52 protein-coding genes and 1 tRNA gene (2 of these 53 cut by a window edge) are annotated in these 56,827 nt (G+C 64.1%); 23 read left to right on the top strand and 30 right to left on the bottom strand.

Annotated features, from left to right (window positions below; genetic code table 11):
- Positions 1-131, bottom strand: the start of a protein-coding gene (locus QNI87_RS07560; protein ID WP_300595570.1) for an electron transfer flavoprotein subunit beta/FixA family protein. 616 nt of this gene lie to the left of the window's left edge; only the first 131 of its 747 coding nucleotides appear in the window; its start codon is at positions 129-131; its stop codon lies beyond the left edge, outside the window.
- Between the two features lie 228 nt (positions 132-359).
- Between QNI87_RS07560 and QNI87_RS07555 the strand changes: the two genes are divergently transcribed.
- Positions 360-890: a DUF6265 family protein gene (locus QNI87_RS07555; protein ID WP_300595569.1), complete on the top strand. Its 531-nt coding sequence runs from the start codon at positions 360-362 to the stop codon at positions 888-890.
- Here QNI87_RS07555 and QNI87_RS07550 read toward each other — a convergent pair.
- Positions 869-1,264, bottom strand: coding sequence for a VOC family protein (locus QNI87_RS07550; RefSeq protein ID WP_300595568.1), 396 nt, complete (start codon positions 1,262-1,264; stop codon positions 869-871). The two genes, QNI87_RS07555 and QNI87_RS07550, sit on opposite strands and share 22 nt — an antisense overlap.
- 1 nt (position 1,265) lies before the next feature.
- Positions 1,266-2,480: an ADP-forming succinate--CoA ligase subunit beta gene (sucC, locus tag QNI87_RS07545; protein WP_300595567.1), complete on the bottom strand. Its 1,215-nt coding sequence runs from the start codon at positions 2,478-2,480 to the stop codon at positions 1,266-1,268.
- 149 nt (positions 2,481-2,629) lie between these two features.
- Here sucC and QNI87_RS07540 point away from each other — a divergent pair, with 149 nt between their 5' ends.
- Complete coding sequence (locus tag QNI87_RS07540) at positions 2,630-3,406, top strand: 3'(2'),5'-bisphosphate nucleotidase CysQ (RefSeq protein ID WP_300595566.1); 777 nt, start codon at positions 2,630-2,632, stop codon at positions 3,404-3,406.
- A gap of 69 nt (positions 3,407-3,475) precedes the next feature.
- On the opposite strand, the gene QNI87_RS07535 is transcribed toward QNI87_RS07540, so the two are convergent.
- Positions 3,476-4,174: an OmpA family protein gene (locus tag QNI87_RS07535; protein ID WP_300595565.1), complete on the bottom strand. Its 699-nt coding sequence runs from the start codon at positions 4,172-4,174 to the stop codon at positions 3,476-3,478.
- A gap of 162 nt (positions 4,175-4,336) precedes the next feature.
- Here QNI87_RS07535 and QNI87_RS07530 point away from each other — a divergent pair, with 162 nt between their 5' ends.
- Positions 4,337-5,644: a hemolysin family protein gene (locus QNI87_RS07530; RefSeq protein WP_300595564.1), complete on the top strand. Its 1,308-nt coding sequence runs from the start codon at positions 4,337-4,339 to the stop codon at positions 5,642-5,644.
- Between the two features lie 4 nt (positions 5,645-5,648).
- On the opposite strand, the gene QNI87_RS07525 is transcribed toward QNI87_RS07530, so the two are convergent.
- The 9 genes from QNI87_RS07525 to QNI87_RS07485 form a co-directional block, all read right to left on the bottom strand.
- On the bottom strand, positions 5,649-6,059 hold the full coding sequence (locus QNI87_RS07525) for a DUF3035 domain-containing protein (protein WP_300595563.1): 411 nt from the start codon (positions 6,057-6,059) through the stop codon (positions 5,649-5,651).
- Positions 6,060-6,061: 2 nt separating this feature from the next.
- The gene (gene lspA, locus QNI87_RS07520) at positions 6,062-6,604 is read right to left on the bottom strand and encodes a signal peptidase II (RefSeq protein ID WP_300595772.1); all 543 of its coding nucleotides are present in this window, start codon (positions 6,602-6,604) and stop codon (positions 6,062-6,064) included.
- A gap of 5 nt (positions 6,605-6,609) precedes the next feature.
- Complete coding sequence (gene ileS, locus QNI87_RS07515; RefSeq protein ID WP_300595562.1) at positions 6,610-9,531, bottom strand: isoleucine--tRNA ligase; 2,922 nt, start codon at positions 9,529-9,531, stop codon at positions 6,610-6,612.
- Positions 9,532-9,645: 114 nt separating this feature from the next.
- Entirely contained in the window at positions 9,646-10,581 is a 936-nt protein-coding gene (locus QNI87_RS07510) for a bifunctional riboflavin kinase/FAD synthetase (protein ID WP_300595561.1), read from the bottom strand.
- Positions 10,581-11,099 (bottom strand): dihydrofolate reductase, encoded by a 519-nt coding sequence (locus tag QNI87_RS07505; protein ID WP_300595560.1) that lies wholly within the window; start codon positions 11,097-11,099, stop codon positions 10,581-10,583. Before QNI87_RS07505 ends, QNI87_RS07510 begins: the two co-directional genes overlap by 1 nt.
- A 6-nt stretch (positions 11,100-11,105) precedes the next feature.
- A complete protein-coding gene (locus QNI87_RS07500; RefSeq protein WP_300595559.1) occupies positions 11,106-12,179 on the bottom strand; it encodes a 5-(carboxyamino)imidazole ribonucleotide synthase in 1,074 nt (357 codons plus the stop codon).
- Positions 12,176-12,637, bottom strand: a complete 462-nt coding sequence (gene purE / locus QNI87_RS07495; protein ID WP_300595558.1) for a 5-(carboxyamino)imidazole ribonucleotide mutase — start codon at positions 12,635-12,637, stop codon at positions 12,176-12,178. Before purE ends, QNI87_RS07500 begins: the two co-directional genes overlap by 4 nt.
- Positions 12,638-12,669: 32 nt before the next feature.
- A complete protein-coding gene (gene gpmA, locus QNI87_RS07490) occupies positions 12,670-13,356 on the bottom strand; it encodes a 2,3-diphosphoglycerate-dependent phosphoglycerate mutase (protein WP_300595557.1) in 687 nt (228 codons plus the stop codon).
- Between the two features lie 50 nt (positions 13,357-13,406).
- Entirely contained in the window at positions 13,407-13,532 is a 126-nt protein-coding gene (locus QNI87_RS07485) for a hypothetical protein (RefSeq protein WP_300595556.1), read from the bottom strand.
- Positions 13,533-13,641: 109 nt separating this feature from the next.
- On the opposite strand from QNI87_RS07485, the gene QNI87_RS07480 reads away from it, so the two are divergent.
- The 6 genes from QNI87_RS07480 (at position 13,642) to QNI87_RS07455 (ending at position 19,373) form a co-directional block, all read left to right on the top strand.
- Positions 13,642-13,716: transfer RNA gene (locus QNI87_RS07480), tRNA-Thr, on the top strand.
- Positions 13,717-13,954: 238 nt separating this feature from the next.
- Positions 13,955-14,383 (top strand): lasso peptide biosynthesis B2 protein, encoded by a 429-nt coding sequence (locus tag QNI87_RS07475; RefSeq protein WP_300595555.1) that lies wholly within the window; start codon positions 13,955-13,957, stop codon positions 14,381-14,383.
- A gap of 188 nt (positions 14,384-14,571) precedes the next feature.
- Positions 14,572-15,255: a PilZ domain-containing protein gene (locus tag QNI87_RS07470; RefSeq protein ID WP_300595554.1), complete on the top strand. Its 684-nt coding sequence runs from the start codon at positions 14,572-14,574 to the stop codon at positions 15,253-15,255.
- Positions 15,256-15,433: 178 nt separating this feature from the next.
- Complete coding sequence (locus QNI87_RS07465; RefSeq protein ID WP_300595553.1) at positions 15,434-17,071, top strand: NAD(P)/FAD-dependent oxidoreductase; 1,638 nt, start codon at positions 15,434-15,436, stop codon at positions 17,069-17,071.
- A gap of 73 nt (positions 17,072-17,144) precedes the next feature.
- Positions 17,145-17,582, top strand: coding sequence for a GtrA family protein (locus tag QNI87_RS07460; protein ID WP_300595552.1), 438 nt, complete (start codon positions 17,145-17,147; stop codon positions 17,580-17,582).
- Between the two features lie 3 nt (positions 17,583-17,585).
- A complete protein-coding gene (locus QNI87_RS07455; protein WP_300595551.1) occupies positions 17,586-19,373 on the top strand; it encodes a hypothetical protein in 1,788 nt (595 codons plus the stop codon).
- Here the strand turns inward: QNI87_RS07455 and msrB are convergent.
- The 4 genes from msrB to QNI87_RS07435 form a co-directional block, all read right to left on the bottom strand.
- Entirely contained in the window at positions 19,360-19,857 is a 498-nt protein-coding gene (gene msrB / locus QNI87_RS07450; RefSeq protein ID WP_300595550.1) for a peptide-methionine (R)-S-oxide reductase MsrB, read from the bottom strand. The genes QNI87_RS07455 and msrB overlap by 14 nt on opposite strands.
- Positions 19,858-19,958: 101 nt before the next feature.
- Complete coding sequence (locus QNI87_RS07445; protein WP_300595549.1) at positions 19,959-21,296, bottom strand: cytochrome P450; 1,338 nt, start codon at positions 21,294-21,296, stop codon at positions 19,959-19,961.
- A gap of 136 nt (positions 21,297-21,432) precedes the next feature.
- Positions 21,433-22,737: an ABC transporter permease gene (locus QNI87_RS07440; protein ID WP_300595548.1), complete on the bottom strand. Its 1,305-nt coding sequence runs from the start codon at positions 22,735-22,737 to the stop codon at positions 21,433-21,435.
- Between the two features lie 34 nt (positions 22,738-22,771).
- Positions 22,772-23,755, bottom strand: coding sequence for an ATP-binding cassette domain-containing protein (locus QNI87_RS07435; protein ID WP_300595771.1), 984 nt, complete (start codon positions 23,753-23,755; stop codon positions 22,772-22,774).
- A 90-nt stretch (positions 23,756-23,845) separates the two neighbouring features.
- Between QNI87_RS07435 and queG the strand changes: the two genes are divergently transcribed.
- Positions 23,846-24,892, top strand: coding sequence for a tRNA epoxyqueuosine(34) reductase QueG (gene queG / locus QNI87_RS07430; protein WP_300595547.1), 1,047 nt, complete (start codon positions 23,846-23,848; stop codon positions 24,890-24,892).
- Here queG and QNI87_RS07425 read toward each other — a convergent pair.
- The 6 genes from QNI87_RS07425 to QNI87_RS07400 form a co-directional block, all read right to left on the bottom strand.
- On the bottom strand, positions 24,889-26,046 hold the full coding sequence (locus tag QNI87_RS07425) for a CoA transferase (protein WP_300595546.1): 1,158 nt from the start codon (positions 26,044-26,046) through the stop codon (positions 24,889-24,891). The two genes, queG and QNI87_RS07425, sit on opposite strands and share 4 nt — an antisense overlap.
- Positions 26,047-26,059: 13 nt before the next feature.
- Entirely contained in the window at positions 26,060-27,301 is a 1,242-nt protein-coding gene (locus QNI87_RS07420) for an FAD-dependent oxidoreductase (protein WP_300595545.1), read from the bottom strand.
- A 92-nt stretch (positions 27,302-27,393) separates the two neighbouring features.
- Complete coding sequence (locus QNI87_RS07415) at positions 27,394-32,106, bottom strand: NAD-glutamate dehydrogenase domain-containing protein (RefSeq protein WP_300595544.1); 4,713 nt, start codon at positions 32,104-32,106, stop codon at positions 27,394-27,396.
- A gap of 145 nt (positions 32,107-32,251) precedes the next feature.
- A complete protein-coding gene (locus QNI87_RS07410; protein ID WP_300595543.1) occupies positions 32,252-33,247 on the bottom strand; it encodes an LLM class flavin-dependent oxidoreductase in 996 nt (331 codons plus the stop codon).
- Positions 33,244-34,122, bottom strand: a complete 879-nt coding sequence (locus QNI87_RS07405) for a hypothetical protein (RefSeq protein WP_300595542.1) — start codon at positions 34,120-34,122, stop codon at positions 33,244-33,246. Before QNI87_RS07405 ends, QNI87_RS07410 begins: the two co-directional genes overlap by 4 nt.
- Positions 34,123-34,872 carry an alpha/beta hydrolase gene (locus QNI87_RS07400; RefSeq protein ID WP_300595541.1) on the bottom strand — a complete coding sequence of 250 codons (750 nt, stop codon included), beginning with the start codon at positions 34,870-34,872 and terminating at the stop codon, positions 34,123-34,125.
- An 84-nt stretch (positions 34,873-34,956) separates the two neighbouring features.
- On the opposite strand from QNI87_RS07400, the gene QNI87_RS07395 reads away from it, so the two are divergent.
- The gene (locus tag QNI87_RS07395; protein WP_300595540.1) at positions 34,957-36,633 is read left to right on the top strand and encodes an alkaline phosphatase D family protein; all 1,677 of its coding nucleotides are present in this window, start codon (positions 34,957-34,959) and stop codon (positions 36,631-36,633) included.
- A 169-nt stretch (positions 36,634-36,802) separates the two neighbouring features.
- Positions 36,803-37,246 carry a pyridoxamine 5'-phosphate oxidase family protein gene (locus QNI87_RS07390; RefSeq protein WP_300595539.1) on the top strand — a complete coding sequence of 148 codons (444 nt, stop codon included), beginning with the start codon at positions 36,803-36,805 and terminating at the stop codon, positions 37,244-37,246.
- Between the two features lie 147 nt (positions 37,247-37,393).
- On the opposite strand, the gene QNI87_RS07385 is transcribed toward QNI87_RS07390, so the two are convergent.
- The 4 genes from QNI87_RS07385 to QNI87_RS07370 are packed head-to-tail and all read right to left on the bottom strand — an operon-like array spanning position 37,394 to position 38,831.
- Positions 37,394-37,591, bottom strand: coding sequence for a helix-turn-helix transcriptional regulator (locus QNI87_RS07385; protein WP_300595538.1), 198 nt, complete (start codon positions 37,589-37,591; stop codon positions 37,394-37,396).
- Positions 37,588-38,010, bottom strand: coding sequence for a hypothetical protein (locus tag QNI87_RS07380; RefSeq protein WP_300595537.1), 423 nt, complete (start codon positions 38,008-38,010; stop codon positions 37,588-37,590). The genes QNI87_RS07385 and QNI87_RS07380 overlap by 4 nt, the downstream gene beginning before the upstream one ends.
- Before the next feature lie 3 nt (positions 38,011-38,013).
- A complete protein-coding gene (locus tag QNI87_RS07375) occupies positions 38,014-38,667 on the bottom strand; it encodes a hypothetical protein (RefSeq protein ID WP_300595536.1) in 654 nt (217 codons plus the stop codon).
- Positions 38,655-38,831: a hypothetical protein gene (locus QNI87_RS07370; RefSeq protein WP_300595535.1), complete on the bottom strand. Its 177-nt coding sequence runs from the start codon at positions 38,829-38,831 to the stop codon at positions 38,655-38,657. Before QNI87_RS07370 ends, QNI87_RS07375 begins: the two co-directional genes overlap by 13 nt.
- Positions 38,832-39,218: 387 nt before the next feature.
- On the opposite strand from QNI87_RS07370, the gene thrS reads away from it, so the two are divergent.
- Positions 39,219-41,183: a threonine--tRNA ligase gene (gene thrS, locus QNI87_RS07365; protein ID WP_300595534.1), complete on the top strand. Its 1,965-nt coding sequence runs from the start codon at positions 39,219-39,221 to the stop codon at positions 41,181-41,183.
- Positions 41,184-41,301: 118 nt separating this feature from the next.
- Here thrS and QNI87_RS07360 read toward each other — a convergent pair whose 3' ends face one another.
- Both QNI87_RS07360 and QNI87_RS07355 read right to left on the bottom strand, forming a co-directional pair.
- Positions 41,302-41,436 (bottom strand): hypothetical protein, encoded by a 135-nt coding sequence (locus QNI87_RS07360; RefSeq protein ID WP_300595533.1) that lies wholly within the window; start codon positions 41,434-41,436, stop codon positions 41,302-41,304.
- A 34-nt stretch (positions 41,437-41,470) separates the two neighbouring features.
- Positions 41,471-42,475 (bottom strand): agmatine deiminase family protein, encoded by a 1,005-nt coding sequence (locus tag QNI87_RS07355; protein WP_300595532.1) that lies wholly within the window; start codon positions 42,473-42,475, stop codon positions 41,471-41,473.
- 113 nt (positions 42,476-42,588) lie between these two features.
- On the opposite strand from QNI87_RS07355, the gene glnE reads away from it, so the two are divergent.
- The 8 genes from glnE to QNI87_RS07315 all read left to right on the top strand — a co-directional run bounded on the left by glnE (position 42,589) and on the right by QNI87_RS07315 (position 53,312).
- Positions 42,589-45,348: a bifunctional [glutamate--ammonia ligase]-adenylyl-L-tyrosine phosphorylase/[glutamate--ammonia-ligase] adenylyltransferase gene (glnE, locus tag QNI87_RS07350; RefSeq protein WP_300595531.1), complete on the top strand. Its 2,760-nt coding sequence runs from the start codon at positions 42,589-42,591 to the stop codon at positions 45,346-45,348.
- Positions 45,349-45,362: 14 nt separating this feature from the next.
- A complete protein-coding gene (locus tag QNI87_RS07345; protein ID WP_300595530.1) occupies positions 45,363-45,836 on the top strand; it encodes a peroxiredoxin in 474 nt (157 codons plus the stop codon).
- Between the two features lie 6 nt (positions 45,837-45,842).
- Positions 45,843-46,634 carry a ferritin-like domain-containing protein gene (locus QNI87_RS07340; RefSeq protein ID WP_300595529.1) on the top strand — a complete coding sequence of 264 codons (792 nt, stop codon included), beginning with the start codon at positions 45,843-45,845 and terminating at the stop codon, positions 46,632-46,634.
- Between the two features lie 122 nt (positions 46,635-46,756).
- Positions 46,757-47,476, top strand: a complete 720-nt coding sequence (locus QNI87_RS07335) for a M23 family metallopeptidase (protein ID WP_300595528.1) — start codon at positions 46,757-46,759, stop codon at positions 47,474-47,476.
- Positions 47,477-47,723: 247 nt separating this feature from the next.
- Complete coding sequence (locus tag QNI87_RS07330; protein WP_300595527.1) at positions 47,724-49,280, top strand: acyl-CoA synthetase; 1,557 nt, start codon at positions 47,724-47,726, stop codon at positions 49,278-49,280.
- Complete coding sequence (locus QNI87_RS07325) at positions 49,280-50,587, top strand: cytochrome P450 (RefSeq protein WP_300595526.1); 1,308 nt, start codon at positions 49,280-49,282, stop codon at positions 50,585-50,587. The genes QNI87_RS07330 and QNI87_RS07325 overlap by 1 nt, the downstream gene beginning before the upstream one ends.
- Positions 50,588-50,852: 265 nt before the next feature.
- Positions 50,853-51,497 carry an OB-fold-containig protein gene (locus tag QNI87_RS07320; RefSeq protein ID WP_300595525.1) on the top strand — a complete coding sequence of 215 codons (645 nt, stop codon included), beginning with the start codon at positions 50,853-50,855 and terminating at the stop codon, positions 51,495-51,497.
- A 63-nt stretch (positions 51,498-51,560) separates the two neighbouring features.
- Entirely contained in the window at positions 51,561-53,312 is a 1,752-nt protein-coding gene (locus QNI87_RS07315; RefSeq protein ID WP_300595524.1) for a flotillin domain-containing protein, read from the top strand.
- A gap of 222 nt (positions 53,313-53,534) precedes the next feature.
- Here QNI87_RS07315 and galU read toward each other — a convergent pair whose 3' ends face one another.
- Positions 53,535-54,422: a UTP--glucose-1-phosphate uridylyltransferase GalU gene (galU, locus tag QNI87_RS07310; protein ID WP_300595523.1), complete on the bottom strand. Its 888-nt coding sequence runs from the start codon at positions 54,420-54,422 to the stop codon at positions 53,535-53,537.
- A gap of 143 nt (positions 54,423-54,565) precedes the next feature.
- On the opposite strand from galU, the gene murA reads away from it, so the two are divergent.
- A complete protein-coding gene (gene murA, locus QNI87_RS07305; RefSeq protein ID WP_300595522.1) occupies positions 54,566-55,849 on the top strand; it encodes a UDP-N-acetylglucosamine 1-carboxyvinyltransferase in 1,284 nt (427 codons plus the stop codon).
- On the top strand, positions 55,849-56,827 hold the 5' portion of the coding sequence (locus QNI87_RS07300) for a hypothetical protein (protein WP_300595521.1). 239 nt of this gene lie beyond the right edge of the window; 979 of the gene's 1,218 nt are visible here — the first part of the coding sequence; the start codon lies at positions 55,849-55,851; the stop codon falls past the right edge of the window. Before murA ends, QNI87_RS07300 begins: the two co-directional genes overlap by 1 nt.

Genomic DNA, 56,827 nt, shown 5'->3' with positions numbered 1-56,827 from the left:
TCGACGGCGATCTCGTCGAACGGGTTCATGCTCATCTTGACATTGGCCAGATCAACGCCCGAGCCATCGGCCTTGACGCGCGGTTTGACGTTGTAATCGATCACCCGTTTGACGGGGACGAGGATTTTCATGGGGTCTCTTCCTTTCCCTTTGTCGCCCGAACTCTTTTGGTGCGAACGGCGTTCCGAATTCTTGCGGCCGACCTAGCTTGCGTTTACGTAAACGTCAAGTTGATCGCCTGCTATTCCCTGCAACTCAGATTGCACCCGATGCGTCTGGCGCATGGTCCATAGGCTGCCTTTGCGCTGCTAGGTCAATTTGGCCCTCTGCGCTACATGGGAAACGGGAGGGAAGAGACAATGCGAGGATTTTTTGCAGCGTTTTGGGTCGCGGTCGGGTTGGCGAGTGCACCGCTCGGCGCGCAAGAGACCCGTATCGGTGAGGAAGGCTTCGAATCGCCTCCTGCTGCGCTGTCGCAGGTGGACTGGCTGATCGGCCAGTGGGCGGGCACCGGCATACGCGGTGCGCCTGCGATGGAGAGTTGGCTGCCGCCTTCTGGCGACACGATGGTCGGCACTTTCGTTCAGCAGTCCGCTGAGGGCGACATCCAATTCACCGAGCATCTCTATCTGATGGAGGAAGAGGGCACGCTGGTGCTCAGGCTCAAGCACTTCAACGCGGACCTGACCGGGTGGGAGGAGAAGGAAGGGATGCTGACCTTTCGGCTCGTCGCGATTGAGCCGTGCGCGGCCTTCTTCTACGCGCTGACATTGCGATGTGCCGACGCAGACAAGCCGCGCGAGGGCCTGGTCGCAGCAGTACGGATGAAGTCGGGCGGGGAGTTGCTGTTCCGCTTCAAACATATGGGTCAAATTTCCGAGAAGGAATAGTCGAGGGCGACAAGTTCGATCAAATTGCCTTCCGGATCAACAATTGTTGCTGTCCGGCCAAATCCTTCATCGTGAGGATCGATCAGAATGCGAACGCCGGAATTGCGGAGATCTTCGACGCGTCGGTCCACGTCGCGAATCTCCAAGGCGATCACCACGCCGCCCGGAGAGCGTCGGTCAAGCCCGAAACTGGCCGGTGGGTGAATCGCAAAGTGACAGGAGCCGACATCAGCTCCGAAATGCGCTGGCAGACCGTCGTGTTCCTCACGTTTGAGCGGTATGCCGAGGCGTCCGATATAGAATTCCGCCAGCTCATCTGGATGCTCGGTGAGCAGAATCGCGCCGCAAACGCTTATGGGGCCCGATCTACCCACATTATGCCGCCTTCTTCACCTCGGCGACGATCTTCTTCGCCGCGTCGCCCAGATCGTCCGCCGGGACGATCGCGAGGCCGGAGTTGGCGAGGATTTCCTTGCCCGCTTCCACGTTGGTGCCCTCTAGGCGAACCACCAGCGGAACCTGAAGGTTCACGTCCTTGGCCGCCTGCACCACGCCGTTGGCGATGATGTCGCACTTCATGATGCCGCCGAAGATATTGACCAGGATGCCCTCGACCGCCGGATCCTTGAGGATGATCTTGAACGCCGCCGTCACTTTCTCGGTCGACGCGCCGCCGCCTACATCGAGGAAGTTGGCCGGGAACGCGCCGTTCAGCTTGATGATGTCCATCGTCGCCATGGCAAGCCCTGCGCCGTTGACCATGCAGCCGATGTTTCCGTCGAGCTTGATGTAAGCAAGGTCGTATTCGCTGGCTTCAACCTCGGCGGGGTCTTCCTCGGTCTCATCGCGCATCGCCTCAATGGCCGGGTGACGATAGAGCGCGTTGCCATCAAAGCTCATCTTTGTGTCGAGCACCAGCAGATGCGCTTTGCCATCGGCGTCGGGCTTGGTTTCGACCAGAGGGTTGATCTCCAGCATGTCGCAATCGCTCGCGGTGAAAGCGTCGTAGAGCTGCTTGGCAAGCTTCTGGCATTGCTTGTTGAGGTCGCCGTCCAGGCCAAGCGCGAACGCCACGGCACGGCCATGATGCGGCATGAAGCCCTGCGCGGGGTTGATCGTGATCGTGGTGATCTTCTCGGGCGTCTCGTGGGCGACGTCTTCAATGTCCATGCCGCCTTCGGTGGAGGCTACCATGGCCACGCGCCCGCTCGCACGATCGACCAGCATGGCAAGGTAGTATTCGCTCTCAATGTCGACGCCGTCGGTGACGTAGAGGCGGTTGACCTGCTTGCCCGCTTCGCCGGTCTGCACGGTGACGAGCGTGTTGCCAAGCATTTCCTTGGCGTGGCTTTCGACTTCGTCCAGCGAGAAGGCGAGGCGGACACCGCCCTTCGCGTCCTCGGGCAGTTCCTTGAACTTGCCCTTGCCGCGTCCGCCCGCATGGATCTGCGCCTTGACGACATAAAGCGGTCCGGGAAGCTTCTTGGCGCCTTCAACCGCCTCTTCCACGCTCAGCGCGGCGTAGCCATCGGGCACCGCGATGCCGTGTTCCTTGAGCAGTTCCTTGGCCTGATATTCGTGGACGTTCATGTCAGCGTGATCCCTTTGCTGTTGTGCCCGCCTCGTCCGCGCCTAGGGAACGCCAAAACGAGTGGGGGAGAGGTTCCGTCGAAACGCGCCTAAGCATGTCTGGTCGCCCTTGAAAAGGCCTTCTGGCGGGGGCACGACGAAAGGCGGATATGATCGACCGTTCCCGTCTTCTTGACATCGTCCGCGAAGCTGGCCGCGTTGCGCATTCGCGCTGGCCTGGCGATGGCCATGCGCTGCGGAGCTGGGACAAGGCGCCAGGCGATCCGGTAAGCGAAGCGGATCTGGAGGTAGACCGCTTCCTGCGCCGCGAACTGACCGCCCTGCTGCCCTCGACAGCCTGGCTTTCCGAAGAGAGCGCGGATGACAAGCAGCGCACCGACAGCGGATTGATTTGGCTGGTCGACCCGATCGATGGAACCCGCGATTATGTGCGCGGCCGCACGGGCTGGACTGTCTCGGTCGCGCTGGTGAGCGCAGGCAGGCCGCTTATCGGTGTTCTGCTTGCCCCAGCGCGGGGCGAGGAGTGGGTTGCTGAGGCCGGAAAGGGCGCGACGCTCAACGATCGCCCGCTTATCGCCAGCTCACGCTCCCAGTTTTCCGGAGCGCGCGTGCCAACAGATCAATTGTCGAGCGTCGATTCCGATCTCGTCATGGTTGAAAAACCAAACTCGATCGCCTTGCGCATTGCCATGGTGGCCGATGACCGTGCGGACCTGGTGGCCACTCTGCGCTGGGGATTTGAATGGGATATTGCTGCGGCTACATTGATCGCGCGCGAGGCCGGCGCGCAGGTGAGCGACGCCTTTGGCAAGCCGCTTGCCTACAACAAGCATGACCCGCGCGATTTCGGCGTTCTCGTATGCTCACCGGGAATTCACAAAGAGGCTGTGGAGCGACTCGCCGAGAGAGCCAGGGCTTTGAAATAGAGAACTTTGAGATAGACAAGGGGTCCGCTCAGTAGAGCGGACCCCTTGTGATACAGCAGGCTTCGGGAATTACTGCCCGCGCGCGGCGACCACATCGTCCTGGCTGATCGGGATGATCTTGATTTCCACCCGGCGATTAAGCGGCTCATCCACCCCATCGGCGGTCTTGATCCGAAGCTGATCGTAGCTTTCGCCAAAACCCTGCGTTGCAAAGCGGCTGCGCGCCACGCCGCGCGCGGCGAGGTAGTCGGCGACCGACTGTGCGCGCTCCTCGGAAAGACGCTGGTTCAGCGCGTCACTTCCGGTCGTGTCGGTAAAGCCATACACATCGACCAAGCTGTTGGGATACTTGACCAGGCTATCGGCGACGACATTGAGCGTGTCGTAAAAGCCCGGATTGATGTCGGCCGACCCGCTCGCGAAGGTCACGCCGTCGGGCAAGCGCACAAGGATCGCGTCTTGATCGCCCACCTCTTCAACCTCGACGCCGGTGCCTTCGGTCTGTTCGTCGAGCTCTCGGATCTGATCGTCGTAGCGCTTGCCGAGAACGGCGCCCGCCGAGCCACCAATGCCAGCGCCGATGATTCGCGCTGCGTCGCCGCCGATGGCGCCGCCCAGCAGATAGCCAAGCGTGCCGCCCACACCCGCTCCAATCGCGGTGCGAGAGGCCTTGCGCTCTCCGGTGTTCGGATCGGTGACGCAGGCTGTCGTGGTGCCCAGCAGGGCGAGCGCGGCGGTGCCTGAAAGAAACATGCGGCTGATTTTCATTATTGATCCTCCATTTGAATTGTCTGCCCCCACTTAGCAGATTGACGCGCTTTGGTTCCGTAGAGCGTGACGGCACCGTGCGATTTGTCGCACGCAGAATACGAAACATCGCGCGCAACGACAACGCTGGCAAGCGCGGCGAATTGTGGTAGCGCTCTGAGGGTGACACCGTTTCCCTGGGCCTATCTGTTCATCATCGTCGGGCTGATTGTGCTCAACGGCGTGTTCGCCATGTCCGAGCTTGCGATTGTCTCAGCCAAGACTTCGCGGCTGAAAGCACGCGCCGAAGAAGGATCGGCTTCGGCTCGCATCGCGCTGAGGCTGGCGGCAGAGCCGGGCAAGTTTCTCTCGACCGTGCAGATCGGGATCACCCTGATCGGCATCATTGCGGGCGCGTTCTCCGGTGCCAATCTGGGCGGTCCGGTGGGCGAGCGGCTGGTGGCGCTGGGCCTGCCGCCAAGACTGGGCGAAGAAGCCGGCTTTTTTGTCGTGATCGCATTCACCACCTATCTCAGCCTTGTGGTGGGCGAATTGGTGCCCAAGCAGCTCGCCTTGCGCGCCGCCGTGCCGATCAGCCTCGTGATGGCGCGCCCGATGGCCGCACTCGCCACCGTGGCCGCGCCGCTTGTGTGGGTTCTCGATTCAAGCTCGGCGGTTCTCATCCGCCTCTTCGGCATCCGCTCGAAAGGACAGAGCAGCGTCACCGCGGAAGAGCTGCAGATGATCTTTGCCGAGGCGACGCGCTCGGGTGTAATCGAGGCCGAGCAGCACCAGATCCTGACCGGCGTAGTGCGTCTTGCTGAGAGGCCTGTGCGCGAACTGATGACGCCGCGCACCGAGATTGACTGGATCGACGTTGACGCAAATCACAAGACGCTGCGCAAGATCATTCGCGAAAGCCCGCATTCGCTCCTCCCTGTGGCCGAGGGCTCGCCCGACGTGATCCTCGGCATCGTCAAGGTGCGCGATGTCCTGGCCGCTCTGGTCGCCGGCGCGCCGGTCTCGCTGCGCGAAATGGCGGTCAAGGCCGAGGTCGTGCCCGATCAGCTTGACGCGATGGACGCGCTGCGCGTCCTGCAATCGGCCGATATCGCGATGGCTGTGGTCCACGATGAATATGGCCATTTCGAAGGCATCGTCACGCCGGTCGATCTGTTGACCGCGCTGGTCGGCGATTTCGCCAGCGATCAAGACCAGCGCGCCTCCCCCCTTATAGAGGAGCGCAAAGACGGATCCCTGCTGGTCTCCGGAGCGCTTTCGGCCGACGCGCTCGCCGACCGGTTGAGCCTCGAATACGACGAAAACAGGGAGTTCGGGACAGCTGCAGGCTACGCACTTTCGGTGCTCAAGCGTCTTCCCATTCCGGGCGAGACATTTGAGGATCAGGGCTGGAGTTTCGAGATCGTGACGATGGATCGCCGCCGGATCGACAAGATTCTGGTGCGCGAGGTGGCCCCGCAGAGCGCTTAGACGATCAGCTTGGAATCAGCGTCGATGCGGTCGCCCCATCGCCCTCTGGCGCGGCGATGATGTCGCGGGTGACGCGGCCCTTGGCCACCGTGTTTGTGCCGGGATCGCCCACCTGGCTGCGAATACCCGGAATGGCCCGACCCGCGCGGTCAAGCGTGCTGCGTTCGATGTCGCTGCGCTCTTGCGGGCCGCCGAACAGGGCCTCAAGCGCCTGTTCCGATGCGGTGCCTTCGGTCGGGCGCGGGGCTCCTGGTGCCGGCGGGGTCAGCGAGAAATCGGGCGGAACCACGAGCGGCGCCTGACGCTGCACGGCGAATTCATCGGGGCGTTCGCGGTTCAGCAAGCCTCCGCCTCCGCACGACGCAAGGGTCGCGCCAGCGGCAGCCAGCAGGATGGCGGTTCTGATAGTGGGCATAGTCAATTCTCCAGAGCGCTCGAGGGCGCATCGCTGTCGGCGTCCTTTTCGCTCACAAACAGCGCGCGGGCAAGGATTACAACCACGCCGATGGTGATAGCGGCGTCGGCGACGTTGAATATGAGGAAGGGACGAAAGATGTCCCCAGCGATATGGACGTGCAAATCGGCGAAATCCGTGACGAAGCCGAGCGTGAAGCGATCGTAGATATTGCCGATCGCGCCGCCCAGGATCAGCGCGAGACCAAGGATATCGCCGAGCCGTTTCTCCCGCATCAGCCACACCAGCACCACCAGGGCTATTCCCGCCGTCAAGAGCACGAGCAGCCAGCGCATCTCCATGCTGGTGGCCTCCAGCATACCCAGCGAAACGCCGTAATTGCGCGTGTAGGTGAGGTCGAAAAAGGGCAACAGCTCAAGCTTGTCGCCGATCCGGTTGAGCCCAAGTTCACGCGTCACGTACCACTTTGTGGACTGGTCGAAGGTTGCCACCAGCGCGGCCAACGCCAGGCCGAGCAGGCGGGCTCGGGTGAACAGGCTGGACAAGGCGCTCACAACGCTGCCGCGTCCCACTCGCGCACCACCTTGGCGCAGCGCCCGCACAGCGCGCCGTCCTCGGCCACGTCGGGCAAATGGCGCCAGCAGCGTCCGCATTTGTGGTCGGTCGATTTGGTGACGATCACCTCTTGCGTCTCGCCGCGCGTGACGGTGCCGGTGATGAACAGTTCCGCAAGCTGTTCGTCGGTGACACCCTCGGGCACGGCTGATGCGGGCACGGTAACGAAGGCTTCGTTGCTCGAACGGATCGTCTTTTCGCGGCGCAGCGGCTCGATCGCCTCGGTCACGCGTTCGCGCAGCGAACGAAGTGCGTCCCACTTAGCCTTGTCAGCAGGGACCGCTGGCACGCTTGGCCATTCGAGCAGGTGAACGCTCCCGCCCTGTTCTCCATCCTCTGGATAGCGCGTCTGCCACACTTCTTCGGCGGTAAAGACCAGCACCGGCGCGGCGTAGCGCACCAGTGCGTGGAATAGCATGTCGAGCACCGCGCGATAGGCGTTGCGGCGGTCGGAATCCTCGCCATCGCAATAGAGCGCGTCCTTGCGGATATCGAAGAAGAAGGCTGAGAGATCGTCGTTGCAAAAGTCGACGAGCAGCCGCGTGTAGGTGTTGAAATCGTACTCTTCGGCGGCCTTTCGCAGCTTTGTGTCGAGCTCGCCGAGCAGCGCAATGATATACACTTCCAGCTCGGGAACTTCGCCCGTGTCCGACATGTCGCCGACATAGCCATCGAGCGCGCCGAGCAGATAGCGGAACGTGTTGCGCAGGCGGCGGTACTGATCGCCCACGCCTTTGAGGATTTCATCGCCGATCCGGTGATCTTCGGTGAAATCGACGCTCAGCGCCCACAGCCGGATGATGTCCGCCCCGTATTGCTCCATGACGGTGAGCGGGTTGATCGTGTTGCCGAGCGCCTTCGACATCTTCTTGCCCTGCTTATCCATGGTGAAGCCATGGGTGAGCACCTGATCGTAGGGCGCACGGCCCCGCGTCGCGCAGGATTGGAGCAGCGAGGACTGGAACCAGCCGCGATGCTGGTCGGAGCCTTCGAGATACAGGTTGGCGGGCCATTGCAGGTCGGGCCAGCGTCCGCTTTCAAGCACAAAGGCGTGGGTGCAGCCGGAATCGAACCAGACATCGAGAATGTCGGTGACCATCTCGTAATCGTCGGGATTGTGCGCGTTGCCGAGGAATTCGGCCTTGCGCGCTTCGTCCCATGCATCGACGCCTTCCTTCCGCACCGCTTCGACCACGCGGGCGTTGACCGCCGGGTCTTGCAGATAGGTCCCGTCCGGCCGCACGAAGAGCGTGATCGGAACACCCCAGGCGCGCTGGCGGCTGAGCACCCAGTCGGGGCGGCCCTCGACCATCGAGCCGATGCGGTTGCGGCCTTTTGCGGGAATGAAATCGACGCGTTCGATTTCGCTCATCGCGCGGCTCCGCAGCGTGGAGCCCCTTCCTTCGAGGGAAGGGGTTGGGGATGGGTGCTCGGCATTAGCGGGCGTGGCACCCCCCACCCCCGACCCCTCCCGCGAGGGGAGGGGAGTGTCGAGCTCTCTGTCCATCGGTACGAACCATTGCGGCGTGCAGCGGTAGATGACCTTGGCCTTCGAGCGCCAGGAATGCGGGTAGGAATGCTCGTAATCGGCGCTGGCGGAGAGCAGCGCGCCTGCCTCGCGCAGGTCGTTGCAGATCGGGCCGTCGGGCGCGTTGAACGGCTTGTTGATGACGCTGCGGCGGCGTTCGTCCGAACCTCCGAGCCACGGCCAATCGTCGCGATAGCGCCCATCGTCCATGACGGCGAAGACGGGGTGGATGCCGTGCGCCTTGCACAACGCAAAATCATCCTCGCCGTGGTCGGGCGCCATATGGACGATGCCTGTGCCGGCGTCGGTGGTGACAAAGTCGCCGGGCAGCATGGGGCGGAGCGTTTCGTAGAGCCCGCCGAGATGATGCATTGGGTGACGGACTTTGGTTCCGGCTAGATCGGAGCCTTTGCCGCGCCAATCAACCGACTCTGAGTGCAGTCCCATCCTTTTGCTGAAGGCTTCGGCAAGATCAGCGGCAACAAGAATATGACTTGCCGGGCTACCATAGTCTCCGAAGACCGCGTTCACATGCAGCAAAGCATATTCAATGTCCGGTCCATAGGCCAATGCCTGGTTCACCGGGATGGTCCAAGGCGTCGTGGTCCAAATAGCGACTGCTGACCCAACTAGGTCATCGATGGGGCTTTCGACGATCTCAAACGCCACATCGATCTGCGGACTATCCGTCAGGTCCTCATACTCAACCTCAGCCTCGGCTAGCGCGGTTTTCTCCACCGGTGACCACATCACCGGTTTGGAGCCGCGATAGAGATTACCCGCTTCGGCAAACTTCATCAGCTCGGCGACAATCGTCGCCTCGGCCTGAAAGTCCATGGTGAGGTAGGGATTGTCCCAGTCGCCCATGATGCCCAGACGCTTCAGCTGTTCGCGCTGGGTGTCGACCCATTTTTGCGCATAGGCGCGGCATTCGGCGCGGAATTCCTTTGCGGGAACCTCGTCCTTGTTCTTCTTCTTCTTGCGGTATTGCTCCTCAACCTTCCACTCGATCGGAAGGCCGTGGCAATCCCAGCCCGGCACGTAGGGCGCGTCCTTGCCCATCAGGTTCTGCGTGCGGCAGACCGTGTCTTTGAGGATGTGGTTGAGCGCGTGCCCGATATGCATGTCGCCATTGGCGTAAGGCGGGCCATCGTGGAGGATGAACTTCTCCCGGCCCGCACGGGTGTCGCGCATGGTGCGGTAGAGGCTCATGTCCTGCCAGCGCGCGGCAATACCCGGCTCCTTCTGCGGAAGGCCCGCTTTCATCGGGAAACTCGTCTTGGGCAGGAAGACCGTGTCCTTGTAATCGCGCTGTTCGGTGGTGCTCATCGCCAATTCACAAATCCGTTAGTGTCGAGCGCCGTCGAGACACCGCCGCGCAATGTCTCTCGACTGCGATTCTCGGCTTCGCTCGAACCTCCGCTCGAGACGAATGGGGTGGGTTCAAATTTCGGGCTGCCCTAATAGGCGCTTCGCCTCGGCGCAATCCTTCTCCATCTGCGCCATCAGATCATCGAGGCTGTCGAACTTTGCCTCACCGCGCAGGAAGTGGTGGAACGCGACTTCGATCTCCTGTCCGTACAAATCGCCGGAGAAGTCGAAAAAGTACGGCTCCAGCAATTCCTTGGGCGGAGTGAATTGCGGACGGATGCCGATATTGGCCGCGCCTTTGAGCTTTTCGCCGGTCGCAAGGATGGTCCCCGTCACCGCGTAGACCCCGTATCGGGGACGCAGATAGTTCTCGATCGAGACGTTGGCGGTGGGATAGCCTAATTTGCGCCCGTTCTTGTCGCCGTGTTCGACAATCCCGCGAATCGCAAACGGGCGCGTCAGGAGCTTGGCGGCGAGTTGCGGGTCGCCCGCGCGCAGGGCCTCGCGGATGCGGCTGGAGGAGACGACGCCGTCATCCTCCACCACATCGACCACGCGCGATTTGAGGCCCAGCGCTCCGCCGCGCTCGCGCAGCAGATCGACATTGCCCAGCGCCTTTTGGCCGAAGCTGAAATCGCCCCCCGTCACAACGCCGTGCGCGCCGAAGCGGTCGATCAGAATGGTCTCGATAAAGTCTTGTGCACTGGTGCTCGACAGCTCCGCGTCGAAGTGGAAGACCAGCATCGCGGTCGCTCCGGCGGCGAGATAGAGCTCCTGGCGCTGTTCGAGAGTTGTCAGGCGGAAGGGCGGAACCTCGGGCTTGAAAAAGCGCACCGGGTGCGGGTCGAAGGTCGCGATGATCGAGGGGCGTCCCTCGTCATGCGCCCAGCGTATCGACTCGCCTGCGACGGCTTGATGGCCCGAGTGAAAGCCATCGAAATTGCCCAACGCGATGATGGCGCCGCGCAAGGGTGCTTGGACAGGGTCACGGTGATCGAGCCAGCGCATTACGCGCCCGCTTTATCAGCGCGCTCATAAGTGACAAACGAAAAGGCCGGGTTCTCACCTGCCTCGGGATGATCATCGCGCCGCGTTTCGACCCATTCGGGGCCAAGCGGCTTCATGAAGGTGTCGCCCGGATAATCGCGGTGGATCTCGGTCACTTCGATCCGGTGGGCAAGCGGACGGAAGACATCGTAGATCGCCGCGCCGCCGACGACCGCGATCTCGTCCGTTGCGCTGGTCCGTGCCGTCGCAAGCGCCTCATCGACCGAGCCGACGATTTCGGCGCCTTCGCTTTTCCAGCTGTCCCGCCGGGTCAGCACGATGTGACGGCGGCCAGGCAGCAGTCCGGGCAAGCTTTCGAACGTCTTGCGTCCCATGATCATCGGCTTGCCCATGGTGAGCGATTTGAAGCGCTTGAGATCCGCCGGGAGGCGCCAGGGCAGGGTGTTTTCGTGGCCAATCGCGCCGTTGCTGGCGCGCGCGTAGATCAGCACGATTTCGGGTTCGAGCGTTTCGGGCACGGCTGGCTACTGGCTCACGCGCGTCACATGGCCCATCTTGCGGCCCTCGCGGGCCTCGCGCTTGCCGTAAAGGTGCAGGTGCGGTTCGCCCGGTTCGCAAAGCATTGCGTGCGCACTCAGCGCAGCCTCGCCCACGATGTTGCGCATTTCGATAGAGGCAAAGCGCGTGGCCGTCTCACCCAGCGGCAGACCGCAAATGGCGCGCACGTGATTCTCGAACTGGCTGGTGGCCGCGCCTTCGATGGTCCAGTGGCCCGAATTGTGCACGCGCGGCGCCATCTCGTTGAAGATGGGCCCCTGTTCGGTCGCGAAGAATTCGAGACACAGAACGCCTGTATATTCGAGCGCGTGCGCGACTTTCTCCGCCACGCTCCGCGCGGCTTCGACCTGGCTTTCCACAAGTGCGCCCGCGGGCAGCGTCGAACTCACCAGCATGCCGCTTTCGTGGCGGTTGGCGGTCGAATCCCAGAAACGCACCTCCCCGTCTCGCGAGCGCACGAGGATGACCGAAAACTCGGTCTCGAACGCGACCATGCCTTCATAGACGCACGGGCGCCCCGGGAAGCGCACGCCGGCGGCTTCGTGCGCGCTGGCGATGCGCCACTGGCCCTTTCCATCGTAACCATCGCGCGCGGTCTTGAGGATGCCCGGCGTGCCCACGCGTTCAAGGGCGCGCGCCAGATCATCGTCGCTGTCGACGCGCGTATAGGGGGCACAGGTGGCGCCGAGCTCCTCGACAAAGCGCTTCTCGTTCACACGGTCCTGCGCCACTTCGAGCGCGCGCGGCGCCGGGGCCAGCAGAGCCTCGGGAATGGCAGCCACCGCGCTCAGAGGCACGTTCTCGAACTCCCAGGTGACGATGTCGCAGCGCTTCGCAAATTGGGCGAGCGCGCCGGTGTCGCTCCAATTGCGCTCGAACAGCTCGGCACAGGTGTCGGCCGCGACGTTATCCCCCGGCGGCGCGTAAGAGATCGAGTGATAGCCCAGCTGGCTCGCCGCGGTCGCCATCATGCGGCCCAGTTGGCCCGCGCCAAGGATGCCGATGGTCGCACCGGGCGGGAGAGGGATGCGCGCGCTCATTGATCGACCGGAACCTCTCCGACCGCGGCCGAGCGCGCCGCGCGCCAGTCTTGCAGGCGCTGTGAGAGAGCCTCGTCTTTGAGCGCGAGGATGGCGGCGGCCATCAGTCCCGCATTGGTCGCGCCCGCCTCGCCGATCGCCAGCGTGCCGACGGGAACGCCCGCTGGCATCTGGACGATCGAGAGCAGGCTGTCCTGCCCCGAAAGAGCTTTCGACTGAACCGGCACGCCTAGCACGGGCAGATGCGTCATGGCGGCGATCATGCCGGGCAGATGCGCTGCACCGCCCGCTCCGGCGATGATGACGTCAAACCCTTCGCCCGCTGCCCCTTTTGCAAACGCCGCCATCCGATCGGGCGTGCGATGCGCGGAGACGATGCGCGCTTCATGGGCGACCTGGAGCTCTTCGAGAACGTCGGAGGCGCGCTTCATGGTGGGCCAGTCGGACTGGCTTCCCATTACAATGGCAATTCTTGCCCCCATAGAACCTCTCAGACGTCCTTCAGATAATACCGCTCACCCGGCACCATGCTGTCTGTGAAATCGTAGACGATCGGCTGGCCGGTGGGAATCTCGAGCCCGGTGATGTCCTCATCTGAAATCCGGCTGAGATGCTTCACCAGCGCGCGCAGGGAATTACCGTGGGCTGAGATGATCACGGTCTCGCCGCTGGCGAGGACGGGGAGGATGTCGCTATTCCAATAGGGGAGAACACGCTCGATCGTGAGTTTGAGGCTTTCGGTGTAGGGGACATCGATCCCTTCATAGCGTGGGTCCGCGCCCGGATCGTATTCGCTGCCCGGCTCCATCGGCGGGGGCGGGGTATCGAAGCTGCGGCGCCAGATGTGCACCTGTTCATCGCCATGCTTTTCGCGGGTCTCCTGCTTGTTGAGCCCGGTGAGCCCGCCATAGTGCCGCTCGTTCAGGCGCCAGTCCTTGGTGACGGGAAGCCACAGCCGGCCCATTTCCTCAAGCGCCAGGTTGAGCGTCTTGATGGCCCGTGTCTGCACCGAAGTGAAGCACCGTGTTGGCCACACGCCCTTTTCCTTCATCAGCACGCCCGCGGCCCTGGCCTCGGCGACGCCTTTCTCGGTGAGATCGACATCCCACCAACCGGTAAAGCGGTTTTCGAGGTTCCACTGGCTCTGACCGTGGCGAACAAGGATCAGCTTGGGCATGTTTTCTCCATGGCGCGGGCCATTCTTAGCGCTCGACAGGAATGCGGGCGTTAGCTTTCGTCCTCGGCCTTGGGAACCCTGTTGTCGGCTGATTCGGCCTTCATCTCGCGCGCCTGCGCCTTGCGGCGTTTCAGGTTCTCGCGCATCTTTGCCGCGAGGCGCTCTTCGCGCGACATTTTGTTGCGGTCCCCTTCACTCATGAGAAACGCCTTGGCGCTAAGCCGCGCGCACTGCAAGCCCGCTTGACATTGCGCGCGTGCGCGACAATAGCGCGCGCCTTGATTGGCTGCTGTAGCTCAGTGGTAGAGCGCACCCTTGGTAAGGGTGAGGCCGAGAGTTCAATTCTCTCCAGCAGCACCATTTTTCATAGCGTCCTCGATGCTGATCGCTTCGCTTCGCTGCGGGGCATGTGCGGGCGGGCGGTCGCCCTTGCGAACTCTGTCAAGTTCGAGGTGCCTCTCTCCGGCAGCACCATCTCCCCATCTGCCCCCCGCCCCCGGCCCTGCGCCTCGCCAACCGTGCAGTGATCGCCTAGGGTCTTGGGAGTGACGCGCTTTAACGACAACGCCATGGCCATCATCAATCGCGGGCGGCGCGCGTGATCAGCGTGCGTCAGCTCCTCGCGGTGCCCTTCGTTTTCGTGGGGCTGGGTCTCGCCCGGGCGGCGGTGATGACCATGCCGTTTCGGACCTATGCGTCGGTCTTGGGGCGCGACACTCAGGATCACGCATCCGGCGAGATAGAGCCTCGAGCCGGTCGGAGAGCGCGGCGCATCGGGCGTCTGATCGAACAGATCGCCCAGCGCACTCCGTGGCGATCCAATTGCCTTGCACAGGCGTTGGTCGCGGCGGTGATTCTGCGCGCGCTTGGTATTCGGTACGTGGTGCATTTCGGTGTTTCCAACAGCGTAGGGTCGCTCGCGTCCATCGAAGCGCATTCCTGGGTAATGGCGGGCGATTACCCCGTCACAGGATACCGCGAATCGCAGGGGATGACCTGCGTAAGCTCGTTTCGAAACGGGCCATGAGCGGCTGACACCATCACGGACCACCGCAAAACTGCGATGCCCCCGCATAGTCCATTATCCGAGCTTTAACCCGCCATCGGATAGCAAGAGCCCTTGAGCGGTAAGGATCAATTGCCGGCTCGCCAGGCCAGACTAGGGCGCTCGCTCGAAGCGCTTGTGCCCGGCGCGCCGACGAAGACACGATGAGCATGGAAGACGCATCCCTTTCACCAAAGGAGGCCGCCGAGAGCGTGGCTGTGCCTGACGACGCGCTCGCTGCGATCGGAGCCGAAGCCGAAGCCGACGCCGAGCAGCGCGTCGAGACGCGCTTCACCTTGCTGATCCGCGCGGCCAAGCTTGTGACCAACCACGGTGAATTCGTCTGCGTCATTCGCGATGTGTCAGCCTCCGGTATCAGCGTGCGGCTCTTTCACGCCCTGCCCAAAGGCGGAACGGTCGAATTGCATATGCCTGGCGGAGGATCCTACACGGTTGAGCCCGTGTGGGAGCGCGAGAACGAGGTGGGCTTCTCTTTTGCGGAGAATGTCGAGGTTCAGCGCCTGATCACCGAAGCGGGCGAATATCCCAAGCGCGGCTTGCGCCTCAATGTGTGTTTCCCGATCCGCATCACGACGCTCAAGCAGCGGTGCGAAGCGATGGTCGTCAATCTTTCGCAACAAGGCGCGCGGTTCGAATGCGACGACCTGTTCGCGATCGACCAGAACCTGCGCATCGAAAGCGGCGAGCCGGTCCGCGAATTCTCCGAGGTGCGCGCGAAGGTCCGATGGCGGCGCGAGAGTGAGTATGGCGTCGTGTTTGACGACACCTTTACCCTGGGGGATTTTGCGCGTCTTGTCGCGCGGCTGCAGTCGCCCGGATTGCTGAACGAATGAAAGCGCCGCGCCGCCGCCCGAGGTCTTGCCTGGGGCGGGGCGCGCCTGTTCAAGGTTGCGCGGTCATTAAAGGGGGCTGTTTACGGCCCGCTAACCAATTTCCTTCATGCCTCATCCCAACCCGTTCGCGCACGCCGCGAGCGGCCAGACGCGCACTGTATTGCACTTGGGGGCATTGATGATCGAAAACACGCCTCGGCCGGGAATTCTTGACGTAGACGTAGCCATTATCGGCGCCGGACCGGCTGGACTGACCGCCGGCTATTTGCTGACCAAGCAGGGCAAATCGGTCGCAATCATAGAGAAAGACGCAACCTATGTCGGCGGCATCAGCCGCACGGTTGAGCACCAAGGCTATCGTTTCGACATTGGCGGGCATCGCTTCTTTTCGAAGTCTCAACAGGTTGTGGACCTGTGGAACGAAATCCTGCCGGACGACTTCATCCAGCGCCCGCGCATGAGCCGCATCTATTACGAGGGCAAGTTCTACAGCTATCCGCTGCGCGCGTTCGAAGCGCTGTCGAACCTCGGCATACTTCGCTCGACCGCCTGCATGGCGAGCTATCTGCGCTACAAGCTGTTCCCGATCAAGGATGTGAAAAGCTTTGAGGACTGGACCACCAACCAGTTCGGCAAGAAGCTCTATTCGATCTTCTTCAAGACCTACACCGAGAAGGTGTGGGGCATGCCATGCGACGAGATGAGCGCAGACTGGGCGGCGCAGCGTATCAAGGGCCTGTCGCTCTGGGGCGCGGTCACCGATGGCCTGAAGCGCAGCCTTGGCCTCAACAAGAAGCCCAATGACGGGCAGGCTGTGAAGACCCTGCTTGAAACCTTCCGCTACCCGCGCCTCGGGCCGGGCATGATGTGGGACGCGGCCCGCGACAAGATCCTTGCGACCGGAAAAGGGACGGTCCTGATGGGCCACGCGCTCGACCGGCTCGCCGCGATCGGGCCGAATGATGAGGGCTACAACTGGTCGATGACGGCCAAAGGTGCGAACGGGACGGTGCAGATCCGCGCCAAGGACGCGATCAGCTCGGCGCCGATGCGCGAGCTGGCGAAGCGCATTCATCCGCTGCCGCAAAGCTCGCTCGAAGCCAGCAAATTGCGCTATCGCGACTTCCTGACCGTTGCTCTCATGGTCAAATCCGAGGACCTGTTCCCCGACAACTGGATCTACATCCACGATGAACGCGTGCAGGTCGGCCGCGTGCAGAACTTCCGCAGCTGGTCGCCCGAAATGGTGCCTGACGAGGACATGGCTTGCGTGGGCCTTGAGTACTTTTGTTTCGAGGGCGATGGTCTGTGGTCTTCAAGCGATGAAGAGCTTGTGGCCCAAGCCACGCGCGAGATGGAGATCCTCGGGCTCTGCGATCCCGGACAAGTCGTCAAAGGCGCGGTCGTGCGTCAGGAAAAGGCCTATCCGGTCTATGACGATGATTACGAAGCCAACGTCCAGGCGATGCGCGCGGAACTGGAAGAAAAGCACCCGAGCCTGCACCTTGTCGGTCGCAACGGGATGCATCGCTACAATAATCAGGACCACGCGATGATGACCGCGATGCTGACGGTCGAGAACATCCTCGCCGGCAAACGCGTCTATGACACGTGGTGCGTCAACGAGGACGCGGAGTATCACGAGGCGGGCGACGAGGGCGATGAGACCGCGATTGCAGCGCGTGAAATTGAAACCGGCGGCGACAACAAGCCGCTGAACCAGGATCAAGTGGCCGCGCTCACCAGCCTTCGCGGTGTGCCCGAGAGGATCAAGCCGGATGAGGCGGTCGAAGATGAAGCACGCAAGCGCGCCTGACACGGCGCGCCAATGGCGGCGCTAAGGCGCGCGCTGGGGGCGCAGACAAAGCTCCAGGGGAATGGGCTGAACAATGACTGAGGCACTCGTCTCGATACTGGCCAAGCTGCGCGACCTGCGGCTGATCCGCTACATCCTCGCCAGCGTTGGGGCGCTGGCGGTCGATGTGGGAAGCTTTCTTGCGTTCATGGGTCTTGGTGTCGCCGCCGCGCCCGCTTCGGCAATGGGCTATTCGCTCGGCATTCTGGCGCACTGGCTGATGTCGAGCCGCGCGGTCTTTCAGGACACGGTGGCCGAAGGGGGTCTTGCGCGTACGCGTCAAAAAGCGCTGTTCGTGATTTCCGCCCTGATCGGGCTTGCTCTCACCACGGCGATTGTCGGCCTGGGCGATTGGGCGGGCGGCGATCCGCGTCTTGCAAAGGGCGTTGCGATTATTGTCTCCTTCACCGCGACCTGGATCTTGCGCAGCAAGATCGTGTTCCGGTCCGATCCGTCAGCGAGGAGCGGCTAGGCTATGCTGGTCGAGCGCCGCCGATCCGCCTTTCCGCTCGAGTTCCTGATGCGCGTCGGGGCGGCGTGGGCTATCATCAGCGCGCTGCTCGTGGTGATCAATTGGGGCGCTATCTCCTCGATGCGCTTTCCCGATCCGGACGACACGATGCGCCTGATCCAGGTGCGCGACCTTTTGAATGGTCAGAGCTGGTTCGATGTTACCCAATACCGCGCCGACGCCCCCGGTGGTGGTGTGCCGATGCACTGGTCGCGGATTGTCGATGTCCCTCTGGCTCTGGTGATTTTGCTCCTGACGCCCGTTCTCGGCGGCGCGAACGCGGAGATTGCAGGGCTTGTGATCACGCCGCTGATCACGCTTGGCGTGGCCATGCTGCTCGCCGCACGGATCGCCTGGCGGTTGTTGGGCGATGAGGAGACCAACTTCACCGCGCTGATCATGGCGGTCTGCGTGCCCGTGCTCTTTCAACTCGGCCCGATGCGGATCGATCACCACGGCTGGCAGCTTGTTTGCGCGCTGGCCGCCATGAACGGGCTGATGGCGCGGTCCATGGTTGCGGGCGGACGCGTGGTCGGCGCAAGCCTGGCCACTTGGCTGACGATCTCGATCGAGGGGCTGCCGCTGGCCGCGGTCATCTTTGGCGTGCTCGCTTTGCGCTGGCTGCGCGATCCGAAGGAGAAGACGCTTCTGGTAAGCGCCATTCAGGCGCTGGCGGTCACATGCGCCGCGCTTTTTGCGCTCACACGCGGCTTTGATGACTTCGCGACCTATTGCGACGCGATCAGCCCGATCCATCTGGCGATGTTTGGCTGGGGCGCGGTCGTGCTGAGCGTTCTGGCCCGGCTCGAGGTAATGCCGATGGGCGCTCGGCTGGGGGGCTTTGCACTTGCAGCGGGCGGCGCGCTGGCGATGGTGCTCGTCTCCTCACCGCAATGCGCAACCGGTGGCGGTTTCAGCGAGCTCGACCCGCTGGTGCACGATTACTGGTACGTCAACGTCAGGGAAGGGATGCCGGTCTGGGCCCAGACGCTGACCGTGGCCTTGCAATACGCGGTGACGCCGCTGATCGGCCTTTACGCTGCGATCAATCTGGCCAGCCGCTCGAACGCCTGGCTGGGCCGGTTCTGGAGCGATTACGCGATGATCCTGGGTGGCAGTATCGTTATCGCGCTGTTGGTCGCGCGCGCCGGTGCGGTCGCCTGCCTTCTCGCGGCCCCGCCGCTCGCCTGGCAGCTCAACCTCTGGCTGCGCTCGATCCGGAAAATGGAGCGCCCGCTGCCGCGCGTCGGCGCGTTGCTGGCGGTGGCCTGCGCGCTATTGCCAACCCTGCCACTGTCGATGTCGGCGCTGGTACTGCCAGCGCGGGCGCAGATAGCAAGCGCGGCCACCGGCAATCTGAAGGTTTCCAATTGCCGGATCGAGGCGAACGCAGACATCCTGAACGCGCTGGAACCGGGCGAAGTTTTCACGCCGCTCGACATTGCTCCCACAGTGCTTCTGGTGAGCCATCATTCGGTGCAGGCGACCGGCCACCATCGCGGCAACGAAGCGATGCGCGAAGTGATTGATACCGTGTTGGGCTCCAGCGCAGCGGCGCGCGCGAAGCTGACAGAGCGCGGCAGCCAGTATCTCGCTGTGTGTCCGGACCTTATTGAGCCCAGCAATTACAAGGAATCCGCTCCCGATGGATTCATGGCGGATTTGCTGGATGGCCGCGAGCCCGATTGGCTGGAACCAATTGCGACCGCTGAAGGCACGTCCTTCAAGCTGTGGCGGATCAAGCCGGAATAAAGTCGAGCGCCAAGCCGTTAATGCAGTGCCGCTTGCCGGTCGGGCGCGGGCCATCGCCAAAGATATGCCCCAGATGCCCGCCGCAATCGGCGCAGTGCACTTCGGTGCGCGGGTAGCCGATCTTGTAATCGGTGCTGGTGCCCACCGCGCCCTTGTCGATCGCCTGCCAGAAGCTCGGCCAACCCGTACCGCTGTCGTATTTGTGCGCCGAGGAGTAGAGCTTGTTGCCGCACCCCGCGCACACGAAAGTGCCCTTGCGCTTTTCGGTGTTGAGCGGTGAGGTGTAAGCGCGCTCGGTCCCCGCATCGCGCAGGATGTAATACTCGCCTTTGGTCAGCTTGGCGCGCCATTCGGCTTCGGTCTTGGTGATCTTGAAATTCTTGGCCTGCGCCGGGCTTTCGCCGCAGCCGCCCAGAAACGGCACGGCAAACCCGGCAACAGCGGTGCCGAGGAAAAAGCGGCGTGAGCCCTTGGTGTAAGCCATGTCAAAACGTCCCGTATATCTCGGATCTTCACCCGGTAATACGGCGCAAACAGCCAAAAAGTTTCATCGGCAGCGCGTGCACGGCTGACCGGCGCCAGGCGCTAGAACTCGGTGATTTCGACTTCCAGCTTGCGGAAGCCGTGCACGAAGTTCGCGCGCACCCGCTCCACGTCACCGGCGACGTGCACGCGCATGCGGCGCTTGTGCATTTCCTCGAGCAAGACCCTTAGCTGAAGCTCGGCCAGACGCGCGCCGACGCAGCGGTGAATCCCATAACCAAACGCGATGTGGCGCTTGGCGTTCTCGCGCGTGATGTCGAGTTTGTGCGGGTCTTCGAACACGCTCTCCTCGCGGTTGGCGCCAAGGTACCACAGGACAACCTTGTCGCCGGCCTTGATGGTCTTCCCGAACACTTCGGTATCCTGTGTGCACGTCCGGCGCATATGCGCGAGCGGCGTCTGATAGCGCAGACACTCCTGCACCGCGTTCGGGATCAGCTCGGGGTGCTCCTCGAACAGCTTGCGCTGGTCCGGGAACTTGTCGAGCGAATGGATGATCCCGCTCATCGTGTTGCGAGTCGTGTCGTTCCCGCCAACGATCAGCAGCACCAGATTGCCCATGAATTCCTCAGGGCGCATCTGGTTCATCGCCTCGGAGTGGATCATCATGCTGATAAGGTCGTCGCCCGGCTCCTTGTCCTGCGTGCGCTCGACCCAGAGCGATTGGAAATAGGCCGCCATTTCATGCAGGAAGCCCCAGCGCATCTCGTCAAGCTCGCGCACGGTGGCAAGCTCGGTGTCGCCAGCCCAGTCCGACCAGAAGGTGAGCATGCGCCGATCTTCCCAGGGGAAGCCGAACAGGATGGCGAGCATGCCGGTGGTCAGTTCGATCGAGACCTTGTCGACCCAATCGAACACCTCGCCGCGGGGCAGCGTATCAAGCAGTTCGCCGGTGCGCTGGCGTATTTCGGGCTCCATGTCCTTCATCGCGCTCGGCGTGAATTTGGGCGCGACCGTGCGGCGTTGCCCTGTGTGCTGCGGGCGATCCATGGCGATGAACATCGGAAGCTCGCGGCGATCCACCCCGCTTTCGGCGATCTCCTCATCGCTCAGACGGTTGAGAATGGTGATCCCGCCATGCTCCCAGCTCGACGAGAAGACGTCCGGCAGCGCTTCGATATGCTGGATCGCTTTGTGGCCGACGACCGCCCAGTAGGGGCCAAAGGGGCTTTCATCGATGTAGTGCAGCGGCCCAGCCTGCTGCATTTCGGCAAAGATGGGCTGCCAGGTGTCTTCGTAATAGATGTCCGAACGGCTGACATCCCATTTGTGCGGATGCTCAAGCCGCTCTTCGGGATGCTGCGCATAGTGTTCCTTGAGCGCGGCGTAAGCGGTTGGCGATGTCCGCACTTCGGGGCGGGGCGGGGCAATAGTGGCCATGACTGCTCTCTCTCCTCGTTCGAGAGCGGTCCGATCGGCCTGTTTTTTCATGTCAGGCCTTGCCGTGCATACCCGCTCCCAAGCGCTATCCTGCCCTAACTGACACGCGTGTCAATAGTAAGTTGCGATTTGCGACTTATTCGGCCGGCTCAAGCGCCTGTTCGGCCGACCGGGTTGCGGGCTCCGCCGCCCGGCGACGCAAAAGCGGTTTCTTCGCGCGGCCCGCGCCGCCCGATTTCATCACCCGCTTGCGGAAAAGCAGCGATCCGCCTTTGACCAGCGCGATCACCGCGACCGCCTGCCAGGCGATTGCGAGCGCGTGAATCCACAAGGTCTCTTCGATCGCCGCGCGCGCCAGCATCGCAAAGGGCGAGGATAGCGGGAAGGTCACCGCAAACAGCTCCAGCGAAGAGCCGGTGTCCGCCACCGTCGCCATGGCGATGAAGAACACCATCAGCTGCATCATCGTGACCGGCATCGACATGGTCTGCACTTCGCGCACGCTGGAGGCCATGCCGCCAATGGTGAGGAACAGCGAACCCAGCAGCAGATACGCCATCGAGAAGTACACGATGCCAAGCCCCACAAAGACCGGCCAGCCCACCGCCGGGCCGGGCAGTTCGCGGTAATTGGTCTGCGTGACGGTGACGATTGCGTCCTCCGCGACCGTCCAGAACGCAAAGCCCAGCGTGCCCCACACTGCGATGCCGACAAAGCTCACACCCAGCATTGCAAACAGCTTGCCCATGAACACCGCGTCCATCGGCAAGGCGGCGGCCAGGATTTCGATGATCTTGTTGCCCTTCTCCTCCGCCAGGTTGGAAAGCACCATGCCGCCCAGCATGATCGTTAAGAGGAACAGCACCATTTGCGCGGCTTGCGCGGTGTGGATGCGGGTCTTGCGTTCGGAGGAGGCGCTGGAGGCGACGATGTCGGCGCTGGCGCTCGGGAACTGTGAGGGGGAAGCTTGCAAGGCGGTCGCAGCGGCGAGCTCTATCGCCCCGCTCCATCGGTCCACCTGTCGCTGAGTGCCGACGATCTGCGGCGCCTCCAGGGTGCCGGTTACGATCGCCGCGTAATTGCCGCGCCGCGAAGCCAGATAATCGCGTGCGTTGAAATCGGCGTTGCCCTCCGCGGCCTCGATCGGCTTGAGGTCCGGCATCGCGCGGCCCAGTTGCGGGCGCAAGGTTTCCGCAGCGCCCAGCAAGGCCGTCGAGTCCGAAACGCTCATCGCGACGCCCACGTCGACACTCACCGCCTGCTGGGAGGTCGATTTGCCAATGCTGCCGGCCAGCCCACCAACCAGGACCGGGAAAAGCGGCCCGATCAGGAAGAACAGGAACGCGCGGCTGAACAGCACCGCGCCAAAATCGCGCCGGGCGATGACCCAGGCGGCCTCAAGAAAGGACAATCGAGGATTGGTCGCAGGCGTGGTTTCCATGGTCTCGCTTCCGCTCATATCGGTCTGGCCCCGCTCAGCTTTGCGCGTCGGCTTCGAGCTGGCGCGCCGCCGCTTCGCCTGCAATCGCAACAAACGCGTCGTGCAATCCGGCGCGCTCGATGGAGAGCGACAGAATGCCCGCTTCGCCCTCGATCAGGCTTTTCAGCAGCGGCTCGACTCCGCTTTCGGGCAGGGAGAAATAGAAGAAATCGCCCTCGCGGCGCGTGTCCTCGGGCAGCGCGGCGGTCCAGCTCCCTTCGCGCGCGCGGGTTTCCAGCCGCACTTGCGCGGGGATGCGATCGCGCGCGGTCTCGACGCTCCCGGCATAGGGCACCTTGCCGCCCGCAATGATCGCCACGCCCTCGCACAGGCGCTCGGCGTGGTGGATGACATGGGTGGAAAAGATCACCGTAACGCCCTCTTCGGCAAGGCTGCGGATCATCCGCTCCAGCTTGCCCTGATTGATCGCGTCGAGGCCAGAGAACGGCTCATCGAGCACGACAAGGCGCGGGCGATGCACCAGCGTGCCGAGCAGCTGGACGGTCTGCGCCATACCCTTGGAAAGCTGGCGGATCGTGCGGTCCTTTGCGTGACCCAGATCGTGGCGCTCGAGCAGTTCGAGGCCGCGCTTACGTCCTTCGGCGAGCGGCAGGCCGCGCAGCGCGCCCATGAACGCAATCGCTTCGACCGCTTTCATCGCCGGATAGAGCCCGCGCTCTTCGGGCAGGTAGCCAATCAGGCGACCGATATCGTGCGGGCGGTCGTAGCCGAACACGCGGCGCACGCCTTCATCGGGATCGATGATGCCCAGAAGCATGCGCAAGGTCGTGGTCTTGCCCGCCCCATTGGGGCCAAGCACGCCGTAAATCGCGCCTTCGGGCACGATGATGTCCACCCCGTCGACCGCGCGCGTTCCGTCAAAGCTCTTGACCAAACCGCACGCTTCGATCGCGAGCGGGCGCGTGTCCTCATGAGCAACGGTTCGCACGGGTTCGCTCGCCCCTTTGCCTGAGCGCATGAGATCGCCTACTGCCATATCCATGGTTCCGCTGGTTAAGGCTCACCGCTAAACGGGAGTAACCCAAACATGGTTAATGAGCCGATTACCATGAATGTCAGCCAAGAAATCGGGGACCGGATCGTCGCCAAGGCGCGCGAGCTGGGCTTTGCCGCGTGTGGCTTTGCGAGCGCGGACGAGGATCCGCTGAGAACACAGCGGCTCGAGCAGTGGCTGGGCGAGGGGCACCACGCGGCGATGGAATGGATGGCGACCCGCGCGCACCAACGCCGCTCACCCAAGGCGCTGTGGCCCGAGTCGCAATCGGTTATCGCTCTGGGGATGAGCTACGCGCCGGGCCGCGATCCGATGGCTCTGGAGACCGTCGGCGACCGGGCGCGGGTATCGGTCTACGCGCAAGGGAAAGACTATCACGACGTCGTCAAGAAGCGCCTGAAAGCGCTCGCCCGATGGCTCACCGCGCGCGAACCCGCCGCCGAAGTCAAAGTCTTTGTAGACACCGCTCCGGTTATGGAGAAGCCTCTTGGAGAGGCTTCGGGGCTTGGTTGGCAAGGCAAGCACACCAATCTGGTGAGCCCAGATCACGGCAGCTGGCTGTTCTTGGGCGCGATCTACACCACGCTCGATCTCGCGCCTTCGCCATCCCATCGCGACCAGTGCGGAAGCTGCCGCGCCTGTCTCGACGCCTGCCCGACCGACGCCTTCCCACAGCCATATGTGATCGATGCGCGCCGCTGCATTTCCTATCTCACGATCGAGCACAAGGGACCGGTACCGCATGAATTTCGCGAAGCGCTGGGCAACCGCATCTACGGCTGCGATGATTGCCTGGCCGTGTGTCCGTGGAACAAGTTTGCCGAGCAAGCGCACGCCGCGCGCGAATTTCTCGCCCGCGCCGAACTGGTCGCCCCGCGCCTCGACGAGCTGCTCGCGCTCGATGACACGGGGTTTCGCGCCCTGTTTTCCGGCTCTCCGATCAAGCGGATCGGACGCAACCGGTTTGTGCGCAATTGCCTCTATGCGGCCGGCAACAGCGGGGATTGCGCCCTGATCGGGCCGGTCGATGCCTTGCTGGACGACCCCGATCCTGTGGTAGCCGAGGCCGCCGCGTGGGCGCGAGGCCGGTTGGCGGCCTAGCCGCTCTTGAACTCGTTGTCGTGTTCGCCCGGAAGCGGGGCGTTACCCAAGGGCCCTTGTTCCCAGTCGCTGAAGCGGTTGGGATCGCGCATCTGGTACAGCGCGCCTTCGCTTGGATGCTCGCCGCGCTCGAAAAAGCCGGTTTCGCGCAGATGCGCGTCCTCGATCACATTGTCGAGATCGGTCACCGGCATGGCAGGAATGTTGGCCTCGCGCAGGATCTCAAGGCATTCGGCCGTGGTCCTGGCCTTTGTCAGCGCCGCCATCCGGGCGTAGAGTTCGGGACCGGACGACAGGATCGCGCGGATATCCTGCCAGCGTTCCTCCACCGCAAAATCGGGATCGCCCAGCAGACCGATCACCGCCGGGAAGTGCTGGGGGACATAGGGCACGATGCTGATCCAGCCGTCTTTCGTCTCAAACGGTTGGCGGTCGGGATCGACCTGGCGTCCATAGCCCGCCGTCCCGTTGGGCGGATCGAAGGTCATCGCATCCAGGTGCTCTTTCAGCATGAAGCTGGTGAACGCTTCGAACATCGGAACCTCCACAAGCTGCCCCCGGCCCGTGCGCAGGCGATGCACGATGGCCGCCAGCGTCGCGTGCGCGGCGTGAAGCCCGGCGACCTTGTCGGCGATCAGCGAGGGCAGATAGCGCGGGCGCGAATGGCCATCGGCGCGCGGCAGCAGGGTGGTCGCCCCGCTCGCCGCCTGGATCACGTCGTCATAGGCTTGCAGACCGCTATAGGGTCCGCCCGAGCCAAAGCCGACGCAGTGAACATAGATGATCTCGGGCGCGATCGCCTTCACCGCTGCGTAGCCAAAACCGAGTCGATCGATCGCGGTTTCGCGCACGTTATGAATGAAGACATCCGCCCCGCGCAGCTGTTCGCGCAGGATGTCGGCGTCGGCGCTGTCCTTCAGGTTCAGCACAAGCGATTTCTTGCCGCGGTTGAGCGCGAGAAAGCTGGGCGCCATGCCCGGCGTTTTCGAAGGCTTCGCGCTGTAGCGATAGACATCGCCGCCCGGTGCCTCGATCTTGATGACCTGCGCGCCGAGGTCTACGAGGATTTGCGTCGCGTAGGGGCCGAAGACAACGCTGGTCATGTCGACCACCCTCACGCCTTTCAGCATCGGCTGTCCGTCGCCCGCGATCACGGCTCCAGCGCTCCTAGATCAGCTCTTTGAGCGGCACATCCGGGTCGGCCAGCAGAGCGGGGTCGATTTTGTCGGGCTGACTTTCAAGCAGCTTTCGCCCCTGCACGTAATCCTTCATCGTCCCCACGCAGTCGAAGGCAATCGGGCGGCCTTCCTTCAAGTAGACCACCGTAAACTTGCGGGTTTGGGGATCGCCGCGCGTGATCGCCCGATCGTAGCCGAGGTTCAGCCCGGCGGTCTGGAGCTTGAGGTCGTACTGGTTCGACCAGAACCATGGCAGCGCGTTGTACGGCTCTTTCTCGCCCATGATCGCGCGCGCGACCGTGTTGGCCATGTCGTGGGCGTTCTGAACCGATTCGAGGCGAATCACGGCGTTTTCGGCGTAGGTGTTGGCGTGCGCAGCGCAGTCGCCAATCGCGTAGATGTCATCGAGCGACGTGCGGCAGCAGAAATCTACATCGACCCCGTTTGCGCCTGCGGCCCCTGCGGCGATCAGCGGAGCGATAGCGGGCACGATCCCGATCCCGACAATCACCATGTCGCATTCGATTTCATCTCCGCTTTCGAGCGCAACCCCGGTGACGGCTCCGTCGGCTCCAAGGATCGCGCTGACGCCGCTCGACAGGCGGATATCGACGCCCTGTGCGCGGTGCTCGGCCTCGTAGAAGCGCGAAAGGGTTTCACCGGCAACGCGGGCGAGCACACGGTCCTGCGCTTCGACAAGCGTGACCTCGCAATCGAGCTTGCGCAGCACCGCTGCGGCTTCGAGGCCGATATAGCCGCCCCCGATAACCACGGCGCGCCGCGCGCCCGCTTCGAGCGCGGCCATCATGGCGTCCGCGTCGGTCTTGTCGCGGACATAGTAAACGCCTTTGAGGTTGGCCCCCGGCGTCGAAAGCCGCCGCGGATCGCCGCCCGCCGACCAGATCAGCTTGCGATAGGTCAGGGTGCCCCCATCGCTAAGCGACACGGCGTGGGCGGCGGGGTCGATCGCAGTGACCGCCGCGCCGAGACGCAGGTCGACGCCTTTGTCCTCCCAGAAAGCTTCTGGCCGGATCAGGATGCGCTCGAACGGTTTGTCGCCCGCGAGATATTCCTTGGAAAGCGGTGGGCGCTCATAGGGCGGGGCGCGGTCGCGTCCGATCATCACGATGCGCCCTTCGTGGCCTCTCTGGCGCAGGGCGATGGCGGCCTGCGCGCCGCCGTGACCGGTCCCGACTATGACGATATCCGCGCTCTCGCTCGATGCGCTCATGATAAAGTGTTTCTCCCGACCCTTTTGTGACGCTGAGGTCGCGCGTAATCGCGCCGTCGTCAACCGTGCTATTGCGCGACGGGTTGACGGGTCTAACGCTCCAGCAGGTTGCGCGCCTGGCTGGCGACCTGGGCCAGCACGGCGGGCGCGATCGGTTGCTGGGTCTGCGCGCGCGCGATCAGCTTGCGGAATTGCCCGACGCCGGCTTCGTTGCGCGTGGCCCATTCGGCGACGGCGTCGAGCGGGTGCTCGCGGTTGCCTCCCTGCCTCACCAGCCGCTCAAGAAAATCGAGCCGCATCTGCTGGAAGTCGCGCGCCAGACCGCTGACGAGGTGCCGCTCCCAGACATCCGAGGGGGACATATAGGCCGCCGTCCCCTGCGCCCAGTCGAGCCCAAGGCGCGCGCCGATTTCGGTGAACGCCTGCGTGACACGGGTCGGGGCAAGGCCGGTCGACAGCGCCAGCTTGGAAAGGCCGATCGCGCCGTCGAGATCGAACAGGTTGACGACCCGCTCGGCCATCGCATCGGGCGCGCCTTTGGCGATCAGACTGCGGTGGAGCGCGTTTGCGCGTTCGCGGGTCTCCTGCGCGATAAGCTCGCCGCGCGCCTTGGTCAGCTCCTCGACACCGGGGCGCAGATCCCCGATCAGATGCGCCAGATTGACCCGGCTCGCCGACGTGCGCAAAACATCGGACATGAGGTTGCCGACCGCGCCCGCGACCCGGTCGAACAGCGCAAGGCGCGCCGCTTCGGGCATGGGTTCGACATCGAGCGCGCGCCAGATCGTCTTCAGGTCGAACAGACGCTCGACCACCACGAAGGCGGCAGCCACATCGGCGAGGCCTGCGCCTTCCTCTTCGGCGAGCTCGAAGGCGTGGACCAGCCCCAGACGATTGACGATGCGGTTGGAGAGATCGGTCGCGGTCAATTCGCGGCGCAGCTGGTGGCTGACAATATGCGGCAGGAAACGCTTTTGCATCGGCGCCGGGAACATTGCGACCAGATTGCTCTCCAGCTCCGCGGCGTCGGGCAGGCCACTCGCTTCGATCGCGTCCTGCAAGGCAAGCTTGGCCGAGGACAGCAGCACCGCGAGTTCGGGCCTCGTGAGCCCCTGGCCCTCGGCGGCGCGGCGGGTGAAGGTCTCGGCATCCGCGAGCCCTTCGGTCGCGCGGTCCAGTTCTCCCAGCTCTTCGAGCCGTTCGATCAGGCGCACATGGCTGGCCGTCGCGTCCGCCCCGCCCGCCTCGGCAATCGACAGCGCGAGCGCCTGCAAGCGGTTGTCCTCCAGCACGATCTCGGCCACCTCGCCCGTCATCTCTTCGAGCAGCGTGTTGCGCGCCTGGGTCGAGATTTCGCCGGCCCGGCCCGCCGAAGCGAGCGCGATCTTGATGTTGACCTCGTTGTCCGAGCAATCGACGCCCGCCGAATTGTCGATGAAGTCGGTGTTGATCCGGCCTCCCTTCAGCGCGAAGGCGATGCGTCCCGCCTGTGTCGCGCCCAGGTTCGCGCCTTCGCCCACAACCTTCGCGCCGACGTCGCGCGCGTCCACTCTCAGAGCGTCATTCGCCGGGTCGCCAACATCGGCGTTACTCTCATGCGCGGCCTTGATGTAGGTGCCGATACCGCCGAACCACAGCAGGTCGACATGCGCCTTCAGGATCGCGGCGATCAGCGCGTCGGGCTCCGCCTGAGCGTCCTCAAGCCCCAGCATTTCCTGCGCTTGCGGGGACAGATCGATCTGTTTTGCGCTGCGTGGATACACCCCGCCGCCCTTGGAGATGAGAGCGGTGTCGTAATCCTCCCAGCTCGACCGCGGCAGATCGAACAGGCGCTTTCGCTCCGCCCAGCTTTGCGCAGGGTCGGGATCGGGATCGAGGAAGATATGGCGGTGGTCGAACGCGGCCACCAGCTTGATCGCCTTGGACAAGAGCATACCGTTGCCGAACACGTCGCCCGACATATCGCCGCATCCCGCCACGCGCACGGGATCGGCCTGAACGTCGATCCCCATCTCGAGGAAATGGCGTTGCACGCTGACCCACGCGCCGCGCGCGGTGATGCCCATCGCCTTGTGATCGTAGCCGTTCGAACCGCCGCTCGCAAAAGCGTCGTCGAGCCAGAAATCTCGCGACTGCGCGATGCTGTTGGCAACGTCCGAGAAGCGCGCTGTGCCTTTATCCGCCGCGACGACGAAATAGGGGTCTTCGCCATCGAGCACGCGCACCGCTTCCGGGTGCACGACCGCGCCATCGACGATATTGTCGGTGATCGACAGGAGCGTGCGGATGAAAACCTCGTAGCTGGCCTGGCCTTCGGCGGCCCAGGCGTCGCGGTCGAGCGCGGGGTTGGGGAGCTGTTTTGGATAGAACCCGCCCTTCGCGCCGGTCGGCACGATCACCGCGTTCTTGACCTTTTGCGCCTTCATGAGGCCAAGGATTTCGGTGCGAAAGTCATCGCGTCGATCCGACCAGCGCAGCCCCCCGCGCGCCACGGGTCCGGCGCGCAGGTGAATGCCCTCGACCCGGCGCGAATAGACGAAGATCTCGCGCCAGGGCACGGGTTTGGGAAGGCTGGGCATCCGGGCGGAATCGATCTTGAACGCGAGCGCTTCGCGCGCGGCGGGCGCAAAGGCGTTGGTGCGAAGACACGCGTCGATCACCGCGCGATAGAGCCGCAGCAACCGATCATCGTTGATCGCCGATACCTGGGTGAGCCCGGCCCTGAAGGCCACCTCCGCGCGCCGCACCGCCGCCTCGCGGTCTTCGGCAAAGGCGGGGTCGTGCCGGGCGATGAACAGATCGATCATGGCGCGCGTCACGCGCGGCGCGCGCGCCAGGGCATCGACCACGGTGAAGATCGTGAAACCCATCCCCGTCTGGCGCAGATAGCGAAAGATTGCGCGCAGCCATTCGGTCTCGCGTGCGCTTAGAGCGGTGTCGATCACCAGCCGGTTGAATGGGTCGTCCTCGGCCGCGCCGTTCAGCACCGCGGCTATCGCGGTCTCGATTTCATCGGCGCGCTCCAGCATCGCCGCGATCCTCGCGCCGGGCTGGGCCTGAAGCGTGAAATCGTGGATCGTGCCCAGCGCGCCTTCGGCGAGCTGCGTCGTCATCTGTGTGAGCACGCGAAAGCCGAAATTCTCAAGCGCGGGCACCGCGTCGGACAGCGCGAACTGACCCCTGGTGTGGTAGATCTTCAGCCGCAGCGCGTCCGCCTCGTCCCCGGTAAGCCGATAGAGGCGCGCATCGCGCGTATCCGCTGTGCGCCCCGCGCGCGCCGCCAGAGCGCGCAGGCGGGTGATGTCTCGCGCGGCTTCCTGGGCGCCGAAATGGCTGCGGTAGCTGGGGGGAAAGGCGTTGGCGTAGCGCAGGGCAATCGGGATGGCGCGCGCGCCCTCCTCGGTGTCGCTCAGTGCGTTTTCGACCGCCTCGCCCCAGCCACGCAGCAGGTCTTCAAGCTTGCGTTCGATCGGGCCCGCGAGCGGGGTGCGCTCCACCTGCCGGGCGTCGAACAGGAATTCGATCATGGCGAGCGCGCCGCCTTCGACCTCCAGACTCCAGTCGAGCAGCTTTGCGCCGGGTATCTCAAGCAGAATGTCCTGAATCTCCAGCCGCACGCCGGTCGACATCTGTTCGCGCGGGAGCCAGACGAAGGCGTAAAGGTGCCGCTCAAGCGGAGAATTGATGAGAATAAGGCGCGGGCGTGGGCGATCGACCAGGCTCATCATCGCGGTGGTGAGCCGCTTGGTGTCGGGCACGCTGAAGGCGACCAGCACATCGTGCGGAAGCGTGGTGAACGCGTGGATCAGCGCCTTGCCGGTGTGGCTGGCGGGGGCGAAGCCGAAATCCTCGCTGATCTGCGCCAGTCTTTTGCGCAGGATCGGCACATCCTGAGGGCGCGTTGCCAGTCCGGCGCTGGTCCATACGCCCGCGTGCACGGAGAGAGCGTTCACACCGCCTTCCTCGTCGCGGTGCGGGACGATGAACAGGTCGAGCGCGGTGCGGCGGTGCACGTTCGAAAGCCGGTTGGCCTTGAGGATCAGCAAGGTGCGCGGCTGGCCGTTGGCATCGGTTCTCTCGAACCATTCAAAAGCGCGCACATACGAGGCTGCGGTGAGAAGTTCGCGCGCGCTTTCGCGGCAGATCCCGCAGGCGTCGGTGAGTTCTCCCTTGCGCGAGCGCGTGACGTGGCCGAGCTGGGTAAGCATCCCGGCATTGAGCCAGCGCAGCAGCTCGGCTTCTTCCTGAGCGTGAGGACCCGTGGCCGCATCGAGCGCGGCCGCGTCGGCCTCCATCAGCGCCTGCATCGCGCTCCAGTCGGTGACGGCGGCGCGCACGTCGCGCAAGGTCTCGTCCAACTGCCGGACCAGTTCGCGGCGCTCGCGCGCATCGGTGCGCGGCGTCTCGAAGTAGATCATCGATTCGCGCGCGTCGCGCTCGCCACCAACCGCGACCAGCTGGCCCTTCGGGTCGCGCTCGACCGGCACCAACGGGTGCACGAGCGCGTCGATCGACAGCCCCGCCGCCGTGATCGTAGCCGCAAGCGAATCGACGAGGAACGGCATGTCATCGTTGATCACAGCGATGCGCAGGCGACGGCGGCCGGTCGTGGTCGTCTCGACCAGCGTGGCCGCGTGACCCGGTTCGCGGACGTGTCCCGCAGACGCAAGAAATTCGGCGGTTTCAGCCAGTGTCGCGTCATCGGGCGGGGTTTCGCCGGGCAGGATCGAGGCGCGGATATGGTCTATCAAGGCGTCGCGCAACGCCGCTTCGGAGGACGCGGTGAGCGTGGGGGCATTCGACACGGCGGCTCTCCCGATGCTGTGTGCCGTTGAGAAGGGGGCTGGAATTTTGTTACGCCGGCTTGTTCTATCCGGTCCCAATTACAGCCGGAGCGCCTTGGAAGGCAAGCCGGATCGTCAGCCGTATCATTACAGGGGTGGGCGGTCTTCAGGCCGTAACCCGTGCGCTCATCGCATCGAGCGTCAGCTCAAGAGTCGCGATGCGCGCCTCGGGAGCGTAGGTGGAACCGCACAACAGGATTTCATCCGCGCGGGTGCGCTCGACAAAGGCCTCGATCCACGCGCGCACCTCTTGCGGCGTTCCCACCGCGCCCGCTTGCCCGACATGGGCTAGCATGGCGCGCGCGGGCGCGGGAAGGGTCTCGACATAGCCGGCAACAGGCGGCTGCAGGCGACCCGGACGGCCGCTGCGCAGCGCGACGAAGGCTTGTTGCTGGCTCGAGGCGATGAGCTCGGCATCCTCGCTCGTCTCGGCGGCGAAGACGTTCATCGCGACCATCACATACGGCTGGGCGAGCGCCTCGGACGGCTCAAACTGGCGGCGATAGACCTCCAGCGCCGCATCAAGGCGATCGGGCGCGAAATGGGCGGCGAAGGCGTAAGGCAGCCCGAGCTTCGCGGCGAGCTGCGCGCCGAACAGGCTGGAGCCGAGCATCCACATCTGCACCTTCGCGCCAAAACCGGGCGTCGCCTTGATCGGCAGATCGACATCGCCGGTCAGCAGCGCGCGCAGTTCGACGACATCGTTGGGGAAGTATTCGCTGGCCTGCGCGAGGTTCTTGCGCAGCGCGCGTTGCAGCTCGGGGCCCGCGCCCGGCGCGCGGCCAAGTCCGAGGTCCACGCGGTCCGGAAACAGCGCATCGAGCGTGCCGAATTGCTCGGCAATCTGGAATGGCGTGTGGTTGGGCAGCATGATGCCGCCCGCGCCGATGCGGATGCGGTTTGTCGCGTTGCCGATATGCGCGAGCACCACCGAGGTCGCGCCGCCTGCGATGCCCTCCATCGCATGGTGTTCGGCGACCCAGAAACGGGTGCAGCCCAGCTCTTCGGCCTTCCGGGCGAGCGCGACGCTGGCGGCGAAGGCCTCGGCGAGCGTGCCGCCTTCGCGCACGGGGACGAGATCGAGGACAGAAAACGCGGTCATGGATTGGCTCCCTCTTGCACCGCAGACGGGGCCGGGCCGATTTGCGCGAGATAATCCCGTGCCTTTTGCGCGGCCAGCGAATCCGGCTGGACGTCGATCACCGACTGCCAGCTTGCGCGCGCGGCGTCGTCGCGTCCGGCGAGTATCGCGATTACCCCGGCTTCGAGCCCGACCTCGCTCTCCTGGGGGCTGAGCGCGGCCGCCTTCTCGATCGCCGCTTGCGCTTCGTCCAGTCGGTCGAGCCGCCGAAGGAGAGTGGCCTTGAGCAGCCAGCCCTCGCTGTCTTCGGGCGCGAGCGTGGTCGCGGTTTCGAGCGGGGCGAGCGCCTCTTCCGGTCGCTCCAGCGCCACCAGCGCGCGGGCGGTGTCGAGCGCGGCGATGACTTGCAGCGAGGCGGAGGCGGCGCTTGTCGCGTCGGCCTGCGCGATGTCGAGAAGCGTGAGAGCGCCCGCCGCGTCTCCCCCGCCCAGCGCGGCGTTCCCGGCCATCGCCCCGAAGCGCGCGCGGGCGCGCAATTGGTCGGCGGGCGTCTCATCGCGCGCGGCGACAAACGCGGCCCGCGCATCTTCCCACAGGCCAAGCTCGGTCGCGGCGAGGCCAAGGCAGTGATTGGCGATGACCCGCTCCTCGCCCAGCGCATCGATCAGCTTGATCTGCGCCAGCGAATGCGCGCGCGAGGCGTCGCTCTCCAATTGCGTCAGGCATTGCCCCAGCCAGCGCGCGTTGGGATCGCTCAGCGTCACCGGCCTGGATTTGTCGACCGGGCGCGGCGGGCGGTTCACCAGTTCATCGGGCGCGCCCAGCGGGGCGGGGCGGGTCGGATCGAGGCCGACCTGCAAGAGCATGAGGGGAAGGAGGATGGCGAGGCCGCTCATTCAGTTCTCGTAAAACTCGCTCACGACGCGCTTCAAAAGGGCGATATCGCCCTCGCGCGAGAGCCGGTGATCGCCGTCCCATAGCAGCGTGACCTGTACATCGTCTGTATCCAGCGCCTCGGCCAGCGCCACGCTGATCTCCCACGGCACGTCGGCGTCCTGGCGCCCGTGGAGCAGGCGCACCGGGCAATCGAGCGCGATCGGTGCGGCGAGCATCAGCTGGTCCTGGGCGTCCGCGAAAAAGCCGGGGTAAGTGGGCGTGGGCTCGGGGCCGTAGGGATTGTCCTCGTAGACGGTCTCGCCCGCGGCCAGCGTGGCGCGTTGCTCCTCGGAATAACCCCAGGTGGTGAAATCGGGCGCGGGCGCGATGCCGATAATCCCGGCGAGCGGGTGCGAGTCGCTGCCGCGCAATTCCTCGGCGACGAGCAGCATCAGCCACCCGCCCATGGAAGAGCCAACAAGGAGCACCGGGCCTTGTACACAGGCTTCGATCAGAGCGAGAACCTCTTCGCGCCAGCGGCTGAGCGTGCCCTGGGCAAAGGCCCCCGAACTTCTCCCGCAGCCCGAATAGTCGAGCAGCAGGCACGCGCGGCCCACTTCCTGCGCGGCGGCGAACACAGCCGTCGCCTTGCCGCCGTCCATATCCGACATATAGCCCGGCAGGAAAACCAGCGTGGGCCCCTCGCCCGCGACGAAGCGGTGGGCGATTTTCCGGCCATCGGGCATGGTGTGAAAAAGAACGTCGCTCATGATGGAGGGGTCATGCCCGCTCAGGCGAGGGATTGGCAAGACGTGTCACAGCGATGCCATGATCTCCGGTTAGCCCCCTTCGCCATGTTCAAGACCGACAGCGCGGCCCAAACGGCCACTCAACCCGCCAACCCATCCACCAATGTTACGCGTCGCGGCGTGTTCGGCCTTGCCGGCGCGACCGCCGCGCTCGCGGCCAGTCCGGCGGCCGCGCGCGGATTTGGCACCGGGTTCACGCACAGTGTTGCAAGCGGAGAGCCGCAGGCGACCAGAGTTCTGCTGTGGACCCGCTTTGTCGGCGAGGCGGACACCCAGCTCGAATGGCAGGTTTCGGCCAGCGAGGACTTCGCCCGCCCCGTCTCCGAAGGCCTCGCAACAGCGAGCCCCAGCCGCGACTGGTGCGCGAAGGCCATCGCTAACGGGTTGGAGCCCGGTCGCTGGTACTTCTACCGCTTCATCGCGCCCGACGGCACCAGCTCTCCGGTGGGCCGCACGCGCACGCTGCCCCTGGGGCCTACGGGGAAGTTTCGCATGGCGGTCTTCTCCTGCTCCAATTACGGCTTTGGCTGGTTCAACGCCTACGCCCACGCAGCCCAAGCCAACGATTGCGATCTCGCCGTGCACCTTGGCGATTACATTTACGAATACGGGGGCGCCACCTATCCCTCGCCCGGGCAGAAGCATCCCGACCGCGATCTTGAGCCGCAGCACGAGATCATCACGCTCGCCGACTATCGCCTGCGCTACGCGACCTATCGCGCCGATCCCGACTTGCAGCGCATCCACCAGGTGCTGCCGATGATCAGCGTGTGGGACGATCACGAAAGCGCCAACGACAGCTGGAAAGAGGGCGCGCAAAACCACCAGCCGGAAACCGAAGGCAGCTGGGAGGCGCGCAAGGCCATCGCCAAGCGGGTTTACCGCGAATGGATGCCGATCTCGGATGAGCCCTACGCCGCCTACGATATCGGCGATCTCGCCACGCTGTTCCGGATCGACACGCGGCTGGAAGGGCGCGAGGAGCAATTCAGCCTCGAAAAGCTGTTTGCGGGCAAGCAAACGCCCGAGGCCATGATTGCCTCGCTGACCGCGTTTCGCGATGGCGACTACGCCGATCCCGAGCGTCAGCTGCTGGGCGCTGCGCAGGAGCAATGGCTGTTCGATGGGCTTGCCGCGTCGAGCACACGCGGCGCGACGTGGCAGGTGCTGGTCCAGCAGGTGCTGATCGGCAAGGTTTCCTCTCCGACATCGATGATGGACCTGCTGGGCGAGAACGTGCCCGATTTCGCCAAACGCCGTTTCACCGCCGCCGCGATGGCGAGCAAAGCGGGCCTGCCGCAGAACATGGACGCCTGGGACGGCTATCCCGCCGCGCGCGAGCGGCTGTTCAAAGCCAGCCTCGAAGCCGATGCCAACCTTGTCGTGCTCGCGGGCGACACGCACAATGCGTGGAATTTCGATCTCGCGCAGGATGGAGCCGCGGTCGGCGTCGAGTTCGCCACCTGTTCGGTCAGTTCGCCCGGTTTCGAAAGCTACCTGTCGATGGTCCCGCCTCCCACCATTGCGGGCGCGCTGGTCGAAGAGAACGACGAATTGCTGTGGGCCGACACCTCTCAGCGCGGCTATATGGTGGTCGAACTGACCCCGACGACGGCGACCAGCGAATGGCGCTTTGTGGCCGGCATCAAGGAGCGCTCGACAAAGCTGGCCGGCACCAAGCGCGCGAGCGTCGCGGCGGGGGCGAAGCGCCAAGGGGCCTGAGGTAAGGGGCTGAGGCAAGGGGCTGAGGCAAGGGACGACCTGAGCGCGGATGCGGGCTGTCGGCTTGCAACCCTCGATCACACACATCGGGTTTCGCTGAGACTGCGGCTGACGCCGCTCGACCCTCCCGGTTTCCGTCAGCCCGGATCTGGTGTAAATATCGAGCGTGATGGAGCTTACGAGCGAGATTGAAAAATTCGTTGCCGATCAGCGCCTTGGCTTTTTGGCCACAGTGTGTCCGGACGGCACCCCGAACCTGTCCCCCAAAGGTCTGACATTCGTTCTCAATGAACGGCAGATCGTGATTGGCGAAATCCGCTCTCCCGGCACTGTCTCTAACTTGTTGCATCAACCCGTCGCCGAATTGAATGTGGTTGATCACTTCTCTCGCAAGGGCTTCCGGTTCAAGGGCGAATGCGTTGTTCTTGCCGAAGGGAAAATGTTCGAACAATTGGTCGAGTTCTTGCGGTCCAAAGGAGCCGTGTCAGACATCAATTCGGTGATCGTGATGGACGTTAGCTCGTCGATGCCGTTGGTCTCCCCTGCATACGATCAGGGCCTCTCTGAGCTGGAGGTGCGATCGCAATGGAAGGATCATTACAGTCAGACCTAGCGTGAAGGCTTTGGGAAAGAGCGCCGGAGCCACGGCGCGTTGCCCGACCTCTCGGCCATTGCTCGACCATCCGCTTCTCACCCCCTAAATCGCCTGCTCCCGAGCGCGAGCGGAGGCCGCGTGAACGCGGGTTTACGGTGTGAAATCTCAACCCATATCGCGGCTGAAGATCGCCTCGATCGGCAGCTCGAACACCTCTGCAATGCTGAAGGCGAGCGGCAGCGAGGGGTCGTAGCGGCCTTTCTCTATCGCGTTGACACTCTGGCGCGAAACGCCGAGGCGATCGGCGAGATCCTGCTGCGACCACTCGCGCTCGGCGCGCAGGACCTTTAGTCTGTTCTTCACTCGCGTTGCCCCCAGTGGCCCTCGGTCACGCGGTTGAACACAGCGCCAAGCCCAAGCCCCACAAACCAGAAGAAGGCCGCGCCAAACCCGCCATTTCCGGGCGGGAGAACCTCGTAGTTTTGCAGCCACTGCCACACCGTCACGACGGCAAGGCAAAAGCCGGTGGCGAACAGGCACTGACGCACAAACAGAAAGCGGATGTATTCGTCGGTCTCCTCGACCAGCAGCCGCATCACCGCCCAGAACACGCCGATGACAGGCAGAGCCGGAACGACGGCGAGCGCAAAGGCGAGCGGGCCTTCGGGCTGGATCGTACGGAACGTCCAGCCAACGCCGAACACCGCGATCATGTAGAGGGCCATCAGGACGGCCAAGCGTTTGAGGTAGCGCCCGGTTGCAGCGGAGGCCGGGTTCGGCATGGCTCAGGCCACTCCCATGGTGCCGTGCTGCGCGAAATTTGCGCCGGCTCCGATAAGCAGTCCGAAAAACCAGGCGATGGCAACCCAATAGGCGTCAAGATGGACGACCAGATCGGCCGATTCCAGGAACCCCCAGATCGAGGCGAGGCTGAGCGCGAAGCCCGAGGCGATGAGCGTCTGGCGGATCGTCAGCATGCGCAGGAATTCGTCCTGCTCCTCGATTATGAGGCGCGCGATCGCCCAGAACACGCCGGACACCGCAAGGCCCGGCAGCAGCGCGATCGCAACGCGCCCGGCTAGCGGAACGACGAAGGCCTCGTCGGCGAAGGTCATGAACGCAAAGGTCGCAAGATAGAGCGAGGTGAAGATGGCGACGCGCTTGATATAGCGGCGTTGGGCGATGCCTTTGGGCACGCAATTGCCCGAGCCTGCCTCGTTCAGCCTGAGCAACGACACCGCCATCGCCACCATGGAAAGGAGCGGGACGATAAACAGGATGAAAACGGTCCCCTTGCTCTCGATCGCATCGCTAAGAGCGAGGCCGACAAGCGCGGCGGTCGAGGCACAGGTCATGCCCAACCAGAACCACGGGCCGCGGCCCAGAAAGCCGGCGGCGCGCGTCCTGTTCTTGAACGCCGCGCCGCTCACATCAGGCATCCGGCCGGGCACGGCTTTTCGGACTGGAGGGTTCCCCAGGCCGCGCCGACCAGGCCAAAGACGACCCCCGTGCTCGCACTGGCGCTGACGCCGTTCGTGTGCAGGACAAGGGCGACAAATAGGATGACGCAGGCCCAGGTAAGCGATTGTGCAACCACACGCATTGGTAAAGCTCCCTTTCAATAATGGAAAGGACACTTGTCATACCGTTTCGTCGGTGTCAAGCAAACTTTCCATAATCAACGAGGAACCGCTCCTCTCCGGATGTACTTATTGAACGAAAGGGTGACTTTGAAAGGTTTGCGCCCTATAGCGCTTCCCATGGCTTGTGCGCTGATCGCGATGTCCACCCGGACTACGACCACTACACCCTGGGATATCCGGGGGCGGTCGGTCGCGCGCTAAGCGTCAGCCACTGCCACCCGGTCTCGGGTGGCGCGGTGTCTTCCCGAAATCGGTCCTGAAACCCTCACGCCGCCCCTTTCGGCGCGCGCCCGCTTCGCTTAAAGCGCGCGCCGAGTGTGACACAGACGCGCAGACGGACTTGAACGATGAACGAACAGATCAGGATTAGCCTCCCCGACGGATCGGTGCGACCGATTGCACCGGGCAGCACCCCCGCCGACGTGGCCGCAGCCATCGGACCGGGGCTTGCCAAGGCCGCTCTGGCCGCGCGCGTCAATGGCGAAGTGCGCGACCTTAACCGCCCGATCGACGGCGACGCGGAGCTTTCACTCATCACCGCGCGCGACGAGGACGAGGCGCTCGAACTGGTGCGCCATGACTACGCGCATGTGCTCGCCGAGGCGGTGCAGGCGCTGTGGCCGGGCACGCAGATCACCTTCGGCCCGGCGACCGATGATGGCTTTTACTACGACGTGATGGCGCCCGCCTCGCGTGAGCCGTTCGGGCTCGAAGATCTGCCCGCGATCGAGGAAAAGATGCGCGAGATCATCAAGGCGGACAAACCGCTGATCCGCGAAGTCTGGTCGCGCGATCAGCTGATCGAAAAGTGGGAAGCCGAAGGCGAGAGCTTCAAGGCCGAGTGGGCCAGGGAACTTCCCGAAGACGAAGAGCTGACGGTATACTGGTCGGGCGAGCCCGGCAGTAAGGGCGCGTGGCTCGACATGTGCCGCGGGCCGCATCTCGCTTCCACCGGCAAGCTCGATCCGCAGGCCTTCAAGCTGATGCGCACGGCGGGCGCCTATTGGCGCGGCGATCAGAACAACGCGCAATTGACGCGTATCTATGGTACGGGCTGGCTCAACAAGAAGCAATTGAACGCCCACCTCCACCGGCTCGAAGAGGCGGCCAAGCGCGACCATCGCAAGCTTGGCCGGGAGCTGGACCTGTTCCACTTCGAGGATTTCGCGCCGGGCGCCGTCTTCTGGCACCCGCATGGCTGGCAGATGTTCCAGAACCTCTTGACCTATATGCGTCGCCGCCAGGAAAAGGCGGGCTATGTCGAGGTCAACACGCCCGACGTGATGGACCGCAGCCTGTGGGAGACCTCGGGCCACTGGTTCAATTACGGCGAGCACATGTTCACGACCCAGACCGAAGACGAGCGCGTTTTTGCGCTCAAGCCGATGAACTGCCCCGGCGGCGTGTCGCTGTTCGCGCATGGCCTCAAGAGCTATCGCGACCTGCCGCTGCGCATGGCCGAGTTTGGCAAGGTCCACCGCTATGAGCCGTCGGGCGCGCTGCATGGCCTGATGCGCGTGCGCCACTTCACGCAGGACGACGCGCACATCTTCTGCACGCCCGAGCAATTGAACGACGAGAACCGCGATGTCGTCGCGCTGATCCTCGATATCTATCGCGAGTTCGGGTTCGACGATGTGCGGATCAAGCTCTCGACGCGCCCTGAAAACCGCATGGGGTCCGACGAAGTCTGGGACACGCTGGAGGGTTCGCTGATCGACACGCTCGATGCGATGGGGCTCGAATACACGATCAACGAGGGTGAAGGCGCGTTCTACGGGCCCAAGCTCGAATTTGTCCTGCGCGATGCGATCGGGCGCGATTGGCAGTGCGGCACCTTGCAGGTCGACATGAACCTGCCCGAGGCCTTCGATATCGGCTATGTCGGCGAAGACGGCGAAAAGCACCGGCCGGTGATGCTTCACCGCGCGCTGTTCGGCTCGCTCGAACGCTTCATCGGCATCCTGATCGAACACTATGCCGGGCGCCTGCCGATGTGGCTCGCCCCGCAACAAGCGGTCGTGGCGACGATTGTGTCAGACGCCGATGACTACGCGCTCGATGTGGAAGCCAAGCTCAAACAGGCGGGCCTTCGTGTCGACAGCGACCTTCGCAACGAGAAGATCAACTACAAGGTGCGTGAGCATTCGCTTGCCAAGGTTCCCTACCTTCTGGTCGTCGGCAAGCGCGAGGCCGAAGAGGGCACGGTGGCGATGCGGATCTTGGGCGAAAAGGAACAGAAGTTCCTGCCGCTCGACGAGGCGATTGCAACGCTGACCGAGGCGGCCCTGCCGCCCGATCTTGCGGCCTAGCGCGGTCTTGTTGGTCAGGTCTTGGGCGCGGCGGCGTTCGCGGCGTTTTATCGGCTGCTTTGGCGATGGGCCTCAAACCGGTGCCGCGAACTCTGGCTACGGCCTGCCAGGCTCTGCGCTAAAGCGGAACAGGCTGGCCCGCGAGGATCAGAGCCGCGGCGCAGGCGAGAACGACGACGCCGGTCGCCAATTGCTCCGCACGCTGTTGAGCGATCGCGCAGGCGCGCAGGGAAAGACCTTTTGCTCTTTGCATGAGCAAAGGCTCGCGCAAATTTCCTAAGAGAGTGTTAACCGAGCGAAAAGGGGCGCTCGGGTGCGAGCGGCATGTGCTGGCTGGCGCAGTGGAATCCGCCGCCGCCGGCCAGCACCGCCTCGGCTGGCAATCCAATGGTATCCCGGTCCGCAAAGAGCGCAGCAATCGCCGCGACACCGTCAGCGTCGTAGGCTGTCCCGAATGTGGGCACGACCACCAGGTGCGTGGTGATCGCGAAATTCACGTAGCTTGCGGGCTCGACCGCGCCGCCGCGCTCGATCCTTCCCGGCGAAGGAATGCGGACCACGTCCAGTTCAGCGGCCACCGCGCGCACGGCGGCATCAGCGTAGATCGGCGCGTTGGGATCGTCCGCCCCGCTCGCCTCGGGAACCACCACGCGGCCCGGCGCCACGAACCGGGCGAGATTGTCGACATGGCCGTCCGTGTGATCGTTGACGAGGCCCTTGCCAAGCCAGACCACGCGGTCGAATCCCAGACGCTCGAAGAGTTCGGCTTCGATGGCGTCTTGGGTCATCGCCGGATTACGGTTGGGCTCCAACAGGCACTGCTCGGTTGTGATCGCGCAGCCTGTTCCGTCGGTGTCGATCGCGCCGCCCTCAAGGATCATGGGGCTCGTCTGTATCGCCAGTCCCGCGTCCTTTGCGAGCTGGGCACCGATCGTCGCATCGCCCGGCATTTCGTATTTCCCGCCCCACCCGTTAAAGCCAAAGCGTCGCGCCACGCGTTGGCCGTCCTCGAACACCACCAAGGGGCCGGTGTCGCGCAGCCAGATGTCTCCGTAGACACGCTGCTCCAACGTCACTTTCGAGCTGACCAGCGCCCGCGCCCGCTCTTCGTTCGCCTCGCCGCGCACCAGCAAACGCACCGCCTGTCCGCTGTCGGCGACCGCGCTTGCAAACCGTGCGATCTGCTGCTGCGCGGCCTCGAGATATCCGGGCCATTCCTCCGTGAGATGCGGAAACCCGATCCAGAGCCATTCCTGGGGCGCCCATTCCGGTGGCGTGAGGAGTTTGGGCATGCGCGAAGTTCCTTGCAAAGCGGGCGAGCGCTGGCGGCCTTACAGGCTTGCGCTTCGCAGGCAAACTCACCCACTTGCGCGCCGAGGCTGCGCGCGCCAAATCGGCGGTGACAATGGCTGACCTCGCCGCCTGGACCAGCGCCCTTGGCCGCGCACGCGCTTACGCGCCCTTCCTCGCTCGCTCGCTCGATCGCCTGCCCGAGCTGGCCGAGCTCCTTGCGCACGGGCAGGGTGAGGCGGCGCTCGATTGGGCGCGCGAGCGTGGCCGGTGCGAAGACACCGGTGTTGCGCTCAGGCGCGAGCGATTGGCTTTGGCGACGGCGCTGGCGATTGGCGATCTGGCCGGCGCGTTCTCGCTGACGCGGGTGATGGGGGAGTTGACCGCGTTCGCGGACCGCGCGCTGGACCGCGCGATCCGCACCGCGATCCAAGAGCGCACCGGAGAGGATAGCGCGCGCGGCTTCATCGCCTTGGCGCTTGGCAAGCAAGGCGCGGGCGAACTCAACTACTCCTCCGACATCGATCCGGTCCTGCTCTTCGATCCCGCCGCCCTGCCACGCCGCGCGACAGACGATCCGGGCGAGGCCGCGCAAAGATACACTCGGCGGATCATTGCGCTGCTGTCGGAAAACACGGCCGAGGGCTACGCTTTCCGTGTGGATCTGCGCCTGCGCCCCGCGAGCGAGATCAGCTTGCTGGCGGTTCCGCGCGAGCTGGCTCTGGTGCATTATCAAAGCGCGGCTCTGCCGTGGGAGCGCGCCGCGTTTACACGCGCGCGCGCGGCGGCGGGAGATATCCAGGCGGGCGAAGCGTTCCTTGAGGCGATCCGCCCCTTCGTCTGGCGTTCCGCGCTCGATTTTGGCGCGATGGAGGAGATCCGTTCGCTCACCGCGCGTATCCGCGACACGTCGTCTGGGCCGCTGACGCCAGGGCGAGGCTATAACGTCAAACGCGGGCGCGGCGGGATTCGCGAGATCGAATTCATTGTCCAGACCTTCCAGCTTATCCATGGCGGGCGCGATCCGGCGCTCCGCGTTCGCGGGACTCACGCGGCGCTTGACGCGCTTGCGAAAGCGGGCCGGATCGTGCCGGACCACGCGGAGACCCTCGCTCGCCATTACGATCGACTTCGCGTCGTCGAGCACCGCCTGCAAATGATCAACGACAGCCAGACGCACAGCCTTCCCAAAGGGCCTTTGCTCGACAATGTCGCGCGCCTCGATGGCTTGGCTGACGGATCGGCTCTGGTGGACGAGCTGCGCGCGCTGACCGATGAGACCGCACAGATCTACTCCAAGCTGATCGGGGAGCCGAAACGCGCGCCCGCAGCCCCCGCGTCCGAGCCCATGCCGCAAGAAGAGCGTGAGGAGCGGCTCGGCACCTTGGGTTTCGACAACGCCAAGGGCCTTGCCGAGCGCATCGCGGCCTGGCGCGACGGGCGCTATCAGACCCTGCGCAGCGAACAGGCGCTTGCCGCCTTTGACGCGCTGACGCCAGCCTTGCTGGAGGCCTTTGCCCAGAGCGATGATCCCATGCGCGCGCTCACCCGCTGGGAGAACCTGCTGGAACGCGCCTCCACGGCTGTGACGTTGTTTCGCCTGCTCAACGCTCAGCCGCACTTGCTCGATCGCTTGGTCGGCGCGCTCACTCTCGCGCCCACTCTATCGGATGAATTGGCGCGCAAGCCGGAATTGCTCGACATCCTGCTCGATTCAGGCGCGCTGGAATTGCCCGGCTCGGTGGAGGACATCGCAGCGCATATCCAGCGCAGCGCCGAGCGCAGCGATTACGAGGCGCTGCTCGACGCGATCCGGCGCATAACCGGCGAATTGCGCTTTGCGCTGGGCATCCAGTTGATCGAAGGGCTGGCCGATCCGCTTGCGATCGGCGCGGCGTTGTCTCGGATCGCGGGGGCCGCGCTCAGCCTTGCCGTTCCCGCAGCTCACGCCGAGTTTGCAGCGCGGCATGGCCGGATAGAAGGCAGCGAATTGCTGGTCCTGGGTCTGGGCCGCTTCGGCGGTGGAGCGCTGACCCACGCCTCGGACCTGGACCTCGTCTACCTGTTCAACGGCGATCTTTCGCTGCGCTCGGACGGGGAGCGCTCGCTTTCGACGACCAATTACTACAACCGCCTCGCCAGCCGGGTGACCGCCGCTCTATCGGTGCCGACCGCGCAAGGAGCGCTTTACGAAGTGGACACACGGCTCCGGCCGCAGGGCGCGCAGGGGCCGCTTGCGGTAAGCTGTGCTGCGTTCGAGAAGTATCAGCGCGACGCCGCCTGGACGTGGGAGCATATGGCGCTGGCCCGGGCGCGGGTCCTGATCGGGTCGCCTAAGGGGCACTCCGTGCTGGAAACGATCATGCGCAAGGTGCTGCGCCGCGCGCGCGATCCGCACAGCGTGCGGGCCGAGGTAAGCGACATGCGCGCGCAAATGGCGCGGCACAAGTCACCGGCAGGACCGCTTGACGTAAAGCGCCAGCGTGGCGGGCTGATCGACTGCGAGTTCCTGGTCCACTATTTCCAGCTGCGCGGCGTCGCTCGCGATGCCACCGCGCTCGCCGATCGGTTTCCGGACGCCTATTCGCCCGATCTTGGCGCCGCCATCCCCGCACTCACCGCCGCCGGCCTTTTGCCCGAGAGCTTTCGGTCGGACTACGATCTGCTGACCCGCATGCTTGTCGCACTGCGCCTGCTCGCGCCCGATGGCCTGGAGCCGCCAGCCTGCGCCGCCCGCGCGCTCGCCCGGGCGTGCCGCGCCGAAAGCTACGAGGCGCTGCTTGCCGATTTCGCTGCGGCGCGCGCGCGTGTATGCGCGGTTTGGAACCAGACCTTTGACGCAGACATTTCCGACACAGTCCCCCAAACAACCTGAACGGAGCACACATCATGAGCGATTTTCCCGCAGTCGGCGACCCGATGCCCGACATCGAAATGGGCACACCGGATGGCGGCACGGTCAAACCCGGTGACTTTGCGGGCAAGAAGCTCGTCGTGTTTTTCTATCCCAAGGACAACACGCCCGGCTGCACCACGGAGGCCAAAGACTTCACCGCTCTGAAAGGCGAGTTCGACGCGGCGAGCGTCGAGCTGCTGGGCGTCAGCAAGGACAGCGCCAAGAAGCACCAGAACTTCATCGCCAAGCACGGCCTGACCACGCCCCTGGCAACCGACGCGGAGGAAGACGGGCTGTCCGACGCGCTGGGCGTCTGGGCCGAGAAGCAGATGTACGGGAAGACCTATATGGGCATGGTCCGATCAACCTATCTCGTCGGCGCGGACGGAAAGATCGCGCAGGTCTGGCCCAAGGTGAAGGTAAAGGGCCACGCGGAAGAAGTCCTGGCCGCCGCCAAGGCGCTCTAGGCTGCCATGCAGTCCGTTGCCTCGGCCATTCGCGCCGCGCTGTTGACCGCCCAGCCGCGCGCCAAGTGCTTTGCGACGCGCGAGGTGGCGCGCCGGTGGCGGCAGGGGCACCTCGCATTCGTGTTCGATGAGGCTATGCCGGACCATCCCGCGCGGCCCGACGAGCCTGAGCTTTTGCCGCCCAACAAGATGCCCAAACGCGGGCGCGGCGGCTCTGAGCGCGCGCGCATCGCCTTGTGGCACAGCCTTGCGCACATCGAATTCGTCGCCATTGATCTGGCGCTCGATATGGCCGGGCGCTTCGGTGAGGCGCTGGGTGAGGAGTTCGTGAGCGACTTTCTCTCGGTCGCCGCCGATGAAGCGATGCATCACGCGCTGCTTGCTCGAAAGCTCCAGTCGCTCGGCAGCTATTATGGCGCGCTACCGGCGCATGGCGGGCTGTGGCAAGTCGCCTACGAGACCCGGCACGATGTGGCCGCGCGACTGGCGATCGTGCCGATGGTGCTCGAAGCGCGCGGTCTCGACGTGACGCCTGCGACCCTTGAGCGGGTGAAAGCGGCAGGGGATGAAAACGGCGCAAAAATCCTGACTCGCATCCTTGACGATGAGATTCGTCATGTCGCCTTTGGCACCAAGCATTTTGTCGCTTTGGCCGAGAATCGGTCCGAAAAGCCGGAAAAGCTCTGGAAATCGCTGGTAAGCACCCATTTTCGCGGCGCCGTTAAACCCCCATTCAACGACTCAGCGCGGCTTGCAGCCGGTCTGTCGCGCGATTTCTACGCGGAGATTGCTCTTTAACGAATCCGATTGAAAGGTCCACGGGTCTTAAAAAAGCGGGATTTCCCGCCGTTATTTCGCGCTAAGCCGATAATCGAGCGGCGCCGGGGCCAAAAGAGTCCCAGATAAAGGAATGGGTCGTCATGCGTATTGCTCAGGGGCACAAGGGTTCCATTTTTCTGAAATTAGGCGGCGCCGCTTTGATGCTGAGCGCGGCCTCGCCTGCCTTGGCCAACACGTCCGCCTCGACCGCGGCTGACGTCACAACGCCTGTCGAAGAGGCGCAGGCGGAAGAACTTGCCACCGGCGATCCCAGCTTTCGTCAGCTGTTTGCACGTTGGACTGCGCTCGATACCGCTGGTCCGGATCCGTTCGCTGTCGAAACGCCAAGCGTGCCGCAGCCGGTGTCGGTGCCCTCTCGCAGCCCGTTGACCACGGGTCGCCTGACGAGCGGTTATGGCATGCGCGTGCATCCTGTTTTGCGCCGCCGGAAGAAGCACAGCGGCATCGATCTCGCCGCGCCGACCGGGACGCCGGTCTACGCCACCGCCGATGGCGAAGTGGCCAGGGCGGATCGCTCAAGTTCCTATGGTCTGGTCATCTACCTTGATCACGGCGCCGAACTGCAAACCCGCTACGCGCACCTTTCCAAGCTTCTGGTGGCCGACGGTCAGGAAGTGAAGAAGGGCGATGTCATCGGTTACGTAGGGTCCACCGGGCGTTCGACCGGGCCGCACCTTCACTATGAAGTTCGCGTCGATGGGGTTGCAGTCAATCCGATTCCCTATATGAAAGAGGTCACCACGGTTGCGGAGAAGGGTACAACCGGATCCGCGCGCTACACGGGCCAAGGGGGCGAGTGAGCGCTTTTAAGAGTTAACCCGCCTGGAAGCGGGTCGGACATTGGAGAGGGTGTCCGAGTATGGGCGGCGGGTTTTCCCGCCGCCTTTTTTTGCGCCAGCGCGCGGTTAGCGGCGCGGGGCCGAATGGGCTTTTCGATTTCACTTGAGTGCACGGACCGCCTCGTTAGATTTCCTTTCGAGAGAGACAAAGCGCGCCCGCGTCGCGGCCCGTACCGGGCTTCGCCCCGCCGCGTGAGTGGAGAGAAATATGACCCTGCATCCGATCGCGCACGCCGCGAACCGTCCCGACCATCCTGCCGTCATCATGACCGGCAGCGGCGACCGGATGACCTACGCCGAAATGGACGCCGAAGCGAACCGGTTCGCCCGCCTTCTCAGGCAACGCAAGCTTGGCCCCACCGCCGAGGGGGGAGACGCCTTCGCCGTCCTGCTTGAGAACCGGCTCGAATACTTCGTCCTCAACTGGGGCTCGCAGCGCGTTGGCACCATGCTGGTCCCGATCTCGACCCGCCTGACCGGGCCGGAAATTGCCTACATCCTCAAGGATTCCGAAGCGAAGCTGCTGATCACCTCGACCCATTTCTCCGAGGCGCTCGACACCGTCCGTGCCGAATGCCCCGATCTCGAGATCCTCGTTATGGACAGCGGTGCCGACGACGATTTCGCCGCCGAACTGGCGCGCCACAGCGACGCGCCGGTCGAGGACCAGCGCGCCGGGCTCATCATGCTCTATTCGAGCGGTACGACAGGCCAGCCCAAGGGCGTCAAACCCGCGCCGCCCGCCGACCCCGATCCCATGGCTCCCGTTCCGCTGATGGGCCTCGCGACGCTGGGCGCTGGCATGCCCGCCGATGGCTCGATGGTCTATCTCTCGCCCGCCCCGCTTTACCACGCCGCGCCGCTTGGGTGGTGTTCGACCGTTCATCGGCTCGGCGGGACGGTCGTTGTGATGGAGAAGTTCGAACCCGAAGCCGCGCTCAAGGCGATCGAAACCTACAAGGTGACCGACAGCCAATGGGTGCCGACCCATTTTGTCCGGTTCCTCAAACTCGATCCGGCGATTCGCACCCGCTACGATCTTTCCAGTCACCAGCGCGCGCTCCACGCCGCCGCGCCATGCCCCGTTCCCATCAAGCGCGAGATGATTGAATGGTGGGGCCCGATCGTGAACGAATACTACGCCGGCTCGGAGAGCATCGGCATGACCTTCGCCAGGAGCGAACAATGGCTCGCCCACCCCGGAACGGTCGGCGCGCCGATCTATGGCAAGCTGCACATTTGCAGCCCGGATGGGGAAGAGGTTCCGGCCGGGCAGGACGGCCTGATCTTCTTCGAGAACGATCTGCTGCCTACCTATCACAACGATCCCGACAAGACCGCCGAGGCGATGCACGCGCAAGGCTGGATGACGCTCGGCGATATCGGCCATGTCGATGAGGACGGCTTTCTTTATCTCACCGACCGCAAGAGCCACATGATCATCTCGGGCGGGGTGAACATCTACCCGCAGGAAATCGAGAACCTGCTGGTGACGCACGACAAGGTGATGGACGCCGCCGTCATCGGTGCGCCGGATCCCGACCTTGGCGAGAAGGTCGTCGCCGTGGTGCAGCCGATGGACATGGGCGCGGCCGGAGACGCGTTCGAGGACGAGCTGCGCGCGTTTCTCGCGCCCAATCTTGCACGGATGAAGATGCCCAAGCTGTTCGATTTTCGTCCCGAACTCCCGCGCGAGGCCAACGGCAAGCTGTACAAGCGAGAGCTGCGCGACGAATACGTCGCCAAAGCGCGCGAGAACGCGTGATGGCGAGCGCGGCGCGAGGCGAGCCGGCTGTCCTCCCCACCCCGCTGGCCAAGGCGGTGATCGATCCGCACGCTTACGCTGAGTGGGATGGCCTGCTCGATACATTCGATCTCATTCGCGCAACGACGCCGGTTGCCAAGGTGGTGCCGCAGGAAGAGGGGTTGTTCGAGCCGTTCTGGTTCATCAGCCGGTACGATGATGTGATGCGCATATCGAAGGACAACGCGACCTTCCTCAACAATCCCAAACCGGTGGTCTTCAGCTTCAATCAGGCGATCGAGTTCAGCCGCGCGGCGACGGGTTCGGACATGCTGGTGGATTCGCTGGTGGTCTTCGACGCGCCGATCCACCCCAAATATCGCAAGCTGACCCAGGACTGGTTCATGCCGCGCAATCTCAAGCGCATCGAGGCGGAGATCCGGGCGCTTGCCGCGCGCACCGTCGATGCGATGATTGACGCGGGTCCCGAACTGGACTTTGTCGAGAAGGTGTCCGGGCCGTACCCCTTGCGGGTCGTCATGCAGATCCTCGGCGTTCCGACCGAGGACGAACCGCGCATGCAGATGCTCACCCAGCAGCTGTTTGGCGGGCAGGACAAGGACCTCTCGGGCACCGGCATGGACCAGATGTCGCCCGAGCAAGTGATCCAGCTAGTCGCGGGCGCGGTGAAGAGCTTTGAGGACTACTTTGCCGCGCTCGCCGAAGATCGCCGGGCCAACCCCACCGATGACGTCGCCAGCGTGATCGCCAACGCAACCGTCGACGGCGAACCGCTGCCGCCGCGCGATATGGCGGGCTATTACATCATCGTCGCGACCGCCGGGCACGACACGACCAGCGCCTCGACCGCCGGCGCGATGCAGGCGCTCGCGCAGGATCGGGAGCAATGGGCGCGGGTTCGCGCTGACCGCTCCTTGCTACCGGGAATTGTCGAGGAAGCGATCCGCTGGACCAGCCCCGTGCAGCACTTCATGCGCACCGCAGCCGAGGACGTGGAGGTCGGCGGGCAGCTGATCCGCAAGGGCGACTGGATGATGATCAACTATGTCGCGGCCAATCATGACCCGACACAGTTCGACGATCCGCGCCGCTTCGACGCCGCGCGCTCGCCCAACCGCCATCTCGCCTTTGGCGCGGGCGCGCATCAGTGTCTGGGCCTGCATCTTGCGCGGCTGGAAATGAGGCTCCTGTTCGAAGCCCTTCTCGACCGGGTGGAGAAGGTGGAGCTGGCCGGCGAGCCCAAACGGGCGACCAGCACGTTCGTGGGCGGGCTCAAAGCACTTCCGCTTTACTTGAAGGCGGTCTGACCAAATGCAGGCTAGTTGATGAAGTGCATGCGAGAGCGGGGGATTTCGAACGAGTTCGGGAATTCGGCTGGAGACAGGAAATATCGCGATCACGTAACAGACTTAAACCTAGAGACATATTTCGCAAATTCCGGCGTAATGAACCCTGTATGAACCGATTTTTCTTCCAATTACGAACAACATGTGATAAATGATTGCCCATGGCAAAAACTGAACGAAAGGATGTTGCGATTTTCGCAGCAGCCCCGTCTGCGGGCGCAATACGATGACTTTACTGGCTGAATACAACTTACCGTTCTTGGCCGCCCTTATTGCGCTTGTGCTTATCAGCGTTGCGCAAATAGTTGGTCTTGGCGATCTGTTCGAGAGCGCGGACGCGGATCTCGACATCGAGCTTGATGTCGATCCGGACGCCGCCGTGAGCGGCAGCTTCATGGATGGCGTGTTCAGCCTGCTGGGGCTGGGGCGCGTGCCCTTCCTCATCTGGTTGATGGTGCTGCTGTTCGTCTTCGCGGCGATAGGTGTCTCGGGCCAGCAATTGGCGATCGCGCTTTTGGGTCAGCCGCTCGACACCGCGGTTGCGGCGGTTCTGGCCGGCGTTGCGGCGCTGCCGGTGAACGGCGCGCTCACGCGGCCGCTCGCCAGGCTGTTGCCGCAGGATGAGACCAGCGCGGTCTCGCTCGATACGCTGGTGCGCCGCGATGCGGAAATCCAGATCGGCACCGCGCGGGCCGGCAGTCCGGCGCGATCGAGGGTCATCGATGTCTTCGGGCATCCTCATTTTGTCATGGTTGAACCGCATGATCCCAATACGGTGTTGAGCGCAGGCGAAACTGTCCTGCTTGTGCGCCGCGAGGGGGAGACGTTCTACGCGGTGCATTACGAAAGCCCGAAGCTGCAGCTGGACTGAGAGGGGCCCAAAACCCCTGAAGCAGCGCGCAAGCGGGCCCAATCGAGTTAAACAGGAGAAAACATGGAATCGTTGATTACAGTTGGCATTTACGTGGGCGTGGCCCTTATCGCCGTGGTGGCGATCTTTGTCTTCCTCACCACGCTCTATCGCCGGGCCTCGAAAGAGACCGCCTTTGTGCGAACCGGTGTGGGCGGCGAGAAAGTCGTCATGAACGGCGGCGCGCTGGTCTTTCCGGTGTTCCACGAAACGATGCCGGTGAACATGAACACACTCGTGCTCAGCGTGGTGCGCAAGGACGCCGAAGCGCTCATCACGCTCGACCGTTTGCGGATCGATGTGAAGGCGGAATTCTATGTCCGCGTGCGGCCCGACGCCGGATCGATCGCGATGGCTGCGCAGACGCTGGGCCAGCGCACGATGCAGCCGGAAATGCTGAAAGACCTGGTCGAGGGCAAGTTCGTCGACGCGCTGCGCTCGGTCGCGGCGGGGATGAGCATGAACGAGCTGCACGAACAGCGCGCCGACTTTGTCCAAAAGGTGCAGCAGGTGTCGTCCAACGACCTCGCGATGAACGGTCTGGAACTGGAATCGGTCTCGCTGACCGGCCTCGACCAGACGAGCATCGAGCACTTCAACGCCAACAACGCGTTTGATGCCGAAGGTCTGACCAAGCTGACCGAGCAGATCGAAGCGCGCAAGAAACTGCGCAACGATATCGAGCAGGACACGCGCGTTCAGATGGAGACCAAGAACCTCGAGGCGGACGCCAAGAGTTTCGAGATCGGGCGCGACAAGGAATACGCCCGCCTCCAGCAGGAGCGCGAAGTCGAAATCCGCCGCGCCTCGCAGAGCGCCGAAATCGCCAGCGAGCAGGCAAAGCGCGAGCGCGAGGCGGAGGCCGCGCGCATTCAGGCCAAGAAAGAGGTCGATAGCCAGCAGATCGAAGCCGACCGCGCGGTCGAAGAAGCGCGCATCGATCAGGTCCGCGCGCTCGAAATCGCGCGTCAGGAACAGCAGATCGCGGTGCAGAACAAATCGCGCGAGGAAAGCCAGGCCAAGGCCGAAGCCGACGCCGCGCGCGCCAAGGCGGTCGCCGCCGAAGAGCAGGTCGTCACCTCACGCGAAAGCGAGATCGCCGAGCGGAGCAAGAAGATCGAGCTGATCGAAGCGGCCAAGGTGGCCGAGCGCGATGCGATTCAAATCAAGGTCGAAGCCGAAGCCGAGAAAGACGCCGCGACCAACCGCGCCGAGGCGGCAAGGCTGGAAGCCAAGGGAGACGCGGACGCGGAAATCCTGCGCGCCGAGGCCGACCGGGTGCGCTTCGAAGTCGAAGCCGCCGGTCAGCAGGCGGTCAACGAGGCGGCGAATATCCTGTCGATGGACCAGATCAGCCTGCAGACCAAGCTGGCGCTGCTCAAGGTCTTGCCCGAGGTCGTGCGCGAGAGCGCCAAGCCGATGGAAGCGATCGATTCGATCAAGATCGTCCAGGTCGACGGGCTCACCAATGGCGGCGGAAAAGCGGCGAACGATGGCGGCGCGGGCGGCGGCGCGTCGGGGTCTTCCGGCAACCTTGCCAGCGACGCGGTCTCCGCTGCGCTCGCCTATCGCGCTCAGGCCCCGGTGCTCGACGGGCTGATGAAGGAGCTGGGCCTGGATGGCTCCTCGCTTGGCGGTCTCGCCGAAGCGGCGGCCAAAGACCCGAAGGCGGTCGAGGAAGCTGTGTCGAAGCTGACGTTTCTGAACGACGAAGGTTCGGATGGCGGAATGGACGATGGCATGGGCGAACTCGGCACGGACGAAGCGGCCGAGTAAAGCCTAACTCCCCTCCCCTCCCCTCCCCTCGGCGAGGGGGCGGGGGTGGGGGCTTTTCCAGTCACGTTCCGCTGTCCCCCAATCCCCCCATCCCCAACCCTTCCCCTTGGGGAAGGGGGCGGGTTGGTAAAAAGTGGGTTTGTGTTGTCTCGTCCGTCGAGACGCTCAGACTGCGTCATCGCTCCTAGCGATGAGCGGATTTCTGGATTGGTGGTGTGGCCCTCACCCCAGCAGCCTTTGCGCCATCTCGCGCACATCGGCGCCCATATCCTCGCGCTCCAGCGCCAGAGCGAGCGTTGCCTCGACAAAGCCCAGCTTGCTGCCGCAATCGTAGCGATGGCCGTCGAAAGTCACCGCGTGGAACGGCTGGGTGCCGATCATCCTCGCCATCGCGTCGGTCAGCTGGATCTCGCCTCCTGCGCCCTTTTCCTGATTCTCAAGCGTGCGCATCACTTCGGGCTGCAGGATGTAGCGGCCTGAGATGATCTTGTTCGACGGCGCCTCGGCAAGCGGCGGTTTCTCGACCAGACCCTTCACTTGCGTGAGCGCGCCATCCGCGGCGCCGGGATCGATCACGCCGTAGCTCGGCACCTCTTCCATCGGCACTTCGAGCACGCTGATCAGGTTGCCGCCAACCTTCTCATAGGCATCGACCATCTGCTTCATGCAGCCCGTACCGCCGGTTTTGCCGATCATCAGCTCGTCAGGCAGGAAGATCGCGAAGGGCTCATCGCCGACGATGGCGCGCGCGCACCAGATCGCGTGGCCCAGCCCCATCGGCACTTGCTGGCGCACGGTGATGATGTCGCCCGGCGTCGCGCGCGTGGCCTCGAGCACGCTCATATCCTTGCCGCGCTCGCTCATCGTGGTCTCCAGCTCGAAGGCCATGTCGAAATGCTCGACAATCGCGGTCTTGCCGCGGCCCGTGACGAAGATCATCTGCTCGATCCCCGCCTCGCGCGCTTCATCGACGGCGTACTGGATCAGCGGTCGGTCGACCACGGGAAGCAGCTCTTTCGGGATGGCTTTGGTCGCTGGCAGGAAGCGCGTTCCCAACCCCGCGACCGGAAACACGGCCTTCTTGATCGGTTTGCGTGAAGCGCTGGTCATGACGGTCCCCCATTGCCTGTGTGAGCGATGGCGCTGCGTTGCCGCTTGCCCCTGCCAAGGTCAATGCCGATCGAGCCGGTTTGGTGCAGCTGTCAGATCGCGGGTCAGTTGCGCGAAAGAAAGGTTTCGCTAAGGGCCTTGGCATGGACAAACTCATCATTCGCGGCGGCCAGCGCCTGGTCGGCACCATTCCCGTTTCCGGCGCCAAGAACTCCGCCCTCACCCTGATACCCTGCGCCCTGCTGACCGAAGAGCCCGTCACCCTGCGCAATTTGCCGCGGCTGGCGGATATCGATGGCTTTCAGCATCTCATGAACCAGTTCGGGGTGACGACCGCGATCCAGGGGACGCGTCCCGAAGACTTCGGTCGCACAATGCGCCTCGAAGCGACGCGGATCACCTCCAGCGTCGCGCCTTATGATCTGGTGCGCAAGATGCGCGCCTCGATCCTGGTGCTGGGGCCCATGCTGGCGCGCGCGGGCGAGGCGACGGTCTCGATGCCCGGCGGCTGCGCGATCGGGAACCGCCCGATCGACCTTCACCTGAAAGCGCTCGAAGCGCTCGGCGCCGAGATCGAGCTTGCGCAAGGGTACGTCAAGGCGATGCAGCCCGATGGCGGAATGCCGGGCGGCGACTTCGACTTCCCGGTGGTCAGCGTGGGCGCGACCGAGAACGCGGTCATGGCCGCGGTGCTGGCGAACGGGACGAGCCGCCTGTTCAACGCCGCGCGCGAGCCCGAGATTGTCGATCTGTGCAACCTGCTGACCGCGATGGGGGCAGAGATCGAAGGGATCGGCACCTCCGATCTCACCATTCACGGCGTCAAGCGTCTGCACGGCGCCACGTACCGGGTCATGGCCGACCGGATCGAGGCGGGCTCTTACGCCTGCGCCGCGGCGATCACGGGCGGCGACGTGCGGCTCGAAGGCGCCAAGGCGGACGAGATGCAGGCGACTATCCATGCCCTGCGCAGCATCGGTGTGCACGTCGATGAGGACGCCAAGGGCATTCGCATCGCTGCCAACGGGGCACTGAGGCCCGCCGACCTGACCACCGCGCCCTATCCCGGCCTTGCGACCGACATGCAAGCGCAGCTCATGGCGCTGTTGTGCAAGGCCGATGGCACCAGCGTCCTCAAGGAGACGATTTTCGAGAACCGCTTCATGCACGTGCCCGAACTGGCGCGCATGGGCGCGGATGTGACCGCGAACGGGCGCACGGCGGTGGTCAAGGGGGTCGATACGCTGACCGGAGCCGAAGTGATGGCGACCGATCTGCGCGCCTCGATGAGCCTCATCATCGCCGCGCTCGCCGCGCAAGGCGAATCGCAGGTGCGCCGCATATACCACCTAGATCGCGGCTATGAGCGGCTGGAGGAGAAACTGAAGCTGGTGGGCGCGGATATCGAGCGGGTGGGCGACGATTGATGCGCCGCGCTGTGGCCCTCGCGACCGCCTTGGCCGCAGCGTCGGCCAGCGCAGCGAGCGGGAATGAATCGTCCGTCGAACTGATCGTCGAAGGCCCGCCCATTGAAGCCAAAGCGACCGGGCAGGACCACATCTATCCAAGGCCAAGCGTCCCGGGACCGTATCGGAGCAGCTCCAGCGCCGCCGGCATTCTGGCTCAGGGCTGGAGCATGCTGGGCCGCGAAGACTTGGCCGCGGCGGCGGGCTCGAATGAATACCGGGCGCGCCCTTGTGAGGCGTTGGCAGGCGGCGCATCGGGGGCTCAAGAAGTGCTCGACGTCATCGCCGCGCGAGCTGCCAATGCTCGGATTGTCATCATCAACGAAAGCCACGAAGTCACCCTTCATCGCGATTTCTCGCGCCGGGTGATCGAGCGCCTGCGCCCGCTGGGCTATTCCGTGTTCGCTGCCGAGACCTTCGCCAACCTGAAAGACAAGACCGACCCGGTCGAAGAAAGCGCTGCGCTGCCCTATCCCCGCGCGCGCGACGGACATTATCTGCTTGAGCCAGTCTTTGGCGAACTGGTCCGCAGCGCCAAGCGGCTGGGCTTTCGCCTCGCGGCCTATGAGCAGGCCTGGGTTCCGGAGGCCGAGCGCCCGACGGACATGAACGAGCTGACCGCGGCGCGAGAGCAGGAACAGGCCGAAAACCTCGTCGCTATACTGCGCGCGCTTGGCCCTGACGAAAAGCTCCTCGTCCATGCCGGCTATTGGCACGCGAATGAAAGCGGAAAGCGCGGTGCGAACGGGACCGACCGCTCGTATATGGCGGCGCGGCTTAAGCGGATCACGGGACTCGATCCGCTGACCATTGCGCAAACGGAATGCCGTGGCAGCGCAGATACAGTCCGCTTGTCGGCGCCGGGTGATCGGATCAAGGGCGCGTTCGACATCCTCGTCGATCATCCGATTCACGGCTTTCGCCATGGCCGCTCTGACT

The sequence above is a fragment of the Erythrobacter sp. genome, from assembly GCF_030066995.1.
Taxonomy (GTDB): Bacteria; Pseudomonadota; Alphaproteobacteria; order Sphingomonadales; family Sphingomonadaceae; genus Erythrobacter.
The sequence above is the reverse complement of the archived record's forward strand: the minus strand, read 5'-3'. Positions and strand labels throughout refer to the sequence as shown.

Coding starts and splice junctions, on each gene's coding strand:
- QNI87_RS07555 (WP_300595569.1), top strand. CDS start 360: ATGCGAGGATTTTTTGCAGCGTTTTGGGTCGCGGTCGGGTTGGCGAGT.
- sucC (WP_300595567.1), bottom strand. CDS start 2,480: ATGAACGTCCACGAATATCAGGCCAAGGAACTGCTCAAGGAACACGGC.
- QNI87_RS07540 (WP_300595566.1), top strand. CDS start 2,630: ATGATCGACCGTTCCCGTCTTCTTGACATCGTCCGCGAAGCTGGCCGC.
- QNI87_RS07535 (WP_300595565.1), bottom strand. CDS start 4,174: ATGAAAATCAGCCGCATGTTTCTTTCAGGCACCGCCGCGCTCGCCCTG.
- QNI87_RS07525 (WP_300595563.1), bottom strand. CDS start 6,059: ATGCCCACTATCAGAACCGCCATCCTGCTGGCTGCCGCTGGCGCGACC.
- ileS (WP_300595562.1), bottom strand. CDS start 9,531: ATGAGCACCACCGAACAGCGCGATTACAAGGACACGGTCTTCCTGCCC.
- QNI87_RS07510 (WP_300595561.1), bottom strand. CDS start 10,581: ATGCGCTGGCTCGATCACCGTGACCCTGTCCAAGCACCCTTGCGCGGC.
- QNI87_RS07500 (WP_300595559.1), bottom strand. CDS start 12,179: ATGAGCGCGCGCATCCCTCTCCCGCCCGGTGCGACCATCGGCATCCTT.
- purE (WP_300595558.1), bottom strand. CDS start 12,637: ATGGGAAGCCAGTCCGACTGGCCCACCATGAAGCGCGCCTCCGACGTT.
- gpmA (WP_300595557.1), bottom strand. CDS start 13,356: ATGCCCAAGCTGATCCTTGTTCGCCACGGTCAGAGCCAGTGGAACCTC.
- QNI87_RS07485 (WP_300595556.1), bottom strand. CDS start 13,532: ATGTCGCGCGAAGAGCGCCTCGCGGCAAAGATGCGCGAGAACCTGAAA.
- QNI87_RS07470 (WP_300595554.1), top strand. CDS start 14,572: ATGGAAGACGCATCCCTTTCACCAAAGGAGGCCGCCGAGAGCGTGGCT.
- QNI87_RS07465 (WP_300595553.1), top strand. CDS start 15,434: ATGATCGAAAACACGCCTCGGCCGGGAATTCTTGACGTAGACGTAGCC.
- QNI87_RS07460 (WP_300595552.1), top strand. CDS start 17,145: ATGACTGAGGCACTCGTCTCGATACTGGCCAAGCTGCGCGACCTGCGG.
- QNI87_RS07455 (WP_300595551.1), top strand. CDS start 17,586: ATGCTGGTCGAGCGCCGCCGATCCGCCTTTCCGCTCGAGTTCCTGATG.
- msrB (WP_300595550.1), bottom strand. CDS start 19,857: ATGGCTTACACCAAGGGCTCACGCCGCTTTTTCCTCGGCACCGCTGTT.
- QNI87_RS07445 (WP_300595549.1), bottom strand. CDS start 21,296: ATGGCCACTATTGCCCCGCCCCGCCCCGAAGTGCGGACATCGCCAACC.
- QNI87_RS07440 (WP_300595548.1), bottom strand. CDS start 22,737: ATGGAAACCACGCCTGCGACCAATCCTCGATTGTCCTTTCTTGAGGCC.
- QNI87_RS07435 (WP_300595771.1), bottom strand. CDS start 23,755: ATGCGCTCAGGCAAAGGGGCGAGCGAACCCGTGCGAACCGTTGCTCAT.
- queG (WP_300595547.1), top strand. CDS start 23,846: ATGAATGTCAGCCAAGAAATCGGGGACCGGATCGTCGCCAAGGCGCGC.
- QNI87_RS07420 (WP_300595545.1), bottom strand. CDS start 27,301: ATGAGCGCATCGAGCGAGAGCGCGGATATCGTCATAGTCGGGACCGGT.
- QNI87_RS07410 (WP_300595543.1), bottom strand. CDS start 33,247: ATGACCGCGTTTTCTGTCCTCGATCTCGTCCCCGTGCGCGAAGGCGGC.
- QNI87_RS07405 (WP_300595542.1), bottom strand. CDS start 34,122: ATGAGCGGCCTCGCCATCCTCCTTCCCCTCATGCTCTTGCAGGTCGGC.
- QNI87_RS07400 (WP_300595541.1), bottom strand. CDS start 34,872: ATGAGCGACGTTCTTTTTCACACCATGCCCGATGGCCGGAAAATCGCC.
- QNI87_RS07395 (WP_300595540.1), top strand. CDS start 34,957: ATGTTCAAGACCGACAGCGCGGCCCAAACGGCCACTCAACCCGCCAAC.
- QNI87_RS07390 (WP_300595539.1), top strand. CDS start 36,803: ATGGAGCTTACGAGCGAGATTGAAAAATTCGTTGCCGATCAGCGCCTT.
- QNI87_RS07380 (WP_300595537.1), bottom strand. CDS start 38,010: ATGCCGAACCCGGCCTCCGCTGCAACCGGGCGCTACCTCAAACGCTTG.
- QNI87_RS07375 (WP_300595536.1), bottom strand. CDS start 38,667: ATGCCTGATGTGAGCGGCGCGGCGTTCAAGAACAGGACGCGCGCCGCC.
- QNI87_RS07370 (WP_300595535.1), bottom strand. CDS start 38,831: ATGCGTGTGGTTGCACAATCGCTTACCTGGGCCTGCGTCATCCTATTT.
- thrS (WP_300595534.1), top strand. CDS start 39,219: ATGAACGAACAGATCAGGATTAGCCTCCCCGACGGATCGGTGCGACCG.
- QNI87_RS07360 (WP_300595533.1), bottom strand. CDS start 41,436: ATGCAAAGAGCAAAAGGTCTTTCCCTGCGCGCCTGCGCGATCGCTCAA.
- QNI87_RS07355 (WP_300595532.1), bottom strand. CDS start 42,475: ATGCCCAAACTCCTCACGCCACCGGAATGGGCGCCCCAGGAATGGCTC.
- glnE (WP_300595531.1), top strand. CDS start 42,589: ATGGCTGACCTCGCCGCCTGGACCAGCGCCCTTGGCCGCGCACGCGCT.
- QNI87_RS07345 (WP_300595530.1), top strand. CDS start 45,363: ATGAGCGATTTTCCCGCAGTCGGCGACCCGATGCCCGACATCGAAATG.
- QNI87_RS07340 (WP_300595529.1), top strand. CDS start 45,843: ATGCAGTCCGTTGCCTCGGCCATTCGCGCCGCGCTGTTGACCGCCCAG.
- QNI87_RS07335 (WP_300595528.1), top strand. CDS start 46,757: ATGCGTATTGCTCAGGGGCACAAGGGTTCCATTTTTCTGAAATTAGGC.
- QNI87_RS07330 (WP_300595527.1), top strand. CDS start 47,724: ATGACCCTGCATCCGATCGCGCACGCCGCGAACCGTCCCGACCATCCT.
- QNI87_RS07325 (WP_300595526.1), top strand. CDS start 49,280: ATGGCGAGCGCGGCGCGAGGCGAGCCGGCTGTCCTCCCCACCCCGCTG.
- QNI87_RS07320 (WP_300595525.1), top strand. CDS start 50,853: ATGACTTTACTGGCTGAATACAACTTACCGTTCTTGGCCGCCCTTATT.
- QNI87_RS07315 (WP_300595524.1), top strand. CDS start 51,561: ATGGAATCGTTGATTACAGTTGGCATTTACGTGGGCGTGGCCCTTATC.
- galU (WP_300595523.1), bottom strand. CDS start 54,422: ATGACCAGCGCTTCACGCAAACCGATCAAGAAGGCCGTGTTTCCGGTC.
- murA (WP_300595522.1), top strand. CDS start 54,566: ATGGACAAACTCATCATTCGCGGCGGCCAGCGCCTGGTCGGCACCATT.